The sequence below is a fragment of the Sphingomonas sp. SP3 genome, assembly GCF_058514305.1.
The window spans coordinates 881,897-936,577 of record NZ_JBZSOE010000001.1; the positions used below are offsets into that span (position 1 = coordinate 881,897).

60 protein-coding genes, 1 tRNA gene and 1 other RNA gene (2 of these 62 only partly in view) are annotated in these 54,681 nt (G+C 64.5%); 19 read left to right on the forward strand and 43 right to left on the reverse strand.

The genetic code is table 11. The features are described from left to right. A protein-coding gene (locus AC4K8G_RS04670) for a carboxyl transferase domain-containing protein (protein ID WP_491733008.1) crosses the window boundary here: on the reverse strand, positions 1-689 show its 5' end (the start). It extends 913 nt beyond the left edge of the window; the window shows 689 of its 1,602 coding nt (coding positions 1-689); it begins with the start codon at positions 687-689; the stop codon falls past the left edge of the window. 117 nt (positions 690-806) lie between these two features. Here AC4K8G_RS04670 and AC4K8G_RS04675 point away from each other — a divergent pair, with 117 nt between their 5' ends. Beyond that, a complete protein-coding gene (locus tag AC4K8G_RS04675) occupies positions 807-2,876 on the forward strand; it encodes a M13 family metallopeptidase (RefSeq protein ID WP_491733009.1) in 2,070 nt (689 codons plus the stop codon). On the opposite strand, the gene AC4K8G_RS04680 is transcribed toward AC4K8G_RS04675, so the two are convergent. Beyond that, positions 2,873-4,027 (reverse strand): isovaleryl-CoA dehydrogenase, encoded by a 1,155-nt coding sequence (locus tag AC4K8G_RS04680; RefSeq protein ID WP_491733010.1) that lies wholly within the window; start codon positions 4,025-4,027, stop codon positions 2,873-2,875. The genes AC4K8G_RS04675 and AC4K8G_RS04680 overlap by 4 nt on opposite strands. A gap of 104 nt (positions 4,028-4,131) precedes the next feature. Here AC4K8G_RS04680 and AC4K8G_RS04685 point away from each other — a divergent pair, with 104 nt between their 5' ends. After that, positions 4,132-5,319 (forward strand): acetyl-CoA C-acyltransferase, encoded by a 1,188-nt coding sequence (locus tag AC4K8G_RS04685; protein ID WP_491733011.1) that lies wholly within the window; start codon positions 4,132-4,134, stop codon positions 5,317-5,319. Here the strand turns inward: AC4K8G_RS04685 and AC4K8G_RS04690 are convergent, their stop codons facing one another. The 10 genes from AC4K8G_RS04690 to AC4K8G_RS04735 form a co-directional block, all read right to left on the reverse strand. Then, on the reverse strand, positions 5,320-5,736 hold the full coding sequence (locus AC4K8G_RS04690; protein ID WP_491733012.1) for a RidA family protein: 417 nt from the start codon (positions 5,734-5,736) through the stop codon (positions 5,320-5,322). It lies immediately after the preceding gene. Between the two features lie 35 nt (positions 5,737-5,771). Then, entirely contained in the window at positions 5,772-6,251 is a 480-nt protein-coding gene (locus AC4K8G_RS04695; RefSeq protein WP_491733013.1) for an SH3 domain-containing protein, read from the reverse strand. After that, positions 6,251-7,657: an NAD(P)H-dependent flavin oxidoreductase gene (locus AC4K8G_RS04700; RefSeq protein WP_491733014.1), complete on the reverse strand. Its 1,407-nt coding sequence runs from the start codon at positions 7,655-7,657 to the stop codon at positions 6,251-6,253. Before AC4K8G_RS04700 ends, AC4K8G_RS04695 begins: the two co-directional genes overlap by 1 nt. A gap of 123 nt (positions 7,658-7,780) precedes the next feature. Next, the gene (locus AC4K8G_RS04705) at positions 7,781-8,380 is read right to left on the reverse strand and encodes a hypothetical protein (protein WP_491733015.1); all 600 of its coding nucleotides are present in this window, start codon (positions 8,378-8,380) and stop codon (positions 7,781-7,783) included. Positions 8,381-8,487: 107 nt separating this feature from the next. Beyond that, positions 8,488-9,336 (reverse strand): carboxylating nicotinate-nucleotide diphosphorylase, encoded by an 849-nt coding sequence (nadC, locus tag AC4K8G_RS04710; protein WP_491733016.1) that lies wholly within the window; start codon positions 9,334-9,336, stop codon positions 8,488-8,490. A gap of 10 nt (positions 9,337-9,346) precedes the next feature. After that, a complete protein-coding gene (locus AC4K8G_RS04715) occupies positions 9,347-10,180 on the reverse strand; it encodes a metallophosphoesterase family protein (protein WP_491733017.1) in 834 nt (277 codons plus the stop codon). 14 nt (positions 10,181-10,194) lie between these two features. After that, positions 10,195-10,710 (reverse strand): NUDIX hydrolase, encoded by a 516-nt coding sequence (locus AC4K8G_RS04720; RefSeq protein ID WP_491733018.1) that lies wholly within the window; start codon positions 10,708-10,710, stop codon positions 10,195-10,197. Next, positions 10,707-11,384, reverse strand: coding sequence for a TPM domain-containing protein (locus AC4K8G_RS04725; protein ID WP_491733019.1), 678 nt, complete (start codon positions 11,382-11,384; stop codon positions 10,707-10,709). Before AC4K8G_RS04725 ends, AC4K8G_RS04720 begins: the two co-directional genes overlap by 4 nt. Further along, positions 11,378-12,187: a TPM domain-containing protein gene (locus tag AC4K8G_RS04730; protein WP_491733020.1), complete on the reverse strand. Its 810-nt coding sequence runs from the start codon at positions 12,185-12,187 to the stop codon at positions 11,378-11,380. The genes AC4K8G_RS04725 and AC4K8G_RS04730 overlap by 7 nt, the downstream gene beginning before the upstream one ends. 1 nt (position 12,188) lies before the next feature. Further along, positions 12,189-12,785 carry a LemA family protein gene (locus AC4K8G_RS04735; protein ID WP_491733021.1) on the reverse strand — a complete coding sequence of 199 codons (597 nt, stop codon included), beginning with the start codon at positions 12,783-12,785 and terminating at the stop codon, positions 12,189-12,191. A 149-nt stretch (positions 12,786-12,934) separates the two neighbouring features. On the opposite strand from AC4K8G_RS04735, the gene mscL reads away from it, so the two are divergent. Beyond that, entirely contained in the window at positions 12,935-13,357 is a 423-nt protein-coding gene (gene mscL, locus AC4K8G_RS04740) for a large conductance mechanosensitive channel protein MscL (RefSeq protein ID WP_491733022.1), read from the forward strand. Between the two features lie 4 nt (positions 13,358-13,361). Here mscL and AC4K8G_RS04745 read toward each other — a convergent pair whose 3' ends face one another. Together AC4K8G_RS04745 and AC4K8G_RS04750 are read right to left on the reverse strand one after the other, a co-directional pair. Continuing rightward, the gene (locus AC4K8G_RS04745) at positions 13,362-15,404 is read right to left on the reverse strand and encodes an amidohydrolase family protein (RefSeq protein ID WP_491733023.1); all 2,043 of its coding nucleotides are present in this window, start codon (positions 15,402-15,404) and stop codon (positions 13,362-13,364) included. A gap of 88 nt (positions 15,405-15,492) precedes the next feature. Beyond that, positions 15,493-16,269 carry a hypothetical protein gene (locus AC4K8G_RS04750; protein ID WP_491733024.1) on the reverse strand — a complete coding sequence of 259 codons (777 nt, stop codon included), beginning with the start codon at positions 16,267-16,269 and terminating at the stop codon, positions 15,493-15,495. 209 nt (positions 16,270-16,478) lie between these two features. Between AC4K8G_RS04750 and AC4K8G_RS04755 the strand changes: the two genes are divergently transcribed. Then, a complete protein-coding gene (locus AC4K8G_RS04755) occupies positions 16,479-16,772 on the forward strand; it encodes a glycine zipper 2TM domain-containing protein (protein ID WP_491733025.1) in 294 nt (97 codons plus the stop codon). A 50-nt stretch (positions 16,773-16,822) separates the two neighbouring features. On the opposite strand, the gene ssrA is transcribed toward AC4K8G_RS04755, so the two are convergent. Next, positions 16,823-17,166, reverse strand: a transfer-messenger RNA (tmRNA) gene (gene ssrA, locus AC4K8G_RS04760). A 53-nt stretch (positions 17,167-17,219) separates the two neighbouring features. On the opposite strand from ssrA, the gene AC4K8G_RS04765 reads away from it, so the two are divergent. Together AC4K8G_RS04765 and AC4K8G_RS04770 are read left to right on the forward strand one after the other, a co-directional pair. Beyond that, a complete protein-coding gene (locus AC4K8G_RS04765; protein ID WP_491733026.1) occupies positions 17,220-17,483 on the forward strand; it encodes a hypothetical protein in 264 nt (87 codons plus the stop codon). A 10-nt stretch (positions 17,484-17,493) separates the two neighbouring features. After that, positions 17,494-18,231, forward strand: coding sequence for an NUDIX hydrolase (locus AC4K8G_RS04770; RefSeq protein WP_491733027.1), 738 nt, complete (start codon positions 17,494-17,496; stop codon positions 18,229-18,231). An 85-nt stretch (positions 18,232-18,316) separates the two neighbouring features. Here the strand turns inward: AC4K8G_RS04770 and AC4K8G_RS04775 are convergent, their stop codons facing one another. The 4 genes from AC4K8G_RS04775 to AC4K8G_RS04790 form a co-directional block, all read right to left on the reverse strand. Continuing rightward, positions 18,317-18,583 carry an SWIB/MDM2 domain-containing protein gene (locus AC4K8G_RS04775; protein ID WP_491733028.1) on the reverse strand — a complete coding sequence of 89 codons (267 nt, stop codon included), beginning with the start codon at positions 18,581-18,583 and terminating at the stop codon, positions 18,317-18,319. A gap of 76 nt (positions 18,584-18,659) precedes the next feature. Then, a complete protein-coding gene (locus AC4K8G_RS04780) occupies positions 18,660-19,490 on the reverse strand; it encodes an LD-carboxypeptidase (protein ID WP_491733029.1) in 831 nt (276 codons plus the stop codon). Further along, complete coding sequence (locus AC4K8G_RS04785) at positions 19,490-20,566, reverse strand: 2OG-Fe(II) oxygenase family protein (protein WP_491733030.1); 1,077 nt, start codon at positions 20,564-20,566, stop codon at positions 19,490-19,492. Before AC4K8G_RS04785 ends, AC4K8G_RS04780 begins: the two co-directional genes overlap by 1 nt. Next, the gene (locus AC4K8G_RS04790) at positions 20,563-21,459 is read right to left on the reverse strand and encodes a TSUP family transporter (RefSeq protein ID WP_491733031.1); all 897 of its coding nucleotides are present in this window, start codon (positions 21,457-21,459) and stop codon (positions 20,563-20,565) included. The genes AC4K8G_RS04785 and AC4K8G_RS04790 overlap by 4 nt, the downstream gene beginning before the upstream one ends. A 96-nt stretch (positions 21,460-21,555) precedes the next feature. On the opposite strand from AC4K8G_RS04790, the gene AC4K8G_RS04795 reads away from it, so the two are divergent. The 3 genes from AC4K8G_RS04795 to AC4K8G_RS04805 are packed head-to-tail and all read left to right on the forward strand — an operon-like array spanning position 21,556 to position 25,257. Then, positions 21,556-23,262 carry an N-acyl-D-amino-acid deacylase family protein gene (locus tag AC4K8G_RS04795; protein WP_491733032.1) on the forward strand — a complete coding sequence of 569 codons (1,707 nt, stop codon included), beginning with the start codon at positions 21,556-21,558 and terminating at the stop codon, positions 23,260-23,262. Next, complete coding sequence (locus AC4K8G_RS04800; protein WP_491733033.1) at positions 23,259-23,822, forward strand: hypothetical protein; 564 nt, start codon at positions 23,259-23,261, stop codon at positions 23,820-23,822. Before AC4K8G_RS04795 ends, AC4K8G_RS04800 begins: the two co-directional genes overlap by 4 nt. Before the next feature lie 37 nt (positions 23,823-23,859). Further along, a complete protein-coding gene (locus tag AC4K8G_RS04805) occupies positions 23,860-25,257 on the forward strand; it encodes a UDP-N-acetylmuramate--L-alanine ligase (protein WP_491733034.1) in 1,398 nt (465 codons plus the stop codon). Here AC4K8G_RS04805 and AC4K8G_RS04810 read toward each other — a convergent pair. Together AC4K8G_RS04810 and AC4K8G_RS04815 are read right to left on the reverse strand one after the other, a co-directional pair. After that, on the reverse strand, positions 25,254-25,805 hold the full coding sequence (locus tag AC4K8G_RS04810) for a P-loop NTPase family protein (RefSeq protein WP_491733035.1): 552 nt from the start codon (positions 25,803-25,805) through the stop codon (positions 25,254-25,256). The genes AC4K8G_RS04805 and AC4K8G_RS04810 overlap by 4 nt on opposite strands. A 195-nt stretch (positions 25,806-26,000) precedes the next feature. Beyond that, a complete protein-coding gene (locus AC4K8G_RS04815; protein WP_491733036.1) occupies positions 26,001-26,315 on the reverse strand; it encodes a hypothetical protein in 315 nt (104 codons plus the stop codon). Positions 26,316-26,373: 58 nt separating this feature from the next. Here AC4K8G_RS04815 and AC4K8G_RS04820 point away from each other — a divergent pair, with 58 nt between their 5' ends. Continuing rightward, complete coding sequence (locus tag AC4K8G_RS04820; protein ID WP_491733037.1) at positions 26,374-27,582, forward strand: sensor histidine kinase; 1,209 nt, start codon at positions 26,374-26,376, stop codon at positions 27,580-27,582. Continuing rightward, positions 27,575-28,321: a LytR/AlgR family response regulator transcription factor gene (locus AC4K8G_RS04825; RefSeq protein ID WP_491733038.1), complete on the forward strand. Its 747-nt coding sequence runs from the start codon at positions 27,575-27,577 to the stop codon at positions 28,319-28,321. The genes AC4K8G_RS04820 and AC4K8G_RS04825 overlap by 8 nt, the downstream gene beginning before the upstream one ends. Positions 28,322-28,501: 180 nt before the next feature. Here the strand turns inward: AC4K8G_RS04825 and AC4K8G_RS04830 are convergent, their stop codons facing one another. Beyond that, on the reverse strand, positions 28,502-29,770 hold the full coding sequence (locus AC4K8G_RS04830) for a dicarboxylate/amino acid:cation symporter (protein ID WP_491733039.1): 1,269 nt from the start codon (positions 29,768-29,770) through the stop codon (positions 28,502-28,504). Further along, a complete protein-coding gene (locus tag AC4K8G_RS04835) occupies positions 29,767-30,531 on the reverse strand; it encodes a class I SAM-dependent methyltransferase (protein ID WP_491733040.1) in 765 nt (254 codons plus the stop codon). The genes AC4K8G_RS04830 and AC4K8G_RS04835 overlap by 4 nt, the downstream gene beginning before the upstream one ends. 264 nt (positions 30,532-30,795) lie before the next feature. Here AC4K8G_RS04835 and AC4K8G_RS04840 point away from each other — a divergent pair, with 264 nt between their 5' ends. Continuing rightward, positions 30,796-31,254, forward strand: a complete 459-nt coding sequence (locus AC4K8G_RS04840; RefSeq protein WP_491733041.1) for a ferritin-like domain-containing protein — start codon at positions 30,796-30,798, stop codon at positions 31,252-31,254. An 81-nt stretch (positions 31,255-31,335) separates the two neighbouring features. Here the strand turns inward: AC4K8G_RS04840 and AC4K8G_RS04845 are convergent, their stop codons facing one another. Next, entirely contained in the window at positions 31,336-32,001 is a 666-nt protein-coding gene (locus AC4K8G_RS04845) for a TetR/AcrR family transcriptional regulator (RefSeq protein ID WP_491733042.1), read from the reverse strand. 144 nt (positions 32,002-32,145) lie between these two features. On the opposite strand from AC4K8G_RS04845, the gene AC4K8G_RS04850 reads away from it, so the two are divergent. After that, on the forward strand, positions 32,146-32,868 hold the full coding sequence (locus AC4K8G_RS04850) for a sterol desaturase family protein (protein ID WP_491733043.1): 723 nt from the start codon (positions 32,146-32,148) through the stop codon (positions 32,866-32,868). Between the two features lies 1 nt (position 32,869). On the opposite strand, the gene folE is transcribed toward AC4K8G_RS04850, so the two are convergent. The 8 genes from folE to AC4K8G_RS04890 form a co-directional block, all read right to left on the reverse strand. Then, complete coding sequence (folE, locus tag AC4K8G_RS04855; RefSeq protein ID WP_491733044.1) at positions 32,870-33,496, reverse strand: GTP cyclohydrolase I FolE; 627 nt, start codon at positions 33,494-33,496, stop codon at positions 32,870-32,872. Continuing rightward, positions 33,493-34,812: an FAD/NAD(P)-binding protein gene (locus tag AC4K8G_RS04860; RefSeq protein WP_491733045.1), complete on the reverse strand. Its 1,320-nt coding sequence runs from the start codon at positions 34,810-34,812 to the stop codon at positions 33,493-33,495. The genes folE and AC4K8G_RS04860 overlap by 4 nt, the downstream gene beginning before the upstream one ends. Then, on the reverse strand, positions 34,802-35,080 hold the full coding sequence (locus AC4K8G_RS04865; RefSeq protein WP_491733046.1) for a DUF6356 family protein: 279 nt from the start codon (positions 35,078-35,080) through the stop codon (positions 34,802-34,804). The genes AC4K8G_RS04860 and AC4K8G_RS04865 overlap by 11 nt, the downstream gene beginning before the upstream one ends. A 20-nt stretch (positions 35,081-35,100) precedes the next feature. After that, a tRNA-Arg gene (locus AC4K8G_RS04870) sits at positions 35,101-35,177 on the reverse strand. Positions 35,178-35,213: 36 nt separating this feature from the next. Beyond that, the gene (locus tag AC4K8G_RS04875; RefSeq protein ID WP_491733047.1) at positions 35,214-35,615 is read right to left on the reverse strand and encodes a DUF1178 family protein; all 402 of its coding nucleotides are present in this window, start codon (positions 35,613-35,615) and stop codon (positions 35,214-35,216) included. Next, positions 35,612-36,439, reverse strand: coding sequence for a carbon-nitrogen hydrolase family protein (locus tag AC4K8G_RS04880; protein WP_491733048.1), 828 nt, complete (start codon positions 36,437-36,439; stop codon positions 35,612-35,614). Before AC4K8G_RS04880 ends, AC4K8G_RS04875 begins: the two co-directional genes overlap by 4 nt. After that, positions 36,436-36,696 carry a glutaredoxin 3 gene (gene grxC / locus AC4K8G_RS04885; RefSeq protein WP_491733049.1) on the reverse strand — a complete coding sequence of 87 codons (261 nt, stop codon included), beginning with the start codon at positions 36,694-36,696 and terminating at the stop codon, positions 36,436-36,438. Before grxC ends, AC4K8G_RS04880 begins: the two co-directional genes overlap by 4 nt. Before the next feature lie 39 nt (positions 36,697-36,735). Beyond that, positions 36,736-37,470: a ComF family protein gene (locus AC4K8G_RS04890; protein WP_491734412.1), complete on the reverse strand. Its 735-nt coding sequence runs from the start codon at positions 37,468-37,470 to the stop codon at positions 36,736-36,738. Here AC4K8G_RS04890 and AC4K8G_RS04895 point away from each other — a divergent pair. Together AC4K8G_RS04895 and AC4K8G_RS04900 are read left to right on the forward strand one after the other, a co-directional pair. Beyond that, positions 37,460-38,299, forward strand: coding sequence for a class I SAM-dependent methyltransferase (locus tag AC4K8G_RS04895; RefSeq protein ID WP_491733050.1), 840 nt, complete (start codon positions 37,460-37,462; stop codon positions 38,297-38,299). The genes AC4K8G_RS04890 and AC4K8G_RS04895 overlap by 11 nt on opposite strands. 89 nt (positions 38,300-38,388) lie before the next feature. Next, positions 38,389-38,580, forward strand: a complete 192-nt coding sequence (locus AC4K8G_RS04900; protein WP_491733051.1) for a Flp family type IVb pilin — start codon at positions 38,389-38,391, stop codon at positions 38,578-38,580. On the opposite strand, the gene AC4K8G_RS04905 is transcribed toward AC4K8G_RS04900, so the two are convergent. From AC4K8G_RS04905 to AC4K8G_RS04925, 5 genes are all read right to left on the reverse strand, one after another. Further along, positions 38,581-40,035 carry a M48 family metalloprotease gene (locus AC4K8G_RS04905; RefSeq protein WP_491733052.1) on the reverse strand — a complete coding sequence of 485 codons (1,455 nt, stop codon included), beginning with the start codon at positions 40,033-40,035 and terminating at the stop codon, positions 38,581-38,583. Positions 40,036-40,114: 79 nt separating this feature from the next. Then, positions 40,115-41,059 (reverse strand): acetyl-CoA carboxylase carboxyltransferase subunit alpha, encoded by a 945-nt coding sequence (locus tag AC4K8G_RS04910; RefSeq protein WP_491733053.1) that lies wholly within the window; start codon positions 41,057-41,059, stop codon positions 40,115-40,117. 35 nt (positions 41,060-41,094) lie between these two features. Then, a complete protein-coding gene (locus tag AC4K8G_RS04915; protein WP_491734413.1) occupies positions 41,095-41,937 on the reverse strand; it encodes a tyrosine-type recombinase/integrase in 843 nt (280 codons plus the stop codon). Between the two features lie 38 nt (positions 41,938-41,975). Then, complete coding sequence (locus AC4K8G_RS04920) at positions 41,976-43,748, reverse strand: hypothetical protein (protein WP_491733054.1); 1,773 nt, start codon at positions 43,746-43,748, stop codon at positions 41,976-41,978. Continuing rightward, complete coding sequence (locus tag AC4K8G_RS04925) at positions 43,738-43,869, reverse strand: hypothetical protein (protein ID WP_491733055.1); 132 nt, start codon at positions 43,867-43,869, stop codon at positions 43,738-43,740. Before AC4K8G_RS04925 ends, AC4K8G_RS04920 begins: the two co-directional genes overlap by 11 nt. Positions 43,870-43,915: 46 nt before the next feature. Here AC4K8G_RS04925 and AC4K8G_RS04930 point away from each other — a divergent pair, with 46 nt between their 5' ends. Then, positions 43,916-44,461, forward strand: coding sequence for a shikimate kinase (locus AC4K8G_RS04930; RefSeq protein WP_491733056.1), 546 nt, complete (start codon positions 43,916-43,918; stop codon positions 44,459-44,461). Between the two features lies 1 nt (position 44,462). On the opposite strand, the gene AC4K8G_RS04935 is transcribed toward AC4K8G_RS04930, so the two are convergent. The 6 genes from AC4K8G_RS04935 to AC4K8G_RS04960 are packed head-to-tail and all read right to left on the reverse strand — an operon-like array spanning position 44,463 to position 51,691. Further along, positions 44,463-46,265, reverse strand: coding sequence for a monovalent cation:proton antiporter-2 (CPA2) family protein (locus AC4K8G_RS04935; RefSeq protein WP_491733057.1), 1,803 nt, complete (start codon positions 46,263-46,265; stop codon positions 44,463-44,465). After that, positions 46,262-46,684, reverse strand: coding sequence for an iron-sulfur cluster assembly scaffold protein (locus AC4K8G_RS04940; RefSeq protein WP_491733058.1), 423 nt, complete (start codon positions 46,682-46,684; stop codon positions 46,262-46,264). Before AC4K8G_RS04940 ends, AC4K8G_RS04935 begins: the two co-directional genes overlap by 4 nt. Further along, positions 46,681-47,991, reverse strand: coding sequence for a cysteine--tRNA ligase (cysS, locus tag AC4K8G_RS04945; RefSeq protein ID WP_491733059.1), 1,311 nt, complete (start codon positions 47,989-47,991; stop codon positions 46,681-46,683). Before cysS ends, AC4K8G_RS04940 begins: the two co-directional genes overlap by 4 nt. Then, positions 47,988-48,512 (reverse strand): CvpA family protein, encoded by a 525-nt coding sequence (locus AC4K8G_RS04950; protein WP_491733060.1) that lies wholly within the window; start codon positions 48,510-48,512, stop codon positions 47,988-47,990. The genes cysS and AC4K8G_RS04950 overlap by 4 nt, the downstream gene beginning before the upstream one ends. A gap of 39 nt (positions 48,513-48,551) precedes the next feature. Further along, entirely contained in the window at positions 48,552-49,916 is a 1,365-nt protein-coding gene (gene radA / locus AC4K8G_RS04955) for a DNA repair protein RadA (RefSeq protein ID WP_491733061.1), read from the reverse strand. A 38-nt stretch (positions 49,917-49,954) separates the two neighbouring features. Beyond that, complete coding sequence (locus AC4K8G_RS04960; protein WP_491733062.1) at positions 49,955-51,691, reverse strand: DUF885 domain-containing protein; 1,737 nt, start codon at positions 51,689-51,691, stop codon at positions 49,955-49,957. Positions 51,692-51,810: 119 nt separating this feature from the next. Here AC4K8G_RS04960 and AC4K8G_RS04965 point away from each other — a divergent pair, with 119 nt between their 5' ends. The 3 genes from AC4K8G_RS04965 to AC4K8G_RS04975 form a co-directional block, all read left to right on the forward strand. Then, entirely contained in the window at positions 51,811-53,079 is a 1,269-nt protein-coding gene (locus tag AC4K8G_RS04965; protein ID WP_491733063.1) for an MFS transporter, read from the forward strand. A 3-nt stretch (positions 53,080-53,082) separates the two neighbouring features. Continuing rightward, positions 53,083-54,009, forward strand: a complete 927-nt coding sequence (gene cysK, locus AC4K8G_RS04970; protein WP_491733064.1) for a cysteine synthase A — start codon at positions 53,083-53,085, stop codon at positions 54,007-54,009. Positions 54,010-54,119: 110 nt separating this feature from the next. Continuing rightward, positions 54,120-54,681, forward strand: partial view of an EAL domain-containing protein gene (locus tag AC4K8G_RS04975; RefSeq protein WP_491733065.1) — the start only. Its footprint extends 2,135 nt past the window's final position; 562 of the gene's 2,697 nt are visible here — the first part of the coding sequence; it begins with the start codon at positions 54,120-54,122; its stop codon lies off the right edge, out of view.

Here is a 54,681-nt window from a genome sequence, read left to right on the forward strand (position 1 = left end):
CTGATCTCCTCGCCGGTCGCGGCCTTCACCAGCGGCGGGCCACCGAGGAAGATCGTGCCCTGGTTACGGACGATCACGCTCTCGTCGCTCATCGCCGGGACATAGGCGCCGCCGGCGGTGCAGCTGCCCATGACGCACGCGATCTGGGCGATGCCCTTGGAGCTCATCTGCGCCTGGTTGAAGAAGATCCGGCCGAAATGGTCGCGGTCGGGGAACACCTCGGCCTGGTGCGGCAGGTTCGCACCGCCGCTGTCGACCAGGTAGACGCACGGCAAGCGGTTCTCGAGCGCGATCTCCTGCGCGCGGAGATGCTTCTTCACCGTCATCGGATAGTAAGTGCCGCCTTTGACCGTCGCGTCGTTGCAGACGATTATCACCTCGCGGCCAGAAACGCGGCCGATCCCTGCGATCAGGCCGGCGCCTGGCACCTCGCCCTCGTACATGTCGCAGGCGGCGAGCTGACCGATCTCGAGGAACGGCGAGCCCGGATCGAGCAGCCGCTCGACGCGATCGCGCGGCAGCAGCTTGCCGCGGGAAACGTGGCGTTCGCGGCTTTTCTCGTTCCCGCCCTTTGCGGCCTGGGCGACATCGTCGCGCAATTTCTCGGCAAGCGCGCGATTATGTCTGTCGCGCGTCCGGAACTCATCGCTGTCGGTTGCGATTTTGCTCTCGATAGGCGGCGCGCTCAAAAAACCTCCAGCCATCCGTTGGTCGAAAAGCAGTGCCGCTCGCCTAGCCGGTGCTTGCGGCCTTTGCAAAGCAAGGCCTCTAGCGGCGGCTCAACTGGTCTGGGGAGAAAGACCGCCATGAAAAAACCGCTGCTTCTTTTGTTCGTATCCGCTCTCGCGCTCAGCGCGTGCAATTCGAAACTTGGGTCCGCGGACCAGGAGCAGGCAGGAAACGCGGTCGGGGTCGACCTTGCGGCGATGGACAAGACGGTCGCTCCCGGGGACAATTTCTTCCTCTACGCCAACGGCAATTGGGTGAAGAGCAACGAGATACCGGCGGACCGCAGCAGCATCGGCGCCTTCTTCACCGCGCGGCAGGCAGTCGAGAAGCAGAACCTCGACCTCATCAATTCCCTGCTCAAGTCCAACCCCGACGCCAATTCGAACGAGGGCCGGATCGTCAGCTATTTCAAGGCCTATAACGACCAGGCGGCGATCGACAGCGCAGGCATGGCGCCGGTGAAAGCCGATCTCGACCGGTTCATGGCGATCCAGGACAAGGGCCAGCTGGCGGAAGTATTGGGCAGCCAGATCCGCGCCGACGTCGATCCCTTCAACGCGACCGATTTCAACACCGAGAATCTGTTCGGCATTTTCGTGACCCAGGGCCTGGCGACGCCGGGCGAAGTCGTGCCCTATGTGCTGCAGGGCGGGCTCGGGCTTCCCGACCGCGAATATTATTTGTCCGGCGACAAGGAGATGGTGGACATCCGCGCCGCCTATAAGCCGTACATCCAGCAGGTGCTGACGCTTGCCGGGGTGCCCGATGCAGCCGCCCGCGCCGAGCGCATCTACGACCTAGAAATGAAGATCGCCGAGGCGCACGTCACGCGTGAGGAAGCGAACGATTACGCCAAGGCCGCGGCGATCTGGACCCGCGCCGACTTCCAGAAGAATGCGCCGGGGCTCGACTGGAACCGGTTCCTCAACGCGGCGCAGCTTGGCGGTTACGACAAGTTCGACGCCTATGAGGCCAATGCGATCCGTGGCCTGTCCGCGCTGGTCGCGAGCCAGCCGCTCGACGCGTGGAAGGACTGGCTGGTGTTCCACCAGATCAACAGCCATGCCGACGTGCTGCCGTCGAAAATCGACCAGGCCAATTTCGCGTTCTTTGGCGGGAAGCTGAATGGCCAACCGCAACAGCTGCCGCGTGACAAGCGCGCGCTCGCAGCAGTCAACGCCAACCTCGGCGATGCCATGGGCAAAGCCTATGTCGACAAATATTTCCCGGCGTCGGCCAAGACCGAGGTCCAGCAGATGGTCGCCAACATCAAGGCGGCGTTCGCGGCCAAGGTGAAAGCGCTCGATTGGATGGCGCCGTCGACCAAGGCGGAAGCGCTGAAGAAGGTCGAGAATATCGAGGTCGGCGTCGGCTATCCCGATACCTGGCGCGACTATGGCTCGCTCCAGCTTGGCACCAGCGCCTACGCCAACCAGATCGCCGCGCAGAAGGCCGAATATGCGCACCAGCTGGGCAAGATCGGCAAGGCGCCCGACCGCAAGGAATGGTGGATGACGCCGCAGACCGTGAACGCGGTCAACCTGCCGGTGCAGAACGCGCTCAACTTCCCGGCCGGCATCCTCCAGCGGCCGTTCTTCGACGCCAGCGCCGACCCGGCCTTCAACTATGGCGCGATCGGATCAGTCATCGGCCATGAGATCAGCCACAGCTTCGACAATAATGGCGCGGCGTTCGACGCGACCGGCGCGTTGCGCAACTGGTGGACACCAGCAGACCTCAAGCGCTTTCAGGAAGCAGGCGCTGCGCTTGCAAAGCAGTTCGACGCTTATGAGGCGCTGCCTGGCCTGCACGTGCGCGGCGAGCTGACGCTTGGCGAGAATATCGCCGACGTCGCGGGGCTAAGCGCGGCGTACGACGCCTACCACGCATCGCTGAACGGCAAGCCCGCACCGGTGATTAACGGGCTGACGGGCGACCAGCGCTTCTTCATTGCCTACGGCCAGGCCCACGCGAGTAAGATGCGCGACGGCTACCTGCGCAACATCGTGACGACCAATGAGCATGCGCCCGACCCATTCCGGGCGCTGACGGTGCGTAACCTCGATGCGTGGTACCAGGCTTTTGGCGTGAAGCCCGACGCGAAGCTCTACCTCGCGCCCGAGCAGCGGGTGAAGGTCTGGGGCTAAACGCCGATCAGCTCGCGGCCGATCAACATGCGACGGATCTCGTTGGTGCCGGCGCCAATGTCGAGCAGCTTGGCATCGCGATAATAACGCTCGACGGGCCAGTCCTTGGTGTAGCCCGCGCCGCCCAAGGCCTGCACGGCCTCGTTAGCGACCTTCACGGCGTTTTCCGACGCGAGCAGGATTGCGCCCGCCGCGTCGTAGCGCGTGGTCTTGCCCGCGTCGCACGCCTTGGCGACCTGGTAGACGTAGGCGCGGGATGAATTCAGCGCGACATACATGTCGGCGATCTTGGCCTGCATCAGCTGGAAGGTGCCGATGGCTTTTCCAAACTGCTTGCGCTCGCGGACGTAGGGTAGCACGACGTCGAGGCAGGCCTGCATGATCCCGAGCTGCAAACCCGCGAGCACGGTCCGCTCATAATCGAGGCCGCTCATCAGCACTTCGACGCCCTTATTCTCCTCGCCGAGGATGTTTTCGGGCGGGACGAAGCAATCGTCGAAGACCAGCTCAGCGGTCGGTGAGCCGCGAATGCCGAGCTTGTCGACCTTCTGGCCTATCGAAAAGCCGGTCATTTCCTTTTCAATCAGGAAGGCCGTGATCCCGCGGCTGCCCTCGCCGGTCTTGGCGTAAACGACGAGCGTGTCTGCCTCGGAGCCGTTGGTGATCCAGAACTTTGTGCCATTGAGGCGGTAGCCGTTGCCGCTCTTCTCGGCCTTCAGCTTCATGCCGACGACGTCGCTGCCGGCGCCTGCCTCGCTCATTGCGAGCGCGCCGACATGCTCGCCGCTGATCAGCTTGGGCAGGAATTGCTTCTTCTGATCGGGGTTAGCCCAGCGACGGATCTGATTGACGCAGAGGTTGGAGTGGGCGCCATAGCTGAGACCGACGGACGCAGAGGCGCGCGCCACTTCTTCCTGGGCCACGACATGTTCGAGGTAGCCCAAACCCAGCCCGCCAAACTCCTCCTCGACCGTGATGCCATGGAGCCCGAGCTCGCCCATCGGCTGCCACAGGTGGCGGGGAAATTTGTCGGTCTCGTCGATCTCGGCAGCGATGGGCGCGATCTTGTCGGCGGCAAAGCGCTGGGTCGTCTCGCGGATGGTGTCAGCCATCTCGCCGAGGCCGAAATCGAGCGGCGCGGGTTCGGACATAAGGTCTCCTGTTCGGCTGGGGCGACTAGCACCCGCGTTGGCGTTTGAACAAGCGACGCCGCAGTCTTATGTGCACTGCAACATCCCGACTCCGGAGTTCATCCATGGCCAATTCCGATCCGATCGTCATTCTGTCCTACGCCCGCACGCCGATGGGCAGCTTCCAGGGCGCCCTGTCCGGAGTGAGCGCAACCGAACTCGGCGCGACTGCGGTCAAGGCGGCGGTCGAGCGCGCAGGGCTTTCGGGCGACCAGGTCGACAAGGTGTTCATGGGCAATGTGCTGTCGGCGGGCCTCGGCCAGGCCCCGGCGCGCCAGGCGGCGCTGGGCGCCGGACTTCCGCGCTCGGCCGAAGCGGTGACGATTAACAAGGTGTGTGGATCGGGCATGCAGGCGACGATGTTCGCGCACGATATGCTCGCCGCCAACTCGGCCGACGTGATCGTCGCGGGCGGCATGGAGAGCATGTCCAACGCGCCATACCTGTCGAAGAAATATCGCTCCGGCGCGCGCATCGGTCACGACACGGTCTACGACCACATGATGCTCGACGGCCTCGAGGACGCATACGAACCGGGCCGGGCGATGGGCACCTTCGCCGAGGAAGCTGCGACCGAATATCAGTTCACGCGCGAGGACATGGACGCTTACGCGATCGAGAGCCTGCGCCGCGCCAACGAAGCGATCAGCAGCGGCAAGTTCGACAAGGAAATCACGCCGGTGACGGTGGTCAGCCGCAAGGGCGAAGTCACGGTCGACGTCGACGAGCAGCCCGGCAAGGGCAATCCGGAGAAGATCCCGCAGCTTCGCGCCGCCTTCGCCAAGGACGGGCGGATCACGGCGGCGACCTCGTCATCGATCAGTGACGGCGCCGCGGCGCTGGTGCTGACCCGGCAGAGCGTTGCCGACAAGCTCGGCAAGAAGCCCGTCGCCCGCGTTGTTGCCCATGCCGCGCACGCGCAGGAGCCGGCCAAGTTTACCTCGGCTCCAGTGCCGGCGCTGCACAAGGTGCTGGAAAAGGCCGGATGGAGCGTCGACGATGTCGATCTCTACGAGGTCAACGAGGCGTTCGCCTGCGTAGCGATGATCGCGATGCGCGACCTCGGCATTCCGCACGACAAGATCAACGTGAACGGCGGCGCGACCGCGCTCGGTCACCCGATCGGCGCCAGCGGCGCGCGCATCACCACGACCTTGATTGCGGCGCTGCAGGAGCGCGGCCTGAAGCGCGGCGTCGCGAGCCTGTGCATTGGCGGCGGCGAAGCGACGGCAATCGCGGTGGAGCTCGTCTAGCTACTTCTGCCCCGCGTAGGCCTGGCACTCGATTTCCATCAGTGCGCCCAAGGCGAGGCCGTTGACGCCAACCGCGCTGCGCGCGGGAAGCGGGCCATCTGGGAAATAGGTCAGATAGACCTCGTTGAACGCGGCCCAGTTCTTCATGTCGCTCAAGAACACGGTGCAGTGGAACAGGTCGTCATAGCCGAGGCCAGCGAGCTTCAACGTGTTGCCGATGTCGTCCATCGTCGCTTTGGTCTGCGCCTCTATCCCCTCGGGCGGTTTGCCGTCGGGACCGCGGCCGATCGCGCCCGATAGATAGAGGATATCCCCCACCCGCACTGCGCTCGAGAATGGCAGGCGCTGTCCGTTCAGCGTCGGAGTTCCGTAATGCTGGATAGGCGGGCGTGGCGCCGAATCAGCCGGGCTGGTCATGCAGATCACTCCAAGTGCGATTGCGGCGATGCGCTTCAATCGACCACCTCATTCTCGCCGACGCCCCACAGATCGGTGGTGCGCATGAATCCGTCGCGCTTGCCCATTTCGATGTGGCACCAGCCGTTGGCGCAATGGTCGATGTGGCCGACGACCCCGGCTTCGGCGAGATAGCGGACCTTTCCGCCATCATCGGGCTGGATCCTGACCGGACGTGGATCGCCTTGCTTGACGATCGCCGTGCGGCGGTCGCTGAGCAGCGTCACGAGCATCCAGCCCTGCGTGCCGTCTGGGTCCTCGATGAGGCGCCAGTTGGGATAGGTCTTGAGCACGCGGACCGGCAGGTCGCGGCGTTGATAGAGCCAGGTGCCGGGATAGTTACGCGCGGGCCCGGTGCGCATCATCGCCTGCCCGCTCGCGATCGAGGCCCAGTAAGGTGGCTTCTTGTCTTGCGCAGCGGCGGGCGCTGCAGCCGCGACGATCAACGCTGCCGCGATTGCCCCCCGATTGAACATCAGGCCCCCGTCAGAATCCGATCGACGAGCTGCTTCACGGTCGGGATGAAGCCGTTCGAGTAAAATGGGTCGGACTTGAAGCGGAAAGCGGCATGCCCCGCGAACATGAGGTTCTGCTCGACCGGGCCGCCATGCGCGATGTCCTGAAGCGTCTTCTGGATGCAGAAGCTGCGCGGATCGGCGAGGCGACCGGTCGAATTCTTCTCATTGTCGGCCCAGGACGAGAACGCGCACTGCGACAGGCAGCCCATGCATTCGGCCTGGTCGACGCGGATCTGCTTTTCTTCTTCGGGCGTCACGAAGATGAGCGTGTCATCGGGCGACTTCATCGCGTTGGTGAAGCCTTGCGCATACCATTCGCGGGCATGCTGTAGGTCGCCCTTGGTAACCCAGTAATGCTTCTTGGTACCGATGCCGACGTCGAGCTCGAAATGGTGATCGCCGATCGATTCCTTGGTGTAGGCGATCTGGCGCTCGCTGCGCGCTTCGAGGTTGCGCAGAAACGGGTTGCGCACTGCCGACGAATAGAAGCCCGTCGGCGAGAAACGGTGCAGCAGCACGTCGCCTTCCTCGAGCGTCAACAGCTTGGCCTTCCACTCGGGCGGGATCGGGCTTTCCTGAGTCAGGAGCGGCCGCGTGCCGAACTGGAAGACGATCTGGCCGAGCTCCGGATTGTCGATCCAATTCTCCCACTCGTCCAGCCGCCACACGCCGCCGGCCATGACGATCGGAACGCTGTCGGCGATGCCGTTTTCGCGCATCGTTTCGCGCAGCGCCTTCACCCGGGGATAGGGGTCCTGCGGCTTGCGCGGATCCTCGGCATTGCTGAGCCCGTTATGCCCGCCGGCGAGCCACGGATCCTCGTAGACGACCGCCGCGAGCCATTCCGCCGCCTTGTGATAGGCGCGCTTCCACAAGGCGCTGAAGGCGCGCGCCGAGCTGATGATCGGCAGATAGCTGACGCCGTAAGACGCCGCGATCTCCGAGAGCTTATAGGGCATGCCGGCGCCGCAGGTGACGCCGGTGACGAGGCCCTTGGTCCGCTCCAGCACGCCGTGGAGGACGCGCTGGGCGCCACCCATTTCCCACAGCACGTTGATGTTGATCGCGCCCTTGCCGCTGGCCATTTCATAGGCGCGCTGGACCTGAGAGACGGCACCGTCGACGGCATATTTGATCAGCTCTTCATGCCGATCTCTGCGGGTAAGCGCTTCATAGACCTGCGGGATGATCCGGCCTTCGGGATCGTAGCTGTCGGCATTGACGGCGCTGACCGTCCCGATGCCGCCAGCCGCAGCCCAAGCACCACTGCTGGCATGATTGGTGGCGCTGACACCCTTGCCGCCTTCAACCAGCGGCCACACCTCGCGTCCGCCGTAAAGGATGGGCTTGAGGCCCTTGAACAAAACCCGTCTCCCGAGCGCGCATGCGCCTGTATTGGCGCCCGTATAGAAAAGCTTGGCGCTTATTGCGCGAAAAAAGTGCTCGGGGCCCCGGTCGGTTCCGGGACCCCGCCTATTTCGTCCCGTTTAGCAGTTGCTCGAAGCAGCCGCGCCGCCGACTACCGCGCCGAGGATTCCGCCGATCGCGATCCCTTCACCGGTGTTGTTGCGGTGGCCGTCGTTGCCGGCAATCACGCCGCCGATCGCGGCTCCCGCGGCGCCGCCCAGCGCGGCGCCGGCCGCAGGATTGGCGCATTGGTTGCCGTAGCCGTTGTAGCCGTATCCATTGTACCCTGACGGGTAGCCGTATCCATATTGGCCGCCGTACGGATAACCGTACCCGTAGGGGCTGCCATAGCCGTAGGGAGAGCCGTAGCCATACGGGCTGCCGTATCCATAACCCCCGTAGCCGCCGGGATAACCCCCATAGCCGCCCGGATAGCCTCCGTAGCCATAGGGCGAACCATAACCGTAGCCGTAGCCGCCGTAGGGCGACCCGTAACCGTAACCGACCGAGATCACCGTGCGCGGATACCCATAGCCGTATCCGTAATTGCGGTAGCCGCTGCCGTAATAACGGCCGCTATTGCGATCCCAGTGGCGGTTGCCATCATGGTGGCGAGCGCTAGCGGCGGTGGGAATGGCGACAAGCGCAGTCGAAAGCGCAAGGGCGATTAGTTTCTTCATCGAAATACTCCTCGGACGACGCATCGGTCACGGAGGGGAAGCGACCGACTCAGCGAACTCGGTTGCTCCTGAAAACCTGTCATTTCAATGAATAATGTTCCGTTTGCTTAACGACTCAGCGCATAATCCAGGCCGATGTCCACGGCGGGCGCAGACTGCGTAATGCGGCCGGCCGAAATGAAGTCCACGCCCGTCTCCGCAATTGCGCGGACGGTATCGAGGTTGACTCCGCCCGACGCCTCGAGCGGCACGCGTCCGCCAACGAGCGCGACCGCCTCGCGCAGTACCGGCGGCGGCATATTGTCGAGGAGCAGGCGATCCGCGCCTGCCGCCAGTGCCGGTTCGATCTGGTCGATGCGGTCGACTTCGACCTGGACTTGGAGGCCAGTCGCCGCCGCCTTCGCTTTGCGCACCGCTTCAGCGACGCCGCCGCAGACGGCCACGTGATTGTCCTTGATGAGCACGCCGTCGTCGAGCCGCATCCGGTGGTTCTGAGCGCCGCCCATCCGCGTCGCATATTTGTCGAGTAGCCGCAGGCCCGGAATTGTCTTGCGCGTGTCAATTAGCACCGCGCCAGTTCCTGTAATCGCGTCGACATAGCGGCGGCTAAGCGTCGCGATCCCGGACAGATGCTGAAGCGTGTTCAGTGCGGGGCGTTCTGCGGTCAGCATGGCCCGGGCATTGCCGACCATGCGCATGATCGACCCGCCGGCTTGAATCTTCTCGCCGTCCGCGGCGGCCAGTTCGATCTGCACGTCGGGGTCGAGTGACCGGAAGAATGCCTCGGCAATCTCGACGCCGGCAAGCACGATTGGCTCCCGCGCGTTCATTTGGGCGGTGAAGCGGGCATCGGCATCGATCGTCGCCCTGGAGGTGATGTCGCCGCCGGTGCCGAGGTCCTCGGCCAGCACGCGTTGCACGAAGTCGTCGAGATCGAAGCCGGCCGGTAGGGTCATGTAGCCGCGTCTAATGCGCGACCTGCGGTGTAGGAAGTAGCTTCCAGCGCCCCTCCTGCCATTCGTAGCGTTGGGCATCGGCGGGCAGAAACTCCTCGCCCTTCCAGGCGTGAACGGTGACGGTCACCGCGTCGTCGCGAATGTCGATCGTGTTGAAACTTTGTTCCTGCTCGCGGACACGGGTCGAGGTCGCGGTGCCCGCCTGCACCACCAGCGTACCGCCGGCGCGGGTCACCAACTCACCTGCGTCCTGGCTGGAAGCATGATGGTTATGGCCGGCGAGCAGCATGTCGACGCCAGCGTCCTCGATCGCGTCGAGCGCCATGTGCTGGCGACCGATCGCCCGGCTCGTCTCTCCGGCGACCTGCAGCGCGAATAAGGGATGGTGCGTGACGAGGATGCGGAAGGATTCTTCCGACGTCCGCGCGAAGGTGTCGCGAATGAACTCGACCTGCTCTTCGCTGATCCGCCCGTCCTTGAAGGTCAGCGACCGTGCGGTGTTGATGCCAAGAACGGCAACGCCGGGAAACTCGATAAACGGGCACAAGGTATCGTCGATAAAGCGGCGGTACCGGGCCAATGGAGACAGGAAGCGGCGAAGGACGTCGTACAGCGGGACATCGTGGTTGCCGGGTACGCCGAGCACTTCGTGCCCGCGCGCGCGCAGGCGGTCGAGGAATTCGCAAGCATCGCGAAACTGTTCGGTCCGGGCGCGCTGGGTGAAGTCGCCGCTGACAACGACGAGGTCGGGTTTGAGCTCGTCGGCGGCCAGCCCGACCGCATCGACAAGGCGCTCGTCATGGGCGCCGAAATGCAGATCGGAAAGATGGAGGAGGCGGGTCATGCCCCGCCCAACGGTCAGAAACCAGAAAAGATCAGCAGCTTGACGTCGATCCCGAGACCCTCGGCTCGCTTTTGCTCGATGAAGTTGGGAATGTCGGCCCGGGGCACGAGATGGACGGTAATGTCCTCATGCTCGTCTCCCCCACCCTCTCCGATGCGGCGAAGGCCGTGGGCGCGGACGAGGGTAAAGCCTTCGGCGAGGATGCCGGGCGAGGAATAATATTCGCCCAGCCGCTCGACCCGCTCAGCAGTGAACCCCGTTTCCTCTTCCAGCTCCTTGATCGCGGTGCCCTCGACCGTGGCGTTGGGATCGGTATCCCCGACCAGGCCGGCCGGAAGCTCCAGGCAGCGCTCGCCCAGCGGGACGCGCGGTTGCTCGACCAGGATCGTCTTCCCCTCATATTCGGCGAGGATGACGACCGCGCCGATATTGTTGGTGCGGCTGACATATTCCCATTTGCCGCGACGGATCGCGCGGACGAACTTGCCTGCCCACATCACTTCGGCTGGAGGAAGGTCGTCGAGGCTCACAGCTCGATCAGCTTGTCGGGGATTTCATTGATGTCGCCGTCCGTGCGCGGGAAATGCTCGGCGAGCACCTCGCCGACGCGCTCGATCGCCGCGACCATCCCGTCGCCGACCCGGCCATCCTTCACGTCGGCGAGCAACGCCGCCATGGCGTCACCCCAGGTCGTTTCGTCGGTCACTTGGAGAATCGCGTCGTCGGCGACGATCTCAGCGCGGCGCTCGGCCATCGACAGATAAATGAGCACGCCGGTGCGCCCAACAGTGCGGCGCTCGGCGGCGGCTTTGAACACCGCGACGGCGCGGCGCCGCACGCGGCGATGCTTGGTCGGACCGGGCGTGAGCGCCAGGCGCAGGGGCATCCATTTGAGGATCAGCAGGACTGCGGTGAACTTCAGTACCGCGAGGATCATTAGGAACGTCAGAAGCTCGCCCAGGGTCGGCTCGGCGTGCCAGCCGCCGGTCAGGGTGTCGTACCACCATGTGAGCCAGTCCGGCCGCCACGCCGTCCAGGCGAGCACCAGGATCATCGCCGCGACCGCCCAGTGCAGGGCAACGTCGTGATAGGGGTCACTGATCGGGGTCGCGACCGCGACGATCTCGCCATTGGTGTTGGCCTCGGCCGCGGCGATCGCGGAGCTGACCTTGTCGTGATCGGCTTCGCTGAGGCGCCTCACCATGAGCCGGACGCTCCGCCGCCGCCGAAAGAGCCGCCGCCGAAGCCGCCAAAGCCACCGCCTCCGCCGCCGCCGCCCCAAGACGAGCCGCTGCTCCAAGAGCTACCGCCGCCATCCCAGCCCGGCCCCCACAGGATCACGGGTGCGCCAAAGCCGCCGCGCCTGCGATAGCGCCGTCCGCCGGCACGGCGCGCGAAGGACAGGATCACAAAGCCGATGACGAACATCCAGAAGATCACTGGGATTACGCCTGGGCTGGCGTCGCGGCGCTCCTGCTGTGCCTGCTGCGCAGTCGCCACGTTCTTCTGCGCTTCGCCCGGCGGAAGGCTCATCTGCTCGATGATCGCGTCCGCGCCGGCGGTAATGCCGCCGCCGTAGTCGGGCGGGTTCTGCTTGAAGTGCGGCAAGATCGCTTGGCGAATGATCAGGCCGGACATGGCGTCGGTCATATATTCGCCCGCGCCATAGCCCGTCGCGATCGTCACCTTGCGTTCATTGGGTGCAACCAGCAGCAGAACACCATCGTCACCCTTGGCGCTGCCGAGCTTCCAGTCGCGTCCGAGGCGATAGCCGTAATCTTCGACCGGATAGCCTTCGAGGCTCTTGACCGTCGCGACGGCGAAAGCGCGGCCGGTTTGCGCGTAGAGCGCCTGCGCCTTCGAGCGCAGATCGACGACCTGGGCAGCAGTCAGGATGCCGGCCTGGTCGACGACCGGAGACCCGTTGTTTTCGGGAAAGGTCTGCGCGGCCGCAGGCGTGGCCAGCGCGTGCAGCGCCAGCCACAGAACCGCGAGGATTTGTTTCACCTCAGCCGGCGTTGTTTGTGCCGAAATCGACCGTCGGCGCCTGTTGAGCGGACGAGGTCGCTTCGAACGGCACCTTGGGCTTGGCGCCGTAGAAGATCTTCGCACCGATAGCGTCGGGGAAAGTCCGGATCCGGGTGTTATAGGCCTGCACCGCATCGTTGTAGTCGCGGCGCGACGCGTTGATGCGATTCTCGGTCCCTTCGAGCTGGTCCTGGAGCGCGAGGAAGTTCTGGTTGGACTTCAGGTCCGGATAGGCTTCCTGCAGCCGCTGCAGGCTGAGCGTCACGCGATTCTGCGCATCGTTGAAGGCGTTCACCTTCTGTGGGTCGCTGAGGTCGCCCGGCGACAGCTTGATCTGCGTGGCGCTTGCGCGAGCCTGTGTAACCTCGATGAGCACGGTCTTTTCCTGCGTCGCATAGCCCTTCACCGTATTGACGAGGTTCGGGATCAGGTCGGCGCGGCGCTGGTAGTCGGCCTGGAGGTCTCCCCACTTTGCGTTGACCTGCTCCTCGGCGGTGGGAACGCTGTTGAGGCCGCAGCCGGCGAGGCTGAAAGCAGCAAGGGGTGCAAGCAATCCGAAACGACGAAGCGCGGTCATCAAGCCCTCCATAATGTGAGCGCATAACTAGATACGTGCCCCGTTCGTTTCAATATGCTGCCTTAAAACAGCAACACAGCGACGGGTTCACTTTCATTCCGGACGGCGCGCGCTACTCTTTGCAACGCGACGCAACAAAGGGGGATGCCGTGCTGAAAGAATTCCGCGCCTTCATCGCCAAGGGCAACGTTCTCGATCTCGCAGTGGCCGTGATCATCGGCGCTGCCTTCGCCAAGATCGTCACCAGCCTGACCGACGACATAATCATGCCGATCATCGGCAAGATTTTCGGCGGCTTGGATTTCACCAGCCATTTCATCCTGCTCGGACCAGTGCCCGCCGACTATCACGGATCGATGACGGACTATGCCGCCCTGAAAAAGGCCGGCGCGCCGGTCCTTGGCTGGGGATCGTTCCTGACCGAGGTCGTGAGCTTCGTCATCCTTGCCTTCATCATCTTCCTGATGATCAAGGCGGCGAGCAAGGCGATGCGCAAAGGTCCGGACGAGGCGGGCGGCCCGACCGAGGTCGAGCTGCTCACCCAGATCCGCGACGAGCTGAAGAAGCGCTAGCCGCTTACTTCGGCATTCCGCTGAGGCCGCTTGCCTCGCGCAGCGCCTGCGCGTCGAGCCGATAGCCGTCCTCGAACACGGTCACGACGTGGTGGAGGTTGTGCAGGTCCTTGGACACGTCCCCCTCGACCAGGATCACGTCGGCGGTCTTGCCCCTCGCGATTGAACCGGTGCGGTCGTCCATGCCAGTCATCCGGGCGGGAACAATCGTCGCCGTCTGCAACGCTTCGGCATTGGTCAGGCCGGCCTGCTGATAGAGCTCGAGCTCACGCACCAGCTCGAGGCCATAGCCGTCGGTACCCGCAACGATGCGGACTCCCGCCTTGTGCAGGCGCCCGACCAGCCCGACCATCTTGTCGAAGCTCCTCTTGAAGTCCTCACGGGTGAGGCCGTCGAACAAGGGATAGCCGCCGATCTTCCAGCCGCGAACCACCGCCGCTGGGGCAACGTCCACATAAGGCGCATATTCGGGCGAAATGCTGCTGCCGTCGGAGGTCAGCAGCGGCTCCCACACCGTCAAGGTAGGGTCGACGATCGTCCCGCGCTTCGACAGCTCGGCGTAAAACGCCCTCATCGCCGGGGAATCGAGATCGACATCCTTGCCATACTTGGCCGGCCCCTCGAGCCGCGCCGCGGTATTGGCCTTGTCGACGATCTCCTGCGGCATCGCCTGCATCATGATGAAGTTGATGTGCGTGACTTCGTCATAGCCCGCGCGCACGGCATCGAGCGGCCGCATGCCGGCGGGGATGTGACCGTGGACGTGAAGCCCGAGCTTGTGGGCTTCAGCGGCGCCAGGCGCGATCCAAGCCGGATTCATCGAGGTGTAGAATTTGACGCCCCACATGCCCGCGGCCTTGATCTTGTCGACCGCGGCAATGGTTTCTTCGGCGGAACTGACCGTCAGCGCCCCCTGGGCCGCCAGCGGATCCTTCCGATCGACGATCACCGAGATCTTTCCATCCGGGGCTATCAGGTCGCCAGCCGCGCGGCGCTTGAGGATGCTCTGCGCCTCATCGATCAATGTGCCGGGGCTGCGGTAATTGGTCATGCCGGTCGCGACGTTCTGGAGCGCGTTGAAATCGTCACCGCCGATATGCTGGTGCGAGTCCCACAGGCCCGGAAGGATGGTCTTGCCGCGCCCGTCGATCACGGTGGCGCCCGCCGGAGCCTTGATCGAGCCGGCCGGGCCAACCGCCGCGATCTTGCCGTCGGCGATCAGCACCGCGCGATCGGGCACATATTTTCCGGCAACCGAGTCGAACATCAGCACGTGATCGACGAGGGTCGGCGTGCGGTTCTCCGGGTTCAGGAACTTGTGCGCGATATCCTTGACCATCGCCGCCGTGGCCTGGTCCTGGATGTCCTTGAGCTTCGGGCCGGCGGCTTCATAGCCTTCGGGCAGAAGGGAGATGATCCCGGCATTGCCGAAATAATGGTTGTCGGCATCGAGCCACACCGGCGACGGGCTGAACCCGGTGCCGCGAATGAAGGCCAGTTTCACCGTCTTCGGCCCCTGCGGACCGTCGACCTGCACGCTCTGGTCGATAGTCAAGGTAGCGTGGCCGGTCGGCAGCAGGTCGATGCCCTTGTCACCCGCAGCGACGAAAGCCTCGACGTCCTTCTCACTCGCGAGATAGGGGCCGCCATATTGGTTGTAGCGCTTGGCTTCGAACGGGGCCGATCCTTCGTCGACGGCGGTCTTCCAGTGCGCGACGCCGTTCGCATCGACGCTGAAGTCCTCGGTCGCGTCACCCTGGTCGGTGTACCCTCGCACCGCGATCTTCGTCGGGCGGCCGTCCGCGCCGAGCACCATCACCTGATCGTCCTCGGTCACCCAGCCGCGAAGGGACTGCGACATGCGGTAGGCAATGCTTCCGTCCGGGAGCGTCCAGGACCAGACGTCGCCGTGCTTCCCCGCGACCGAGCTGATGGTGAAATGGCGCGCGCCCGGCGGCGGCGTCATCAGCTGCTCCTTGGTCGCTGGAGCGGCTGAGGCGATGGTGGCGGTTGCGGCCAGCAAAGCAGCCAAGACGGTACGGCGCATGAGAACTCCTCCCCCGGTTCGAAATCGCGCGCGACCGTGGCGACGCGAACGCGGCCGCGCAACTTAAGTTTCGACGAACGAGCCTGGACTACTGCAGGCGGACGAGTGCCTCGGGAATCTTGGTTGAGCCCGAACCAACGTCCCAATGGAGCTGGCGGCCCAGCGGATGCGCGGAGGGCCCGTCCTCGCTGTTGTTGGTCAGGATCTCGCCGTCGGTGATGATGGTGAAGCGGCCCTCCGCCTTGGATTGTGGCCCGTCGCCCATCTTCGATGCCGCTGCGGCGCCCGCGCGAGCGGCAATCGGCCCGGAACCGCCAGTCAGCGCCGGCGCGGTGACCAGGACCGAACCATCGTCGCGACGGCGGATGGCGATGAACGGAATGATGAGGTCGTTGTCGGGGAGTGCGGGGAAGATGAAGTCCTGCGTCGCGCGGCCTTCGAAATGATAGTCAACGTCGAACACGCCCTTCCCGCGATAGGTCGCGGACCGCCATCCGGCATATTTGGTCAGCTTGGCGGCGAAGGCGCGGTTGGACTCATCGTCGAGGCCAGGGAGCCCCATCGCTTTGGCCATGTCCTGATTTTCTTTGAGCTTGGCGGCGCTGCGCTGCTCATATTCGGTCTTCTGGGTGGCAACCTCCGCAGCGGTGCAGGGGCGATCCTTGTCATCGCTGTCTGTGCAGTGCGCGATGTCAGCGGACCAGGGTTTCGGCATGTCCTCGTCCGGCGGAAGCTGGATGACGATTTCGCCGCGGTAGTTGAGCGCGAAGCTGCCGTCGCGCTTCAGGGTCAGGTCCGACGCGAACTTTCCCGGCCCCCACAGGCACGAGGTCAGCAGCAATGGCGCCGCGATCGCGAAAGCCAACCTCGTCCAGGCCGCTCGGCTGCCCAATATCCCCATCTTTCGTCCCCTGCGCGCCGGATCCGATAAACATTGCGCATACCACGCCGGCTTCGTGTCGCCTCCATAACGACATTTCACCGTTAACGGGACAGGTCGCCGTTAACTGCCCCTTCCCTTTTGGCGCTGCGTCGATTCAGTCGCGCCACAGCTAAGAACAAGGGGAATATCCTGTGCGAAAGATCATGCTCATCCTGGCCGCGACCTCGCTCACCGTCCCGGTGATGCAAACGCCGGCGTCGGCGCGCGGCTATTATCATGGGAAAGTCTGGCGGGATTCACAGGGCCGCCTTCGCTGCCATCGCTCAAACGGAACGACGGGCCTGATCGTCGGTGCGGCGGGCGGTGCGCTGGTTGGCCGTGCGATCGACACGCACGGCGAGCGAGCCACCGGCACGATTCTTGGCGCCGTCGGCGGCGCACTCGTCGGCCGGGCGATCGACCGCAGCCGGATGGTCTGCCGCTAGTAGAGGAGGCGAAGTGGGGGACTTCTGTTGCCCGGCGTCCCCCGTGCCGCTGGAATCCCTTCTGTTGCCCGGCGGGGTCCGACCGCGCTTTAACCTTGTAACTTCAGTCCGTTAGGACGTTAGTTACGCAGCAATAGCGAGTGCTTCGTTATCGTTAGCACTTGTGTGAATGAGCCGTTGCGGTGGCTCAATCCGATCGGCAATCGCATCTTTATTGCACTCGTCGATCCTATTTCGCCCCCATCAACAACGCCCGCCCAAGCGGGGGCTGATGGTGGAGGCGCCGGGGTACTGCCCCCCGGGTCCGAAGTGCCTATTCCACGCAACAGTCTACCGACATAGCCGGTTGCCCGGCACGCCCTAGATAGGGATTTTGGGCGTGAATCTCAAGGAACGCCCTGATATGGCTGTCGTCGCAACCTTGCTCTCAATGGGGAAGAGAAACACATGAAAAGACTAGCTTTTGCTTTCGCCGGCGCCGCCGCTTTGTCGCTTGCCGGCTGCAACAGCAGCAATGAAGACCAGGTCAACAATGCCGAGCTCAACCAGCCGACAACGGACGAGCTCAATCAGGCGGCGAGCGATGCCGCCAACGATGCCGCCAACGCGGAGGCTGCCGCGCTTGGGCAGCAGGAGCAGCAGCTCAACGCTACCACCGACAGTGACGTAAGCCCGAGCGACGCGCAGGAGCAGAACGTCGCCGGCATGTAAGCCACGCTAGGTGACTGACGAGGCTATTCCCGCGGCGACATTGATCGTCGTCCGCGATGACGCCGACGGTCCCCAACTACTGATGGTCGAGCGCGCCGAGGGCATGGCATTTGCCGCCGGCGCGCTCGTTTTTCCGGGCGGCCGGATCGACGAAGCCGATCGGGCGATGGGTGGGACGCTGGGCCTAGACGCGGCCGCTGTTGCGGCGATCCGCGAGACCATCGAAGAGACGACGGTGCCGGTCGGCCTTGCGCCAGTCCCGGACGCTCACGGCGCGCTGGCGCTTCAGGCTGCGCTTGTTGCCGACCAGTCGTTTGCAGGCCTCCTCGACGAGAACGGCTTGCAACTCGACCTCGCGGGCCTAACGCCCTTCGCACGCTGGGTGCCGAAGTTCCACGCGGTGCGGCGGTTCGATACCCTGTTCTTCGTAGCTGAATGCCCGCCCGGCGACTGGCGGCCCCAGGTCATCGAGGGGGAGTGCGCGGGCGCCGAATGGGTCCGCGCCGCCGACGTGCTGGAGCGCGAGAAGCGCGGCGAAGCGCGGCTGATTTTCCCGACCAGGCGCACGCTCGAACGGCTCGCCCAGCACTCAAGCTTTGAGGAAATTCGCGCCGATGCGATGGCTCATCCGATCGAGCCGGTTACCCCTTGGGTCGAAGAACGTGACGGTGAGAAATTCATCACGATCCCGGGCCATCTCGGCTTTCCGGTGACGCAGGAGCGGCTCGACGGCCTCTGGCGCGGCTAACGCGACGCCCCGAGTCGCGAATTATCCACAAAAGAAAGGGGACCCGCCGAAGCGGATCCCCTCCTTATCTGGAACTCGCTGAATTCTACTTCAGGTGGTTCGACAGATGCTTGTTCATTTCGAACATGCTGACCCGGTCCTTGCCCCCAAAGACCTTCTTCAGCTTGTCGTCTGCAAGGATTTCCCGTTTGTTTTGCGGGTTTTGCAGATTGTTTTTGCGGATGTGGTCCCAAATCTTCGAAACCACTTGGCTGCGCGGCAGCGGCGAGCTGCCGGTGATTGCCGCGAGATCTGCTGACGGTTGAACCGGGCGGGCCAATCCGCCCCCTGCCTTACGTGCGCCTTGTGCCATCACGGCCCTCCTGTTGATGTCCCCCTTGGTAGAGCGCAACTCGAAGGCCCGCGCAAGGGCATTCGGGCAACATGGATCAGCTTTTCGGCGTACCGAACGGAACCACCCGATTTCGGGCGTCGTGGCCGATATCCGCCCGGCCGCCGAAGGGGATCCCCGAACGCTGGCACCAGTCGGCGACGATCGCCGTTTCGTTACTGCCGAATTCGATGTCGTTGGGCAGAATGTCCCCCACTCTTCCGAGCCTCAGCCGGCGCACCTTTCGGACGGCTGGTGTCGAGGTCAGGTGAAACATCGACCGGTCGATCGCGTAGAGGTGTTCGCTGACGTCCTCGATCAGCAGCTCGACGCCGGTGAAGTCGGGCTCGAGCGCGGTCCCAAGCAGGTTCGACAGCACCGTCAGGTTGAAGGCCATGGCGGGCCCCTGGAGCTCCGGTTCGAGCGCCGACGGATCGCGGCTGACGAGCCAATCCAGCGCGCGGTGCACCGCCTCAGGCCCGCCGGGCATCCCGTGATCGCCGCGGCGAAGCACATCCTGCGGCATCGGGCCCCAGGCGACGTCGAGCCCAGCCTTAAACATCCCGGCCAGCAGGAAGCCGGCGTCGCTATAGCCCAGGTAGTGCTTTCCAAGCGCAGCCTTGGGCAAATCTGCGAGCGCGGCCTCGGCGATGCGGTTGGAGCCGTAGCCGCCACGCGCGAACCACACCGCATCGACCGACGGATCGGCCATGACTTCCCGCAAAGCGGCCAGCCGCGCTTCGTCCGGCCCGGCGAAGTGGCCGTCGGTGAGGAAGCATTGCGGGTGAATGGCGAGCTCGCAGTCCTCGCGCTCCGCGACGATCGCCTCCACCGCTTCCGCGGCTTCGCGCTTCAACGTGCAGCTCGGGGCGACGACCGCGATGCGCACTATGAGGTCGCGCCATCCTCTACGGCATAATCGTCGCCGTAGAACTTGCTCGTGCTGCGCGTGTGGAAGGTGATCGCCTTGATCGGATCATATTTGGGCTCGCCAAGCCCGGGCAGCACTTCCAGCACTTCATCCTCCCACACGTAGACCGCCATCGGGAAGGAGACCCGCGCGGCCGAAAGGTGCGATCCGTCGCTGGGCTTACCGACGCGGTGGGTGGTCGATGGCAGCCGGTCGTTGGTGATCCGCTGCATATAATCGCCGGTGTTGATGATGATCGATCCCGGCGGCGCGCTCAGCCGTACCCACTTGCCGCTTCGGTGGTTCCACACCTGCAGGCCGTCGACCTTGCTCGCCGGCAGGATCGTGAACAGATCCACGTCCTCGTGCCCGAGCAGCCGTCCCGCGCCGGAATCGTCCTGCGCCGCGCTCATCGGCGGATAATAGTTCAGCCGCAGCCCGAAGTTCGTCTCGGTCAGCTTGCGATCATAGAGGTGCGGGTCGCAGCCGAGCCCCTGGAACATCGCCTGGGCAATCGGCTTGAACAATTGCTCATGCCCCAGGACCAGGCGGCGGAAATTGGGCTCGTAAGTCGCATCAGGCCAATAATCCCGTGGATCGAAAGGAACCGAGCGCTGTTGCGGAATATCGAACGCGCGGCGGCACCAGACCCAGCCTTCGACCAGGTCAGGATGGATGTCGCTCGTTTCCTCGATCGGAAAGTAGCCCTGACTGACCGATCCGAAACGCCCGGCGCGGAATCGCATCTTCTCCTCGAGCGGAGTCGAGGTGAACAGGTCGAGCGTCGCGTCGTGCATGTCGTCGTAGAGCGCGGTGTCGACGCCATGGCCGACCAGCACCGCAAAGCCGATTTCCTCGAGCGCCGCCCCGAACGCGGCCGCAAATTTCGCTTTGTCGCCGGCGTTGCCCTTCAGGAACGGTTCGAAGTCCAAAGTCGCGATGCGGTAATCGTCGTCGAACTCGTCGCCCTGGCCCTCGGCGAGCCGGTACGTATGCGGCTTGCTGACCTGGTCATAGCGCTCGAACTGGCGATTGAGGGCGTCGAGGTCGTTCATGACACCGCCAGCGGCGCCGTCGCGCCCTGGGCGCGATGGTCGCGATATCCCCGGATTGCCGCACGCGCCATCACGGCGGCGGTATAGAAGACGACGACGGCAATCACATAGCGAAGCACATCGACGTCCATCTGCTTGACGATCAGGGCCGCGACCAGCACCGCGGGAATGCCGCCGAGCGTCAGCCCGACGACGATCCGAAGGTCGATGTCGGGCACCTTGACGAACCGGATGCTCGATCCCGCGCCCATCAGCGATGCGCCCGACGCCATGATCGGAAAGCAATAATGCGGGTCCATTCCCATCAGGCTCAGGATCGCCAAAGTCGGCGCGTAATTGCCGACCCCGAAATTGGCGAGCAGCCCGAGGACGAAGCTGAGCACTATCGCAATGATCGTAAGCCCCGTCGGCAGGCTCGACGCGGTACCGCCAACCGGCATTGCGCCTGCGATCGCGAGCACGAACGCGATCCCGGCGAGCAGCAGGCCGATCGCGACCGTCAGCTGAACGATCCACGCCCTGGCGCGGACAACCAGCGGCGCACCGACCACTCCGCCAACCCCGGTTGCAACCGCGCCGCCGAACAGCAGCACCGGATCGACGCGAACCCCGAGCAGGATCAGGAAGATGATGCTCTCGACCATGGCCGGCGGAGTCAGGCCGGCGATCATCGTCGGCGGGATCAACCGGTCGGGAACCATCTTGCGGAACTTCATCCACGCGGTCGTCTGCGCAAACGAGCCGATGCCGAACGTGTCGAAGAAATTGACCACTGCGCCGAGGATCAACGCTTCGCCCGTTGGCGCGGCCCGGCGCGCGATCGCGGCGCGCGCCAGCACGGTGGCGTAGACGAGGATCGCCAAAGCAAGAGGGATAAGAAGAGCGATCAACATGTTCAGGTGGCCTCGATGCCTCGGTTAGTTGGTTTGGCTGTGGCGCATCGTTCATTCATAGTGCAGCTTCGCCGCTCATCTGGATAGGGGGCAGCAATGAAGAAGATCGCCGCGCTTACGATTGCCATCGCTGGCTTGTTCGCAAGCTCCGCGGCGCCGCCGCCCGCAAGCTACAGCCTGATCATTAGGGGCGGCACGATCTACGATGGTTCAGGTGGTACCCCGTACGTTGGAGATCTGGCGCTGCGTGGCGACAAGATCGCCTATGTCGGACCGCATGCCCCCGGCCGTGCGGCGCGGACCGTCGATGCCACCGGCAAAGCCGTGTCTCCCGGCTTCATCAACATGCTGAGCCAATCCCAGGAAAGCCTGATCGCGGACGGCACGGGCCTCAGCGAGACGGTGCAGGGCGTGACCCTGGAGGTGATGGGCGAAGGCGATTCCATGGGTCCGTGGAACCCGGAGATGAAGCGCCTCGCTGTCCAGCGGCAGGGTGACATCAAATATCCGATCCGCTGGACCACGCTTGGCCAATATCTCGAATATCTCCAGCGCAAGGGCGTGACCCCGAACGTCGCATCATTCGTCGGCGCGACGACGGTCCGCCGGCACGAGGTGGGTGAGAAGGACCTCGACCCGACCCCAGCCCAACTCAACCGCATGCGCATGCTCGTACGGCAGGCGATGAAGGAAGGCGCGATGGGGGTCGGATCGTCGCTCATTTACGCGCCGGCAAGCTACGCCGAAACGCCTGAGCTGGTCGCGATCACCAAGGAAGCCGCGAAGTGCGGCGGCATGTACATCAGCCACATGCGGTCGGAGGGTAACAAGTTCTTGGAGGCGATCGACGAGCTGATCCAGATCAGCCGCGAGTCCGGCGCTGCCGCGGAAATCTATCACTTCAAACAGGGCGGCCAGGCCAACTGGAACAAGCTCGAGCCTGCCATCGCCAAGATCGAGGCGGCACGGGCCGGCGGCCAGCGGATCACCGCGAACATGTACACCTACCCCGCCGGCGCGACCGGCCTCGACGCGGCGATGCCGACCTGGGTCCAGTCGGGCGGCCTGGAAGACTGGATCAAGCGGCTGAAGGACCCCGCGACCCGAGCGAAGGTGGCGCAGGAGATGCGCACGCCGTCGAACGACTGGGAAAACCTGCTGCTGCTCGCCGGCAGCCCGGACCGGGTGCTGCTGATCGCCTTCAAGAATCCGAAGCTGAAGCCGCTTACCGGAAAGACGCTCGCCGAAGTCGCGAAGATGCGCGGCAAGAGCCCGGAAGAAACCGCGATGGACCTGGTGATCGAGGACGATAGCCGCGTCGGCACGGTCTATTTCCTGATGAGCGAGGACAATATCAAACACGAGGTCGCGCTGCCGTGGATGAGCTTCGGCTCCGACGAGCAGTCCGAGCGACCCGCGGGCGTATTCCTGAAGGCGAGCAGCCACCCGCGCGCCTATGGCAATTTCGTCCGCGTGCTGGCCGAATATGTGCGCAAGGATAAGGTCGCTGAGCTGCCCGACGCCATCCGGCGATTGAGTGCCCTCCCCGCAACTAACCTGGGCCTCAAGCAACGCGGCATGCTCAAGGCCGGCTATTTTGGCGACGTGGTCGTGTTCGATCCGGCCACGGTCCAGGACCATGCGACGTTCGAGAAGCCGAAGCAGCTCGCGACCGGCGTCGACGACGTCTTCGTCAACGGCGTCCAGGTGCTCAAGGACGGCAAGCATACCGGCGCGAAACCCGGGCGCGTGGTCCGTGGCCCCGGCTGGACCGGCTGGCCGGGCGGGGGTGCCTGCAAGTGAGGCCGCTCGCCGCAGCATTCGTGGTGCTCGCGGCGCTGGCCTGCCTCGGCGCCTCACCCGGGGCGCGAACGATCCCCCATCCCGGCGGTGGCCCCGCCCTGATCGTTCCGGCCGGAAGCCCGGTGCGCTTCGCCGGGTTCGACAAGAACGGCGTGGCGCACTTCAAGGGCCGCTTCCAGCTCAACGGCAATTACACCTACGGCTGCCGCATCGATTGCGAGGAGCCGCCGATCCCCGGCGACAATCTTGAGCTCAACCTGCTCCCTGATCCGTCGCTGACGAAGCGAATGCCGCACTGGCAGGATCGCGGCGATGACATGGTCATCGAATTGACCGCGACCTCGAAGCAGTTGGCCGCCCTCGCGACCCGCGCTCAGGTCGCGGCGCTCCGCTCCGGCAAGCTCGACGAGGTGCGCGGCCACATCGTGGTCACCGCCGACGATTTCGTGGCCGACTTCGGTTGCGACTACAGCCCTTACTATGCGGCGCGGGTTGTCGCGCTGTCCAAGCCGCCGACCCTGGCCAAACTCGACATCAAAGGCGATTTCGGCTGCGCCTGAACTAGCCAAGCCGCGGCGCGCCCAATAGGGCGCTCGGATGATTGATTCTCCGGTTTTCTTCAGCGGTATCGGCGGCAGCGGGATGCTTCCGCTCGCCTCGATCGTGCGCGCGTCCGGCGCCCGGGTCGCAGGCTCCGATCGATCGCTCGACGCGGGGCGGACGCCGCACAAGTTCGACTATCTCCGCTCGCTCGGCATCCAGCTTTTCCCGCAGGACGGGTCGGGCCTCCAGGAAGGCATGACGCTTGTGACCTCGGCGGCCGTCGAACCGACGGTGCCGGATGTCGTGCGCGCCAAAGAGCTGCGGTTGACCCACCTCACCCGTCCGCAATTTCTCGCGAATCTTTTGAACGACGCGCAGCGCAGCGTCGCGGTCGGCGGTACCAGCGGCAAATCAACCGTGACCGGCATGATCGGCTGGATCCTTCACGCCTGCCATCGCCGGCCGACGGTGATGAATGGCGCAGTGATGAAGAACTTCGTGACGCCATCGGCTCCGTTCGCAAGCGCCCTTGTCGGCGATCCCGAACTGTTCGTCAGCGAGGTCGACGAGAGTGACGGCTCGATCGCACTCTATCGGCCGGAGATCGCGGTTCTCACTAACATCAGCCTAGACCACAAGGAGATGGACGAGCTTCGACAGCTGTTCGCGCATTTCCTTAACGTCTCGCGGCGCGCGGTACTCAATCTCGACGATCCGGAGACGCGTGCGCTGTCGGAAGCGATCCCGGCGGACAAGGTGATCGGTTACGGGTTCGACGCGCCCGGCGCCGATTTCATGGGCAAGGACCTGCAGCACCAGCCGGGCGGGGTGACGTTCGCCATCGAAGCCGAGGGTGAGCGTCACGACGTGAGCCTCCGGGTGCCCGGCCGCCACAATGCGTCGAATGCGCTTGCGGCGATCGCCGCCACGCGCTCACTGGGCATCAGAATCGAGGATGCAGCCAACGCGCTTGCTCGCTTCGAGGGGCTCAAGCGCCGCCTGGAAACGGTCGGCGAGACGGCTGGCGTCATCGTCATCGACGACTTCGCCCACAACCCCGACAAGATCGACGCTTCGCTGGCGACGCTTCGCGCGCAGCCGGGGCGGTTGCTGATCATGTTCCAGCCGCATGGCTATGGCCCGCTGGCCAAGATGGGTGAGCAGCTCGCCGACAGCATCGCGAAAGGCGTGGCGCCGGGCGACCGGCTGTACCTCCCGGACCCCGTCTACCAGGGTGGAACGACGGAACGCGTGCGGGGGAGCGATTGGCTCGCCGCCGAGGTGAACGAGCGTGGTGGCACCGCCGAGCATATTCCGGAACGCGCCAAGATCGGCGACGCGCTTATCGCTGAAGCGAAAGCAGGCGATCGGATCGTGATCATGGGTGCGCGCGACGACACGCTGATCGATTTCGCGCTCAGCTTGGTCGAGCGCCTCGCAACTAGAGCTTAGGCGGCAGCCTTCAGGTCGACCTTCTCGACCCACTCCGGCCAGAACACCGGCTCGCGGCTCGACCAGCCGGGCGCTGTTGCCGCGCTCTCGCTGATCGACTGGAGCAGGATCCGGCGCCGGTCCGGGTGAAGATGCGGAAGCGCGGCGGCCGAGCAGAATGCCGCCGGCAGCCACGGCCGCGCCGCGGCGCCGATAAGGCGCTCGTAAAGGAAGCGGTAGGCGGCAAAGTTCAGCAGCCGGTCCTGGCCGAGGTCGAACGCCGACAGGGTAATCAGCATGCCGATGAACGGCTCGATCATATCGAGGCCGCTATCGTCCGGCACCTGCAGGCGCAGGTGGTCAAGCTGCTTGTAAAGGCGGGCCTGAGCGCGGATCGAGGCGGCTTCGCCTTCATCGCGGGCCCAGCATTCCATCGCATCGCGGCGACCATAAGCCACATCGAGCGACCGGCGGATGTAACGCTGCGTAGCCTTCGGAAAGCTCGCAAACTCTTTCATCTCCGAGATCAGCATCGCGCCGCTTGCCGGCTGGCTGGTCCGCGTAATCATGTCCCGACTCCTCTTGCCCTAGGCGGGATCATGCGGCTGGTTTGGTTTCCAAGGACTTAACCACAATCCCACCCCCCATTCAGATTGAATCAGAGGGGAGTCACCGCGTCTAGGCCAGAAATTGACCTGAGCAGGGAAAACTGTGGATTGTTGATTTATTGCAACGGCGTCGCGTTTTTGTGACGGTTACGTAACCTAGTCCGGAAATCCGGACGACGGGACTGGGTCGTCATTTTGCCCCGGCTGTGCTGCCGCCGGCGGATCGGACGCATCCATCGATTCATCGCTACCGACATCGACCTTGGCGTCCTGATCTTCGGGGTTCTTCTTCAGCTTCTGCTCGAGCTCGCGCTCTGGACCCCGCGGCAGGGTCGGTGGCGGCGCGTTTGTAGCTTTTCCATCATTCACAGCGCGATCTCCATCGCCTACCATTGCCGCGGTGTAACGAGGGGGGACCGCCTGCGTTCCGCGTGCCAGGGTTTCGACCGGATGCGGCGAAGCTTCTGCCAATGGGCAAGTGGCGGTTTTCGCGGGGGGAAATTTGGGACAAGACACACCTACGATGTTCATGATTGCACCACCCGCGGCGCGGACTCGGTTCGCCGACTGGCCGTTCGCGGTAAAATCCATTCTCGGCTTCTGGTTCTTTTACGTGCTGACGGTCGTCGCCCGAGCGTCGCTCGGGACGGATCCGTGGACCACGCTCGAGAACAAGCTCGCGGTGATCGGGATCGGCATCCTGCTCACCGGCCTCATCTATCTGGCGATCACGACGCTTGGCGCGCGGGCCAACATCCGGCGCAAGGCGATCATCGCCGCAGCGACGTCGACCGTTGCGTCGATCGCGATGGGCGGCACTTTGATCTTGATCGACGATCTATTCCGCGAGAGTCGTGAGGAATTCCGCTTCCAGGCGCGCGAGGGCTTCACGGTCATCGAGAAGGGCCAGACGGTGCGGATCGAGCGCACCTCGCAAGAGCCTTTGGTCCTGACCATGCCCAAGATGGGCGAACTCGATCCGATGAAGCGCATTCGCTACGGCGCCGACGCTGCCGTCGTGTGGCTTTTCTTCTTCCTCGCGTGGAGCGCCTTCTACCTTGCCAATCAAGCGCAGGCGGAGGCCTTGGGTGCGCAGCGGCGGTTAGCGGATGCCGAGAGCGCCGCCCAGGCTGCGCAGGTCAGGGCGCTCCGCTACCAGGTCAACCCGCACTTCCTGTTCAACACGCTAAACTCACTGTCGTCGCTGGTGATGACCGGGCGTACCGACCGTGCCGAGAACATGCTGCTGGCGCTTTCGACCTTCTTCCGCACGAGCCTTTCCCTCGATCCCAGTGCCGACGTAACCCTGGCGGAAGAAATCGACCTGCAGCGGCTGTATCTCGACATCGAGAAGGCGCGCTTCCCGGACCGGCTTCACGTCGAGATCGACGTGCCCGATGCGCTCCAGCAGGCAAGGCTCCCCGCCCTCCTGCTGCAGCCGATCGTCGAGAATGCGATCAAGTACGGCGTGTCGAAGAGCCGCAAGGCCGTCGTCATTCGCATTGCAGCGCAGCCCACCGCGGACGGCCGGATGAACCTGGAGATCAGCAACAAGCTGAAGCATGGCGGCAAGGACGAGCTTCCGGCCGCGACGCACGAAGGCACCGGCCTTGGCCTGACCAATGTCTGCCAGCGCCTCGAAGCGCGCTTTGGCGGCCGGTCCAGCTGCCGCTTCGGCCCGATGACAGGCGGCGGGTACAAGGTCGCCCTGACTTTGCCGATCGAGTCCGATGACTGAACCGCGCGCGCTCCGCGTTCTTATTGCAGACGATGAGCCGCTCGCAGCCGAGCGGCTGCAGCTTCTGCTCGCGAAGGCCGAGGGCGCGCAGCTTGTCGGGACGGCCAGCGACGGAGACAGCGCCATCAACCTGACTGAAGCGCTGTCCCCAGACGTCCTGCTGCTCGACATCGCCATGCCTGGCCTGGACGGAATAGGCGTCGCCCGCGCGCTCGCCGGGCTTGTCCCCTCGCCCGCTGTCGTGTTCGTTACCGCGTTCGACCAATTCGCCGTCGCCGCCTTTGAAGTCGAGGCGGTCGACTATCTGATGAAACCGGTCGATCCGGTCCGGCTCCAGCGGGCCCTCGATCGCGCCCACGGCTACCTCCAGAACCGCACGGGCGACCGCGCGCCGGGCAAGACGTCACAGTGGCTCGAGGAGTTTTGGGCATCGGATCTTTCAGGGTTGGTTCGCATCGCGTCTAAGGACGTCGACCGCGTCTCGGCCGAGCGCGATTACATGCGCCTGCACGTGGGCCGGCGCAGCTGGCTCATCCATCACTCGATGGCGGCGCTGGAGGAAGGGCTCGATCCCGAAATGTTCGTTCGCCTCCATCGCTCCGCGATTGTCCGCAAGGATTTCATCACTGGCTTCACCCGCAACCCTTCCGGCAGGTGGATCGCACGCCTGGCCGACGGCGAGGAACAGCCGGTCGGCCGCCTTTATTCGGACCGGGTGAGGGCCATCGCTGGTCGATAGAAGTGCGACGCGGGACTGGGGAATTGTGAGGGGACACAAACGGCCCCGCGTCGCGGAGGACCGTTTGAACGCCGAAAGAGCCCAAGTCGCGCGGTTATCGACCGCCGCTGTCCAAAAGTCGGCGCGCGGACGAAAGGCAGGAGCTAATCGTCCAACGGACGGGCTGCGCTAAGCCGCGGTTCAGGATGCGGGGGCCGTCCGCGTCCTTCGATCGACGATCATCGTCACGGTGATGTCGTGCCAGACGTTGCCGACGGTCCGGAAGATGTCAGGGATCATTTCAACCGCGACGAGCAGCGCGAGCGGCGCAATCGGTACCCCAAGCGCCAAGGCGATGGGTGCGATCGAGCTGATGAAACTGACTTCGCCCGGCAGGCTGACCGCGCCGTAGCTCATCACCGCGCCGACCGCGGTGGCGGCGATCATCTGGGCAATGCTCGGCTCGAACCCGATCCAGTGGGCGACGTAAAAGGCAACGGCCGTGTTCATCGCGGGCCCAGTCGCGCGGAACAACGCCACCGCGATCGGCAGGGTCACGTCGGCGACCTCGTCACGCGCGCCCATCGATTTGACCGAGGTCAGCATCGCAGGAAGCGAGGCGAGCGAAGAGCGGGTCGATATCGCAACGGCAGTTGGAGCGACTAGGCCACGCGAATATTGCGCAGGCCCGATCCGGGCCCAGATCATCGCCATTGGATAGCAGGCAAGCGTCACCACGATGCCGATGACCGAGATCACCACGACATAATGGCCAAGGCCGGCGAATGCCGATCCGCCGGCAGCCGATCCAACGGTGTAAGCCAGCGCCAGGACGCCGAGCGGCGCAACCCATAATACCCAGTTGATGATCACCAGCAGCGCGTCGGCAATCGCCTCGAACAGGCCAACGATCGACTTACGACCGGGCGCCGAAATGTAGCCGAGGGCAAGCGCGAACAGCACCGAGAAGACCACCAGCGGCAGGACGTCGCCATTGGCGGCCGACGCAAAGATGTTTTCAGGGATGACGCCTTTGAAGAAATCCGCGATTCCAGGCAGCGGCCCGGATGCCGTTTGCTCGACCCCGGCAAGCGCCGTCTGGAGCCCCTGCGCCGTTTCACGCGCGAGGGGGAACAGCTTCGTCAGCACCATCACCATGATCGCGCCGAAGATCGCGGAGGAAGTGCAAATGATCACCATCCACAGGACCGATCGCGCGGCAATCCGGCCGGCCGCGGCGGCCTCGCTGCTCTTGGCGATCCCGACAACGAGCAAGGTGACCACTAGCGGAATGACGGTCATCTTGAGCGCGTTCAGCCACAGAGCGCCGACGAAACTCGCCACGCTGACTACCTGTTGAGACCCGGCGATTGCGCCGAGCCCCAGGCCAACGAGCAGGGCGGCGAGCGCATAATAAGCCCTGAAGCTCGGCCCCTTTGAAGGGGGTCGCTTCGCCGCCCGCGCGCTCAACGCGGCTTCCTGAACTTGAAGATCGCCCGGTCGGTTTGTCCTTTGATCTTGGGGTCGAAGACCATCAACGTGTGATCGTCCGCAGGATTACGCAGGAAGTTGCGGGTCCCGACAACCTTGAATCCAGCCTTGGTAAAGTCGGCTTCGATCACGTCGGGATCGATCCGGTGATATTTCTCGACGGTGGCGCGCGTGTCGCCATTCGGGCTGGCGACATGGTCGATCACGCCGATCACCGCACCTGGCTTCATCGCGGCATAGACCGCCTTCAGGAATGCCTGCGGGTCCATCCGCGGAATGCCGTACTTGGCGCTTTCCCAATAGACGTCATGATAATTGAGATTGAGCATGACGAAGTCGGCCGAGTTCTTCGGCAGCGAGATGGCTTCGAACGGCGTGTTCACCATCGCCACATTGCGGTTCTTCGCCTTGAACGCGGCAAACGCCTTCTTCGACTCAGCGTCGGTGAACTGGGTCGGCTCCCACACCAGCACATGGCCCTTGGGACCAACGACCGGCGCCATGATCTCGGCCCAGTAGCGGTTGCCGCCGAACAGATCGATCGCGCTCATGCCCCGCTTAAGGCCGAGATAGTCGAGGACTTCAGTGGGCTTGCGCGATTCGTCCAGCTTGACGTTGTCAGCGGTTCGCGAAGAAGAAGCCACCGCTCCTGCAATGGTCGTCGGTGCGGCGGCAGCGCTGATCGATAGCGGCGCCGCGGTCAGTGCGAGAGCAAGTGCGAAATGGCGGAATCTAGGCATCTGAAAGTCCCCCTTTGGATTGCTTCGCCGCGGCTGCGCTTCGCGCAATCCGCCGAACAAGCCGCGTTTCGACCAACCGGCAACTTGGCGCGACCGGCGCTCTCGCGCTAGCCCCTCTATTCCGATTGTCATCGCAGGGCGGTTACACCCTTCCGAGCCGCTGTTCCGCGACAAAATCACTGAAAATTCGGTCAGGCTCGGCATCGGCTCGCCCCTTCGAGCGTTCCTCACCCGCATCAATTCAACATTTGCGGGAGTAATCGCATGACGGAACATTCAACCCAGATCAGCACGCTCAACACGCTGATCGCCACGACCATCGACAGCATCACCGGTTATGAGGACGCGGCTGCGAACAGCGAATCCGGCCGTTTCCAGGAGATGTTCCGTGACCGGGCGAGCGAGCGCCAGCGCGTTGTCGAACAGCTCCGCGGCGAAGTCACCCGCCTCGGCGGCAATCCAGAGGACGACGGCTCGTTCATGGGCAAGACCCATCAGCGCTTCCTCGACCTCAAAGCCGCGATCACCGGCCGCGACGAGAAGGCCATCATCAACGAGGTCGAGCGCGGCGAGGATTATCTCAAGGAGAAGTTCGAAACTGCGCTGAACGGCGACACGCTGAGCGGCGAATGCCGCGCGGCGGTAGAGCAAGCCTATCAGTCGGTCCGCGAAGGCCACGACCAGATGAGCCAGCTGAAGCACGGCATGGAGGCTTCGGCCTAACGAGACTCACCACCTCGACAGATCGGGGTGGGGCACGGGGCGGTTCTCAGGCCAGCAGGACCGCCCCGATTGCTGTCTGCGTCAAGCGCCGAACAGCAGCTTCACGTGATTGCGAAACAGCCGCGTTTGCTTGCCCATCAGCGCCCGGTCCTGGAGCGCTTTCGCATAGATGATCGCACCCTCGACGATGATCGTCAGATGGTCGGACAAGGCATCGAGGTCGACATCCGAGCGCGGCGGGTACCGTTCCGAGATGCCTTCGAACCAGGCGCGAAACCGCGCCCGCATGCCCTCGAGATAATCGACGTTCATCTGCTTCATCCGGGCATCGAACAACCGCTCCTGGTAAGTCACCGTCGCAACCATGCAGCCGGGATGGAGCGCTTCCATGTCGTCCATCATCTGCGCGTATAGGTTGAGGAAGATCAGCAGGCTCTGGAGCGGGTCGTCGCTGAGCTCCCGGGCGCGATGCTCGAGCGTGTCGATGATCGCCTCATCCTCAGCGAGGAAGCGCTCGAACAGCTGCCGCGCCATGTCGTTCTTGTCACTGAAATGGTAGAAAAAGCCGCTCTTGGTGATGCCCGCGGCCTCGACCAGCTCCTCGACTGAAGTCGCCGCAAACCCCTTCTGGACGATCGCATCGTAAGCAATGTTGAGGATTCGCTCGCGAGTCCGCTCACCCTTTGTCCTGGGCGCGGACGACAACTGTACCGCAGGTCCAGTTTTCTCGATCAGCTTGTCGACCATCGCGCTTCGACCCCCATCGGCGATCGGCGCAAGCTACACGAAAGTCAGGAGAAATCCCAAGCTTCGCGAAAACCGACCGCGCGTTCGCTAGAGCTGCTATGGTACGCCCTCTATTTGCAGCGCCGCATCCTCAAGGGGGAAAGAATGATCGGCCTGTACCACTATATCGCGCTCGGCATGTTTGCCGGCTTCACGCTACTCGAGATCGTCCTGCACGGCCGCGACTTCCCGCCGATCGTGCGGTGGCGGCTACAGGGCGCCGCGTTCACTTTGCTCTACTTCGCTGTCGCTACTTATGCGCCGCTGTTTTGGGACGGTTGGCTCGGCGAGCATCGGCTGTTCGCGGCCGACACTCTTCCGCTGTGGGCACAGATTCTCGGTGGGTTCCTGGTACTGGAGCTCGGCATCTATGCCTGGCACCGGACGATGCACAACGTCACCTTCCTGTGGCGCTGGTTCCACCAGATGCATCATAGCCCGGAGCGCGTGGACATCTGGGGCGCGCTCTATTTCCATCCGTTCGATTCCATCGGCTGGGCATTCCTCGGAAGCCTGGCGCTGGTGCTGGGCTTCGGCGTGAGCGCGGACGCGGCCATCGTCATCAACGTGATCGCGACCTTCTATGGAATGTTCCAGCATCTGAACGTCCACACGCCCCATTGGATGGGCTACATTATCCAGCGGCCGGAAAGCCACTCCTGCCACCACGAGCGCGGGGTGCACGCCCGCAATTATTCCGACCTCCCGCTGTGGGACATCCTCTTCGGGACGTTTCACAACCCCAAGACATTCGATGGCGAAGTCGGCTTCTACGAAGGTGGATCGAAGAAGGTCGCGCCCCTTCTGATTGGCAAGCTGATCGCCTGAGCTAGTAGCCCATCAGGGCCAGCACTTCGCGGCGGCTGCGCTCATCTTCACGGAACGTGCCCATCATCCGGCTGGTGGTCATCATCACGCCCGGCGTGCCCACGCCGCGCGCGGTCATGCAGGCATGGCTCGCCTCGATCACCACGGCGACGCCCTTCGGTTGGAGATGCTCCCAGATCGCGTCCGCGACCTGTGCAGTCAGGCGCTCCTGCACCTGCAGGCGTCGCGCGAAGCCGTGGAGCACACGGGCGAGCTTGCTGATCCCGACCACGCGGTTGCTCGGCAAATAAGCGATCGCTGCCTTGCCGATGATCGGCGCCATGTGGTGCTCGCAATGCGACTGGAACGGTATGTCCTTGAGCAGCACGATCTCGTCATAGCCGCCAACCTCCTCGAAGGTGCGGCTAAGGTGGTGGGAGGGGTCTTCCTCATAGCCCCGCGCATATTCCTTCCACGCGCGCGCGACGCGGCGCGGGGTGTCGAGCAGTCCTTCGCGCGCCGGGTCGTCCCCGGCCCAGCGGATGAGCGTGCGGATGGCCTCGCTCACGTCCGCCGGAATTTCGCAGTCAGGCGCGGACTCGACGAGGTCGCCGTCCTCAGGTTCGCCATGCTCGAATGGAGGGCTCATCGGCCAAGCTCCTGCTCTATGTCGTCCGCCACGGCCGCCGCTTGCTCCCGAATGTCGGGGACCGCAATGATCTCCCAATAGCGGCCCTTGGTCAGCGGCCCCAACGCCCAGGCGCGTTCAGTGGCCCGCGAATGATCATCGACGTCCAGCCCAATCCCGAGGTGGTCGGGGCGGATCTGGCCGGAATCGAACAAGCTCCGGAGCAGGGGGTCGCGCGTGCGCGCGATCGAATGAAGCGGACCGGTGCAGTTGAAAGCGAAAGCAACCTCGGCCGTCGTCGGCTGGCTCGCGGCCCGCCGGCGATAACTCACTTCCAGCGCATCACCAGTGTCGTGCGCGGAGATGATCCGCCCGGCGACGATCTCCAGCCGCCCCTCGCCGATCAGTTGCGCGAGCATCCGCCCGACGTCGGGCGCGATACGGTGGCGGTGCACGTCCCACCAAGGACGCGCATGGCGCAAGAAGCGACGCTGGGTCTCGCCGTCGAGCCCCTGCCATAACGCCTGCGTGTGGGGTCGCAGGCTGTCGATCGCGGCGCGCCAGCCCACCTCGCCGCTGCGCCTGCGTAGCCAGCGCCACTGGCCGAGCAAGTCGCCTTCCGGCAACGCCTCACGCTCAATCGGCGCAGGGTCGAAATCGGCGTGGCTGCGCGGGATCAGGCCGCGCCGCGAAAGCGCGATGATCTTGCCGCGATGACCCGCGGCCTCAAGCGAGAGGACGAGATCGACCATTGTCAGGCCCGTACCGACGAGCAGGGCCGTTCCCCCGCTTTCAACCAATTCGCTTACGGCCGCGCGCGCATCCGCGCCCCAGGGATTGCGGATGAACCTTGTCCCGGCGCTTCCGAAGGCGCTCAGCGGTTCCGGCTCCTGGTTGCCGACCGCGAGCGCCAGCGCATCCGCTTCGACGGTCTCCCCGCTGTCGAGTTCGACCCGCCAGCCATCGCCATTGCGGCTCGCGCGAACCGCGGATTGATGAAGCAGCTCGGTTTTGCCGCTCAAGACGGCTTCATCGAGAATGTCGCCGACATATTGGCCAAACTGCCGCCGCTGGGCGAAGCCGCGCTTGTCCCCGCCCTCGTCTTCGAACCGCTTTGCGAAATGGTCGGGTTCGCCGCTCCAGGCACTCATGCCCTCGGCGCGGACATTGAGCAGATGCGCTGGCTCGCTGGTCGAGTAAGCGACCCCGCGGCCCATCCGGCCGCTACCGTCGATCAGAAGCGACGCGATGCCGCGCCGCGCGAGCTGGGCCGCAAGGATCGTCCCGGAAAAACCACCGCCGATAATCGCCACCGGCACACGCCGGTCAGATGTCATAGTCCGACCAATTCTCCGGGCTGGACGACCCCGCCCTGATCTTCTGGATGTAATGGTAGGTCTCGGTTACCCTGCGGCCCGCAGTGTCGGTGCACCATCCGGGAACCATCGCGTGCACCAGCGCGGCGAATCCGGCGCCTATGAGCTGAAAGCCGATCCTGACCGCGCCGCCCGCGTGCTTCGCCCAGCTGATGCCGAGCGAGCGCGGATGTTCGAGGAACAGGCGATCAACAACGCCGCTTTTGTTCTCAACCTGGTTCGCTGCCATGTCCTCGCTCTCAATCTCGTTGGCGACCCCGACAGGATTCGAACCTGTGGCCCTCAGATTAGGAATCTGATGCTCTATCCTGCTGAGCTACGGGGTCGGCCGCGCCTACGAATAGGGGCTGCGAGCCAAGCGATCAATTGACCTGGCTGGGCGGAACGACCGGAAGCGGCAGCGAGGCGACTGGAATCCCGTCCTCAACCAGGCTCTTAGCCTGCTCCAGTGTCGCATTGCCGTGGACCTGCTCAGAAGGGACGTCGCCACTGTGCATTGCCCGCGCGGTATCGGTGAACTCGTCGCCAACCCATCGCGAGTCCTTGAGCATCTCCGCCTGCACCGCCGCCAACCGGGCGACCGGGTTTGTCGATCCCTTCGCGGGGAGATGCGGCGCCATCGGCGCCTTGGCCACGTTCGTCGAGCGGCAATAGGGGCATTCGACCAGCTGCTGCTCGCGCTGCGCCTCATAGTCCGAGCCCGACCTGAACCAAGCTTCGAACCTCTCGCCGTCATCGGCGCATTGAAGGTCGAAAACGATCAATTCGTCACCGCTTCGGGGATCGGCCGCCGGTGACTGAGCGCGGGGATGCGCGAACGCACCTCGGAAATCCGCGCAAGATCGACGTCGGCGAAACCAACGCCACCCTGCTCGCCCATGTCGAGCAGCAGCTCGCCCCACGGGTCGATGACCAGCGAATGGCCGAAGGTCTGGCGGCCGTCTTCGTGGCGGCCGACCTGCGCCGCCGCGACGACGAATAGCCCCGCCTCGATCGCGCGCGCGCGCAACAGCACGTGCCAATGCGCCTTGCCGGTCGGCACGGTGAACGCCGCCGGGACCGAGATCAGGTCCGCGTCCGCCTCGGCCAATCGCGCGAACAGCCCGGGAAAGCGGAGGTCGTAGCAAATGGTGAGCCCGATTTTCCCCACCGGTGTTCCGTTGACCAGGACAACGCCCTTCCCGGGCGCGTAAGTGTTGGATTCGCGCCAGCTCTCGCCGGTCGGGAGGTCGACGTCGAACAGATGGATCTTGTCGTATCGGGCGCGGATCCTGCCTTCACGGTCGATGACGAAGCCGCGATTGGCGACCTTGTCGTCCTCAGTTAGGATCGCGAGCGAGCCCAAGTGAAGCCAGATGCTGTGCTCACGCGCAGCATCGCGGCACGCCGCCAGGACCAGGTCTTCGTCTTCGCTGCGCAGATTCTTGCGCGCGCGTTGCTGGTCGCGGTCGAGCAGACCGGACATTTCCGGCGTGAACAGGATTTCCGCTCCCCCCAAAGCAGCCTCACGAATTGCTTGTGTTAGCGACCGTGCGTTCTCTTCGGGATCGATGCCGGCAGTCGACTGAAAAAGAGCGATCCGAGTCATGACTTGCTGATCAGTTCGTCGAGCTTTCCGGCCCGTTCAAGCGCGAACAGGTCATCGCAACCGCCCACGTGATGGTCCTTGATGAAGATCTGCGGGACCGTGGTGCGGCCATTGGCGCGTTCGATCATCAGCTGCTTGGCTTCTCCCCCGAAATCGACCGCGACCTCGTGATAATCGAGTCCCTTGCTGGCCAGCAGCTCCTTGGCGCGCCAGCAATAAGGGCAGAAGGTCTTGGTATAGATTTCAACGACCGGCACCCAAGCACTCCTTTCCCACCGACAATTTAGGCACAATCCTCAACGCATCAATTGGGAAGGTTTCACCACGCGTGCCCAACTGATCAGCTCGATTCTGGCTGCGCCCGCCCGTTTGAGAGCGCGCGCGCAAGCCTCCGCGGTGCTTCCGGTGGTGAGCACATCGTCGATCAGAATGACGTGCCGGCCCTCCACCGATTGAGCATCCGGCACTCGGAATGCGCCTGCGACTGTCTTGCGGCGCTGGGCCGCACTCATGCCCTTGAGCGGCGCTGTCCGCTTGGTCCGGCGGATCAGGAACGGGTCACTCGACAGGCTGAGGCGGCGCGCCATCTCGCGCGCGACCAGTGCCGACTGGTTGAAGCCGCGCTGCCACAGCCGGAAGCGATGGAGCGGAACGGGAACGAGGATGGGCTGGCCAGAGGCCTCAACCAAGGGCGCCATGTAGCGCGCCATGGTCCGCGCGATCGCAACCTTGCGCCCATATTTCAGCCGGATGGCGAGGCCCCGCGAAAGGTCGTCATAAGCGACCGCGGCGCGCGTGCGAGCGATCGGGGGCGGCTGCGCCAGGCAAGCACCACAAGTCGTTATTTCGGTCGACTGAAGCGGAATTCCGCACGTCGAGCAGCCGGAATCGCCGAGGAAGTCGATCTGCTTCCAGCAATCGGGGCAGAAGCTGTGGACCTCTCCGACGATCGTTCCACATCCGGCGCAGCGCGGCGGAAGCGCGAAATCGAGGGCCCAATGCGCGGCCGTGCGCAACGCCGTGACCAGCATGGCCACCTTGTCGCTTGGCGACGACCATCGCACAAGCATCTCGATGTCTTCCCAAGCGCGGCCCGACCTGTTCGACATGAGCCTGAGAGCAATGCGACGCGACCGGGCCGGGAGGCGCGGCGCTGAGTTGTTCCTGCTCGGGCGCGCATTCGAGGACTGTCTGGAACGCATCGCGCTTATCGAACGGCGGTTCGAGCGCGCCTTGTTGCTAGGCTGCCCCGATCCGTCGTGGCCTGATCGCGTGCCGGCGACGCACGTCGATGTCGTGGATCCCGGACCTCAATTTGCCGCCAGCGCCGGCGGCACCACCATCATTGAAGATGCTTGGGCGCCCGACGCGACGGCCTACGACCTTATCCTTGCGGTCGGGACCCTCGATACGGTCAATAACCTACCACTCGCGCTTCGCATCCTCCGCGCCGCGACACGCCCGGATGGGCTCCTGATCGGCGCGATGTCAGGCGGCGATACGCTTCCCCAGCTCCGGGCGGCAATGCGCGCGGCAGATGGGGTCATAGGTGCAGCCGCCCCACACGTTCACCCCCGAATTGAACCGTCCATGGTGGCGCCGTTGCTCGATAACGCCGGTTTCGCGAAGGCCGTGATCGACGTTGACCGAGTGCAGGTTTCCTATCCCAACCTGGGCTCGCTGGTTGCGGACCTCAGAGCGATGGGGGCCACGAATATTCTCGCCGAGCGTGCGCGCCATGCCGTCGGCAAATCAGCGCGCGCCGCGGCCGATCAAGCATTTATTACCGCCGGTAACGGCGATCGGACCGTGGAAACCTTTGAAATCATTCATTTCGCTGCGTGGGCGTCGGCGGAATAATGCGCTTCCGTTAACTGTAACCGCGGTAACAGTTGTTAACCCCATAACGGATAAACCGGGCACGTGGACGTGGACCAGAGGAGGGTGGCGTGATCGCTATCCGCAAGACCTTGCGCATGCTCGGCGCCGACCAGCGTGGAGCTACCGCTATTGAATACGGGCTAATTGCTTCGCTCATCATCGTTGCGATGTTGGGCGGCCTTTCCATGCTTGGCGGAAGCGCCAGCGGGATGTGGGGCAAGCTTCAGGCAACTGTCGAGTGCGGCTGCGTGGTCCCCTGATCAGGCGCGTCGCGTCCCCAGCACGACCAATTTGACCTTCTGCCCGGGGGTCAGCGCGCTATTGGCTGAAAGGCCATTGAGCGACAGGAACCGGTCCAGCTTGAAATCTCGATAGGCCATCCGGGCAGCCAGCGACTGAACTGTGTCGCCCGGCCCAACGGTCACGACGTGGATGACTCGCGGACGAATTGCGGACGCCTGTTCGGCGCTGATCCGGCGCAGTGAGTTCACCATCGGAGCGAAAGGCCCGACCCCCGATCCGCCAGGCGTGAGCATGACGAAATGATAGATGCGGGTGGCGTCCCACTGATAGGCGACGACGCTCGCATCGACCGTGCCCGACCTTGTGTTGACGCGCGCGGTTGTCACAGCTGCGGGCATGCCATTGATGCTGATGCGCTGAGGCTGCGGCACGGGGAACTGGGTTTGTCCGCGGGTGAGCTCCTGGTAGACGCGCAGGATATATTGGTCGAGCGAGCCATTGAACTGGCCGCCGCCGAACTGGGCCTTGCCGGCCGAGCCTGAGATCGTGACTGCGGTGGCGCCATTGGACATGAGGTAGCCCTGCGGCACAGTGAACTGGATGCGCAGGTCGGGGTGGGTAAAGGTCGCGCCCTCGATCACGCCTTGCGCGGGATCGTCGTCAACGAACATTCCTTCGAGCTCACCCAGGAACAGGTTGCGATTGCGCACGCCGGTACCGAGACGGCCCGTCGCCCGCGCCTCTTGCATAGCGCGCTGGAGGCGATTCTGAATGTACGGGTGCGTGCTCGCCCATTCCGGCGTCTGCCGGTTGGTGCGCCCTTCGACGCGCGCCTGGAGCGCCGTATTGCGGCCGAGTGCAGCGAGGATGCCCGAAGCTCCTGCCGGGTCGTAGCCCGCCGAGATCATGTAGCGCATGCCGAGCGTGTCGGCCTGATACTCCTGCTCGCGCGAGAAGCTGAGCGTATCCAGCTTGGCCCGGTTCTGGAGCATGTTGCTCATGACTCCGGGGCCCAGGATCGCGCCGACGATCTGGCCGAACACGCCGAGCGGACTGCGGCGCGCATAGGCCTCCCGAGCATGAGCGTGATTCGCCGCGATGTGGCCGACTTCGTGGCCAAGCGCGAAGGCAAGCTCCGACTCGTCGTCCATCAGGCTCATCAACTGGCGGGTGACGTAAACGTAGCCGCCGGGGACCGAGAAAGCATTCTCGACCGCAGAATTGAGGGTCGTGAAGTGAAGCGCCTGACCGGGCTGGGCGATGCCCGAATAAGCGCCGACGCGCCGTCCAATCGATTCGACATATTGTGCGCGCGGGCCGGTTTCCGCGCCGCCCAGCTCCTGGACGACCGCCGCATGCTCGCGCTGGGCATCGGTCACATCCTGCGGATTGAGATAGCGGAGCCGCTGCTGGGCCGCGACCGGAGTCATCGCGATCGCCGCCGTGGCGAGCAAGAGCATGGACCTACGCATCAACACCTCTTCCGTTCGTTCGCCTAATTAAGCGGCGTGAATTTGAACGGAAAATGACTGGTGGCGGTTCCTGCCTTGGTCAGCCGATGGCGAGGAACTTGGCCCGACGTTGCTCGCGAAGCTTGTTGGGGCTGAGCTTTCCGAAGCCGTCCAGCTCCTCAATGATCGCGCCCTTGAGCGCGCCGATCGCCGCTTCGGGGTCACGGTGCGCACCACCCACCGGCTCGGTAACGATCCGATCGACAACGCCAAGCGCCTGAAGGTCCGCCGCGGTGATCTTCATCGCCTCGGCTGCCTCGGCAGCCTTGTCCGCCGTGCGCCACAGAATCGAGGCGCAGCCTTCCGGCGAAATGACCGAATAGACCGCATGTTCGAACATCAGCACCCGGTTGGCGGACGCAATCGCGACCGCGCCGCCCGATCCGCCCTCGCCTACGATAACCGCAACGATCGGGACCTTGAGATTGAGGCATTCCTCGGTGGACCTGGCGATGGCTTCAGCCTGCCCACGTTCCTCGGCCTGCACGCCCGGGAAAGCGCCCGGCGTGTCGACCAGGGTTACGACAGGGATACCGAACCGGTCGGCCAGCTGCATCAGGCGAATGGCTTTGCGATAGCCCTCGGGCTTGGCCATGCCGAAATTATGCTTGAGGCGGCTGGCGGTGTCGTCGCCCTTCTCGTGCCCGATCAGCATGACCCGCCTACCGTCGATCCGGCCGAAACCACCGATGATGGCGGGGTCGTCGGCGAATGCCCGATCTCCGGCCAGCGGTACGAAGTCGTCCGCGATGCCACCAAGGTAATCCTTGAAATGCGGCCGGTCGGGATGCCGGGCGACCTGCGCCTTCTGCCACGGCGTCAGCTTCGAATAAGTGTCCTTGAGCAACTTGGACGACTTGGCCTCGAGACGCGCGAGCTCGGCCTCGATATCGATATCGTCGGAACTGTTCGCGGTTTCCTTGAGCTCGGCCACTCGAGTCTCAAGCTCGGCGATCGGCTTTTCAAAGTCGAGGTACGTCAACATCTGGCGGCGGCGGGTAAGGCGCGGTCGCTACCGCGTCAACGATCCCGGGTCGCCAGCGGATGGCGAGCATTGACCAATTCGACGAGCCGGGCGCTGTCGACATGGGTGTAAATCTGCGTCGTCGCGATGTCGGCATGACCGAGAAGCGACTGGAGCACGCGAAGGTCTGCACCCCCCGACAGCAGATGTGTGGCGAAGGCATGGCGGAGGACATGCGGACTGACCCGCTCGGGCGCGATCCCGCCGTCCGCGGCCATTGTCCGTACGATCTGGAACAGCCGGACGCGGCTCAAATGCTTTTTTCCGCTCGGGAACAGCCAAAGGGAATCGCTCGGGACATGCTCGATCCAGGCGCGAACCGCCGCGTCGGCACGGGTCGAAATTGGCACGAGCCTTTCCTTGTCGCCCTTCCCTCGGACCATGACGAATGGCTGCCCCGCGCGGATCGCGCCGCGCGGCAGGCTGACCAGCTCACTCGCCCTTAGCCCCGACCCGTAAAGCAATTCGAGCAGCGCAAGGTTGCGCACGGCGGCTGCTTCGTCGCTCGAGGCCCTATCCTCGGCAGCCTCGAACATCCGCTGAATGTCGGTCTCGTCGAGGATTCGCGGCAGGGGACGCTCGAACCTCGGACGCGGTAGCGCCGCCGACGGATCATCATTTCGCAAGCCATCGTCCACCAGGAAGCCGAAGAACCGCCGCAACGCCGCCGATCGCCGCGCGACCGTTGACGGCGCGAGACTCGCCCAGTCCGTCCCGAGCCGCGCCAGATCGTCCGCCGAGGCGCTACCCAACGGCCCCACGCTCTCGGACGCCCGCTCAAGGTCGTTGCGATAGGCGGCTAGCGTGTGTTTCGACGCCCCTGCCTCGGCCGCCAGCATGTCGAGGAAGCGGTCGACCAGGGCTTGGTCGTCCGGACTCACGTGCGTGACAGGGCTTCCGCGGCGATCATCCGGGCGGAGAAGTCCTGCCCGGTCCGCTTCAGGCCGGAGATCGCATGGTACATGTGCGCAGAGGGTAGCTGATCAAACGTCGCCGTCTGGAAGCCCGTCCCGGTCAGCAGGAGCACGGTTGCCGCCTGCCCGCGCCCTGCCGCGCTGTCGATCATCTTGGTCCAACTCGTGATGCGTCCAAGCCCCAGCCCGTAGCGGCGGTTGATCGAGTTCGCTGCGTCAGTGCTGATCCTGCCGAGCCCGGCCAGGCCCGCCACCAGCAGCGCGCTCCGCATCTTGTCCTTGCTCTGGTCGCGCCGGATGAATGCCTGGATCCGGCCTGCCGAGACATCGACATTGCCCGGAGTCGCCAGCGCCAGCATCGCCCAGCAGCGGTCGGCGGGCTCGTCGTCCATTCGCGCGCAGGCGCGTTCCCATCGCGCCGCTGCCCGGTCGTATCCCGCCGCCAGCATCGCCGAGATGAGGTCGGGCGCATCCTTCTGGAGGTCCGCGTTGGGCTCGATCAGCGTTGCCGCGCGTGCGACTGCTGCCCGCGCCGCTTCCTTCCGATAGCCATCCTTGCCGGTCGCGAGCAGCTTGCGGATCGCGTCCAGCCGCGCGTCCTGGTCCTTCGCGACGAACGCCTGGCGCAGCTGCCACGCGTCAGTTGAAGGGAGGTCGCCCGGGTCGGTGGAGTCGTAGATCGACGAATAGAGGTCGACCATCGTCTGAGAGGAAAAGACGCCGAGGCCGAGCGCAACGAAGGCAGAATCGAGTCTTTGCTGCGCGGTGAGCAACGGCGCCCGCGCCTGGAATGCCCGCAACTGCGGCGACGCGGCTTTCATCAACCGGTCAGGCGGGACCATACCGGTCGCCGTAGCCAGCCCGAACCGCCACGAAGTCAGATTGTCGACCGGATCCCATTCGATCGTCGCGGCCTGGCCGGTATCCGCTCCTGCGCCGACGACTTTCTGCGCCAGCGCAAGATCGATCCCGCCGATGCGGCCAAAGCGCCGTGCATCGTCAATCTGGGACGATGCCGACTCAGGCTCTCCGGCGAGCGAGGAGCACATTGCCTGGACGAGCGCGCGCACGCGGCCGTCATATTTCCGGATGCCGTCCTGGATCGGACACAAAGCAGGCGGGTCGGCGCTGGCAAGCGCGCTCTGCACCGCGACCTGCGTCATCTTGGGCGTGAAGCGGTCGGTGTCGACGCCGGCGACCAGCATTCGCGCGGCATCGGCCTCACCCATTCGCAGCAGCAACCAAGCGCGCTCGGCGACCCAATCCACCGGATTGACGCCGCTCGGCGCATGATCCTTCGCAAGCAATGCGTCGCGTAAAGCGATATGCGCCCAGCGCGAGGCGAGCGGCGTGTCCATGCGCCGCATGAGTGTCGACAGAAACGCGCCATTGGCGTTGCCCCAAGGCGCACTGCCGAGACCCTCGCGGGCCGGATCGAGCACGCCGACCGTCCACGGGTCGCGGCGCGCCCAGCCCGGATATTCGATGGCTGGCGCAGGCTGGACCGGCATCAAATTGGCCTGATTGACGACCTCGATAGCGCTCTCGTCCCCGCCTCCGGACGACGGAGCAGGCTGGACTGCGGCGGGCGACTGCGCGCCGATGCCGCCGCCTGGATATTGGTTGGCAGGCGGCGTCGCAGGCTGCGGTTGAGGTTGTGCGGCCTGCTGGGCAAGCGCCGGCAGGGCGATCGCCGCTGCCGCCGCCGATGCGATCAGCCAGGGCTTAATGCGCATTACCCTGCGCGACGCTGGTTTCGATGGTTCGGGTCGGCTGCTCCTTGGCCAGGGTCGACAGGAAGAAGAGCGCCCCGACAAGGAGGACCAGCACGATCACGAGAACGACGATTTTTGGCATGGGAGGCGCTTTTGCCGAGACGGAAAGCCGCTGTATAGCCCTTGTTGTGATTGAATGGGGCAAGCACCTCGACCGGCCGATCGTGCTGGTCGGATTGATGGGCGTCGGCAAGTCCACGGTTGGGCGCCGCCTGGCCAAACGCCTTGGCTTGCCCTTCGTCGATAGCGATTCCGAAATCGAGGAAGCGGTCGGCTTGCCCTGGGGCGAGTTGTTCGAACGCTATGGCGAGGAAGATTATCGCGATGGCGAGCGACGGCTCGTCGCGCGACTCATCGACGGTCAGGTGCGAGTGATCGCCACGGGTGGCGGGGTGTTCGTCGACCCGCGCACGCGGACGCTCCTAAAGGAGCAAGCGATCACCGTCTGGCTTGACGCCCCGGTCGACGTCCTCGCTGAGCGTACCGCCCGGCGCGACACGCGCCCCCTCCTCAAGAACGGCGATCCAAAGGCGACCCTCGAGAAGCTCGCGAAGCTCGAACGGGACGCGTATGCCGAAGCGCATATCCACGTGAAGAGCGGAGTGGGCGGGCATGATGGCGTCGTCAGCGCAATCTTGCGCGGCCTCGAAAACCACGTGTCACCGCCGCAATAGCTTAGGCGGGCGAAGTCTTCTCGTCAGGAAGCGCTCGATCCGCGCCAAACGACAGGCCAAGCCCCGCATGAAGATCGCCGGTGGCCGTTTGTCGCTCGAGCCGTTCACAATCGCGCATCCGATACTCTCGGTCGACGCGCTCAATCTCTTCCCGGGCGATGCCGCTCGCCCGAAGGGCCGCGCGCCCCATCGCCACCGCGCCCTCGAACAATTCGCGCTCGGCGAAGTCTATGTCGAGCCCGTCGAGCTCGATCATGTGGCGTCGGTCGAAGGCGCGCACCATCACCGCGGCCTGCGGGAACGCGTCGAGCACTGCCTGCACCGCGCTTCGGCTGAGCTCGCCACCCTCATTGTCGTTGCAGAAAGCGATGACCTTGGCCGTGTCGGCTCCGGCGGTGCGCAGCAAGTCGATCCGCAGGCCATCGCCGTAGTAAACCTTCGTCCCGAACTCTTCGGCGGTCTCGATCATCGCCGGCTTTTTGTCGATCATCGTCACGCCGATGCCCTTGGCCTGCATCATCTGCGCGACAGTCTGGCCGAAGCGGCCGTAACCGACGACGATCGCGCTGGTCTCCGGCGACTTTTCCGGTCCGTCAAGATCGTCACGATGGCTGACCTCGCGGCGCTCCAGGAAATCGATGAAGCGCATCAGGAACGGGGTGGTCGCCATCGACAGGGTCACTACTGCACCGAACAGCGATGCGGCTTCGGGCGTGATCAGCAAGGCCGAGGTCGCCAGGCCGAACAGAACGAAGCCGAACTCACCAGCCTGGCTCAGTAGCAGGCCGAGCCTCGCGGCCAACGGCCAGGAGCATCCAAAGGTGCGGCTGAGCCCGCTGATCAGCAACGCCTTGATGCTAATGACGCCGAGCGCCAGCCCGATCACGGTCAGCGGGTTCGCGGCGATGACGCTGAGGTCGAGCAGCATGCCGACTGACAGGAAAAACAGGCCGAGCAGAATCGAACGGAACGGCTCGACGTCCGCTTCCAGCTCATGCCGATAGGGGGATTCCGCGAGCACCACGCCGGCGACGAATGCGCCGAGGGCAACGGACAAGTGGAGCATGTGCATGACCGCTGCCGCGCCGACGACGGTGAACAGGCCCGCCACGACGAACAGCTCGCGCTCGCGAAACCGGCCGATCAGCCGGAACAAGGGATTGAGGATCAGGCGACCGGCGAGGACGAGGCCGATGATCGCGAGCACAGTGTAGAGCGCGAGCATGAGGCCGCTTGGCGCGCCCGGGTCGGGGGGCACCCGCGCCATCGCGCCGATGATGGTAATCAGCGGGATGATCGACAGGTCCTGGAACAGCAGGACCGAGAATGCCCGCTCGCCCTGCGGCGTGTTCAGTTCATTGTCCGAGCGAAGCTGTGGCAGCACCTGCGCGGTCGAGGACAGAGCAAGGGGCAAGCCGATCGCCAGCGACGCCTCCCACGAAACGTCGAGCACGAGCTGGACGAACAGGCTGATCGCGAGCCCGCACAATGCGACCTGGGCAAAGCCGAGGCCGAAGATGTCCTTGCGCAGGCGCCACAGTCTGCTCGGCTGAAGCTCGAGGCCGACGATGAACAGCAGCAGCGCGATCCCGATTTCGGTGACGCTGGTGAGCTGCTGGGGGTCCTTGATTAGCCCCAGTATCTCGGGACCGATGAGGGCGCCCGCGACGATATAGCCAAGGGTCGCGCCGAGCTTGAGGCGGCGGAAAAGCGTCACGAAGACCAGGGCCGCGCCGAGCATGATCGCGCCGCTTTCAAGGATCGCGGTGGTCGCTTGCGCGGTCTCGGCGGGACTGGTTGTCATCCAGCAGTCTCGATCGCCGCCAGCAATGCCCTGAACGGAAGCAGAATCGCGCCGTGGCGGCCCTTGCGCACCCGCGCTGGCTCGAGCGCGTCAAGCCCCGGCCAGGCGCCAGTTTCGTCCTGCTCGCTGGCCAGCCAGCGGCTGAGCGCGATCAGCGCGTCGGACACTTCGGCATGCGTGCGGCCGATTGCGTGGCGCTCGACCAGAGCTGCCGAGGCCTGGCCAAACGCGCAGGTATGGACCTGTTGCGAGATGAGCTCGACCCGGCGCTCGTCGTCCAGCTGAACCGCGATTGCGACGCGGCTGCCGCAGGTCGGGGAACGAAGCTCGGCCTTCCCATCCTCCCGCTGGAGCTCGCGCGGATCACTCAGCGAGGCCGCGAGGCGCAGGATTTCGGTGGTGTAGGCCGGGGCGCTCATTCCCGCCGCCACGTAGTCCCGCCGGGTCCGTCCTCCAAGACGATGCCCTCGGCCTTGAGCTCATCACGAATCCGGTCGGCGGCAGCGAAGTCGCGGTTTTTCTTGGCTTCGGCGCGCTGGGTGATGCGGGCTTCGATATCCTCGCCGCCTTCGCCGCCCTGGAACCAGTGCTCGGCCGACCCCTGCAGCAGGCCTAGCAGCGCGGCGCTCGCCTTTACGGTTGCCGGATCGTCGAGCGCCATCAGCCGGCTCAGCGCCAGCGGCGTATTGAGGTCGTCGGACAAGGCTTCGACCACGCCCGCGTCCACCTCTCCGGGCTCGGCATCGGCCCCGGTTCGGTACAAGCGGTCGAGATTCGTCTTGGCCTGCGCGATCACTTCCTCGGTCCAGCTCAGCGGCTGGCGGTAATGCGCCGACAGCAACGCGACCCGCAGCGTCTCGCCCTTGTGGCCCTGCGCCAGCAGCTCGTTCGGGGTAATGATATTGCCGAGGCTCTTCGACATCTTCTCCGAGCCCATGTCGACAAAGCCATTGTGCACCCAGAAGCGCGCGAGCGGCGCCCCGGCATGCGCGCAGCGACTCTGCGCGATTTCATTCTCATGGTGCGGAAAGATGAGGTCCAATCCGCCGCCGTGGATGTCGATCGTCTCGCCCAGATGGTTGGCGATCATTGCCGAGCATTCGACGTGCCAGCCCGGGCGGCCCCTGCCCCACGGACTGTCCCAGCCGACCACATCGTCCGCGCTCGGCTTCCACAGCACGAAGTCGGCGGGGTCGCGCTTGTAGGGCGCGATCTCGACGCGGGCGCCGGCGATCATCGCGTCACGGTCCCGCCGAGAAAGCTCGCCATAATCGTCCCACGAACCGACCGCGAAGAGCACATGGCCTTCAGCCTCATAGGCGTGGCCCAAGCCGATCAGCCGCTCGATCATCGCGACCATGGCTGCGATTTCCTCCGTCGCATGCGGCGCGATGTCGGGCGGCTGGACACCGAGCGCGCCCATGTCCTCAAGATAGAAGCGCTCGAACCGCTCGGTGATCACCGACGGGTCGATACCCTCGGCTGCGGCGGAGGCGATGATCTTGTCGTCCACGTCGGTGACATTGCGCGCATAGACCAGGCTCTTCCCGCCAAATTCGTGGCGGATGAGCCGAGCTAGCGTATCGAACACGACCGCCGGGCGGGCATTGCCGATGTGGGCTCGGCCGTAGACCGTGGGGCCGCACACATACATGGTGATGCGCTCAGGATCGGCGGGCGCAAACTCGCGCTTCTCCCGCGTCATGGTGTCGTGGAGCCGGATCATTCCTCGCCGACCTTGTTGACGTGCAGCCGCCGGGCCTCGACCCAGTCGACGATCGCGCGGCCGCTGGCGTTGAGCAGCGGGTAGGTGCGCGAGCGAGTCATCCACTCCGGCCGGTCGGCCTGCGGGCCGTAGACCATATCGGTCGCGAGGTTGGCGAGAAGGAAGAACAAGGTCGCTCCGAGCAGGCCCTTCAACGCCCCGAAGCCGCCGCCAAGCACGCGGTCGAACGGGCCTAGCACGGGCGAGCGGCGCGTCCGCCCGCCGATCTGGCGAGCGAGCAGCTTCACGCCGACGAAGCTCGGCACGAACAGGATAGCGAAGGCGAGCACGGCGGCCGTCGCCGAGCCCCAGCCGAAGCTGTTCATGAGACCCGTCCACAGCTGGCCGTGGAACAGCTTCAGCATCGCGATCCCCACAATCCAGGCGGACAGCGATATGACTTCGTGCACGAACCCCCGCACGAAGCCTACGGCGCCGCCGCCGATCAGGAGCAAGAATACGAAGACGTCGAGCGCGGTCACAAGCGTTCGGCTAGCGGCCTCGCCAGCGCTTCGCCAGCCCTAACGGCCGAGGATCTGGTCGACGAGCTGGCGAAGGTTGGCGAATTCAGCGGTCCGGAGCCCTTCGGCGCCCTTGATGCCTTTGGGCACCCAGCCGCACTCGAAGCCGAGCTTAGCTGATTCCTTGAGCCTCAGGCCGGCATGGGCGACGGGACGGATCTCGCCCGACAGCGCGATCTCGCCGAGCACAACGCATTCGCTAGGCACCGGTCGCTCAGAGAGCGCTGAGACGAGCGCCGCGGCGACGGCCATATCGGCGGCAGGGTCGCTCAAACGGTATCCGCCGGCCACATTCAAATACACTTCCGCGGTCGAAAAGCTGATCCCGCAGCGCGCTTCGAGCACCGCCAGGATCATCGCCAGCCGCCCGCTGTCCCAGCCCACCGCTGCTCTTCGCGGAGTCGCGCCGGTTGCAAGCCGGACCACCAGCGCCTGGATCTCGACCAGCACAGGGCGCGAACCCTCGATCGCCGGGAACACGCTAGTGCCGCTTACCGGCTCACCGCGATGCGTGAGGAACAACGCCGACGGGTTGGGCACCTCGGTCAGCCCGGCGCCCTCCATCGCGAACACGCCGATCTCGTCGGTGCCGCCGAAGCGGTTCTTCATCGCGCGCAGGATGCGATACTGGTGGCTGCGCTCGCCTTCGAAGCTCAGCACCGTGTCGACCATATGCTCGAGCACGCGCGGGCCGGCGATCGTGCCGTCCTTGGTGACATGGCCGACCAGCACCACGGCCGTCCCATGCTCCTTGGCGAAGCGAACCAGCTCCTGCGCCGAGGCGCGGACCTGGCTGACGGTGCCCGGCGCGCCCTCGATCAGGTCGCTGTGCATCGTCTGGATCGAATCGATGATCAGCAGCGCCGGCGCCTCGTTACCAACCGTCGTCAGAATGTCGCGGACCGAGGTCGCGGCGGCCAGGCGCACGGGCGCTCCGCCGAGCCCGAGCCGAACCGCGCGCAGCCGCACCTGCTCGGCCGACTCCTCACCCGACACATAGATAACGCTCTTGCCCTCATTCGCGAGCCGCGCCGCCACCTGGAGCAACAAGGTCGACTTGCCGATGCCGGGATCCCCGCCGACGAGCATCGCCGAGCCGGCGACGATCCCGCCGCCGATCGCCCGGTCGAATTCCGCAAGGCCGCTCGGCAGACGCGCCGGAAGAGCCGCCGGCGTCTCAAGGCCGACCAAGGGGATAACTCGCCCGCCGCCTTGCAAATTATGCTTGGCCGCGAAAATACTGGAGATTTCCGCGGATTCCTGAACGAGTGTATTCCAGTCCGCGCAGTCAGGACATTGCCCCTGCCAGCGGTGCTGGACCGACCCGCAGGCCTGGCAGACATAGCGCGACTTTGGTTTCGCCATGCCGCCAGCCTACAAGAACAAAGGCGGAACGAAAAGCGCTAAAAAACCGCTTCGGCCTTGCCGCCCATCATCTGCTGCCGGACCAGTGGGATCGGCGGCCCGCCATAGCTCAGGAATTGGTCGTGGAACGCCTTCCACGCCTTCTGACCGCCGCGGCTCGCGGCCCAGTCGTCGCGCAGCTTGCGGATCATGAGCTTGCCCATCGTGTAATTGAGATAGGCTGGGTCATAAGTGCCGCGCGCGGACTGCTGTCGGGCGTTGCCCGCGTCCTGGTAGCATTGGTTGACGAACAGGTCGTAGCTCTGCGCCTGGGTCATCGAGCCGGTGTGCATCCCGATCGCGGACAGGAAACGGCAATCGCGCAGAAGTGCGTTTGACAGCTGCCCGATCAGGGTTTCGTCGGTGCCTCCACCGACTCCTTCGACCCGCATCATCTCTTCGGTGTAGTGAGCCCACCCTTCCGCGAAGGCGTAACCGACGAAGATCCGCCCGAAGATGTCCTTCGACCGGTTGGCGTGGAGGAAGTTGAGGAAGTGGCCGGGCCACACTTCGTGGACCGAGGTGAACAACAGGTCGGCCTGGCCCGGCACAAACGCGTCCTGCTCGGCCTTGGGCCAGCTCGGGTCCGCCGGGGCGATATAATAGACCGACGGCAGGTTCTTCTCATACGGTCCCGGGATGTTGATGTAGGCGAAGTTCTGCCGCTGGTAGGGAGGCGCTTCCTCGACCTTCGCTTCCTCCGGCCCCGGGATCGTCACGATGTCGTGGTCGATGATGAATTGTTTCAGGCCCGCGAGCTGCGCACGGGCGCCGGCGACTGCACCGCCCTGCGGCTTGTTGGCCGACATCTTCTCCATGCATGCTTGCAAGCTCTGCCCCGGCGCGTAGCGGCCGCAGGCGTCGCCGAGAAGTTTCTGGTTGGCCGCCAGGTCCGCACGGCCGATCTGCTCGAGCTGCTCAACCGGCGTGGTCACCATCTCCGTATCGGCGAGCATCCGCTGGAACTTGTCCTTGCCGAGAGCGAAATTTGGCTTGGACGCGGCGCGCTGGCTTTCAACCCAGGCAACCGTGTCCTGCATCGCCTTGACCGCGTTATCAGTCGCGGCCTTCAGCGCCTGTTGGTCTTGCGAACTCCCGACGCCCTTCCAGGCAGCCATGCCGTCGCCCGGATAATATTCGGCGAATCCGCCAAACGCCGACTTCGAATAATCGACAAAGCTGGTCGCCATTGGCGTCTGGATATTGCCCCGCATCTGTTCCACCGTGCGCGGCACGTTCTGCAGGAACTTGATGTACGCCTTCAGCCGCACATCCTTCGACGCATAGGGGACAGTCACATAAACCGACGGATCGAGCGCACCGAGATAGGACGCCGGATTGTGATGGCGCTGATCGGCCCCGGTCGGATCGATCCAGAACAGCCGTCCCTTCGCAACCGCGACAAGATAATCCCGCTGATAGCGCTGTTCCGGAGTCAGCTTGTCGTCGGTGAAGCCCTGCGCGTCCGTGATTGCTTTCTTCAGGCGATCCACTTCTGCAGTGGTTCCGGCCGGAGAGAAATCGACGATCTGACCATCAAACTCATGCCGTCCTTGCTGAACCGCGAAGCCCGGGTCCGCCTTGAAGGTCGCTTCGATGAAATTGTTGACGAACCCTGCCCAGTCGCCCGTTTGCGCCGAAGATTGGGCGGTGCCACCTTCGGGCGCGTTTGAAGCACGGCAGCCAGCAGTCGCCAGCGCAATGGCCATTGCCGACGCAATCAAAAGTGGGCGCATAGGTCTCTCCTCCTCCTCCGGAACGGTCGGGGCGTAGAAGCCCAGTAGGGTAGCGGCAAGGAGGGTTTCGGCGAACGGCGGTAGTTGCTCGCCCTGTCCGTCCTAGCTAGGCGCGCAAAGTGAGTTTCCTCCCCGAGCCACTGAAGATCCCGGCGTTCCGCTATTTCTGGCTCGCGAGGCTTGCCTCGACCATCGGCCAGATGGCGATGGTCATCGTCATCGGCTGGCAGGTCTATGACATTGCGCGCGAGACGATGGGTCTCAAGGAAGCCGCCCTTCGCCTTGGCATCATCGGGCTCGTCCAGTTCATCCCCTTGTTCCTGCTCACCCTAGTCACCGGATGGGCCGCAGACCGGGTCGATCGGCGTTGGATTGCGCGCGCATCGGTCGCGCTTGAATTGGGATGCGCAGCCGCGCTCGCGGGCTTCGCCTGGACCGATACGACGACCTTGGAGGCGCTGTACGCCGTCGCGGCTTTGCTAGGTGTGGCCCGCGCGTTCGCCGGCCCGGCACTCGGCGCGCTCGCGCCCAATCTCGTGCCGCGCAAGATCCTGCCGCGCGCTATCGCTCTGTCGTCAATCGCCTGGCAGACCGGTTCCATCCTCGGCCCGGCAATAGGCGGTTACCTTTACGCCGCTGCGCCGTTCGCGCCCTATGCGGCAAGCGCCCTGCTATTCGCGGTTTCGCTCGCCGGGCTGTTCGCGATCGGCCCGGTGCAGCGGAGCGAAATCGCGCGCGGCGTAAACCCATGGGCACAGATGGTCGAGGGGCTTCGCTACGTACGCCGCAACCGGCTTGTGCTCGGCGCGATCAGCCTCGACCTGTTCGCCGTGCTGCTTGGCGGCGCCACGGCAATGCTCCCGGTGTTCGCCCGCGATGTGCTCCACGCGGGGCCTGAAGGGCTTGGCCACTTGCGCGCCGCGCCGGCTGTCGGCGCAACCTTGACGGCCGCCTTTTTCGCTTTCCGGCCATTGAAGTACAATGTCGGGGCGAAGATGCTGGCTGCGGTCGGCGTGTTCGGCGCCGCCACCATCATCTTCGGTTTCTCACGATCGATGCCGTTGTCGCTCGGTTGCCTCGCCCTGCTTGGCGCCGCGGACATGTTCTCGGTCTACGTTCGCCAGTCGCTCATCCAGCTTTACACCCCGGACCAGATGCGCGGCCGTGTCGGCGCGGTTTCGTCACTGTTCATCTCGGCGTCCAACGAGCTCGGCGAAGCGGAATCGGGCTTTTTGGGTGCGCTGATCGGACCCGTTCCCGCTGTGATCGCTGGCGGCGTCGGTGCACTCGGCGTCGTATTTCTATGGTCGTGGTGGTTCCCCGAACTTCGGCTTGCAAAAACCTTCGACCCACCCGATTTGCGCCATTCCCCCAATGAGGAGAGCTAGGGCATGAAAGCCGCCAATATCCTCGAGACCATCGGTAACACTCCGCACGTCCGCATCAATCGGCTGTTCGGCGATCGCGCGGAAGTCTGGATCAAGCAGGAGCGGGCGAACCCGGGTGGCTCGATCAAGGACCGTATCGCCATGGCCATGATCGAGGACGCCGAGCGCAGCGGCAAGCTGAAGCCGGGCGGCACGATCGTCGAGCCGACGTCCGGCAATACCGGCATCGGCCTTGCGATGACCGCAGCTGTCAAAGGCTATCGGCTGATCCTGGTCATGCCCGAAAGCATGAGCGTCGAGCGGCGGCGCCTGATGCTCTCTTATGGGGCGGAGTTCGAACTAACTCCGCGCGAAAAAGGCATGAAGGGCTCGATCGCCCGCGCCGAGGAAATCCGCTCGTCGATCGAGGGCGCATGGACTCCGCAGCAGTTCGAAAATCCGGCAAACCTCGAAATCCATCGGAAGACCACGGCGCAGGAAATCCTCAAGGACTTCGCCGACGGGCCGCCGGATGCGATTATCACCGGCGTCGGGACCGGCGGTCATATCACTGGCGCCGCTGAGGTCCTGAAGAGGGAATGGCCCGGGCTAAAGGTATTCGCGGTCGAGCCAACCCTTTCGCCGGTACTGTCAGGCGGCGAGCCCGGCCCGCACCCGATCCAAGGCATTGGCGCCGGCTTCATTCCGGCGATCATGGATGTGAGCCTGCTCGACGGCGTGATCCAGGTGACTCCCGACGACGCCAAAGAGATGGCCCGGCGCGCCGCGCGCGAAGAGGGCATGCTGGTTGGCATCTCATCGGGCGCCACGCTCGCGGCGATCGATCAGAAGATCGGCGAGCTCGGCGACCACCCGCGCATCCTCGGGTTCAACTACGATACCGGCGAGCGCTATCTGTCGGTTCCGGACTTTCTGCCCGAACAAGGATAACCGTCCGCTAACCCTGCTCCTTGACCGCGTAGTTAACTCCCGCGCGGTTAAGACTCGTGCGTTGCGCGTGATCCCAGCCTGTCGCCGGGACAGCCAGTGGGGATCGAAACATGCGCCGTTCGCGCTTCGCGAAACCGCCAGAACCGATTGAAGCGCGCGAGGCGGTATCGATCGCCGACGCCTGGTGGTTCGACGTCTCGCGGCCGGAGACCAGCGACGAAGATTCCTTGTCGGAATGGCGCATCACGGCGCTGAAGCACGCGCCATTCCTGCTTGGCGCCACGCACCTGCTGATCACGGTAACTTTGGCGGTGCTTGCAGCAGATCGCCAGTACTGCCTGTGTTTTGATAACCCACTGATCCCCTCGGCGCTGGTCATGCTGTTGGACGCTGCTGCGATTGGCGTCCTGCTCACTCGCAACCGGTTTAAGTTCGCCCCGCACACGCTGATCCGGTCGCTTGGGGTCTACCTGGTTCTCGTCGGCCTGTTGTGGACATGGTTCGGCGAAACCGTCGCGGACGACCGCTTCGTAACGCCGATCGCCGCCGCCCCGATTGCGATGGCCGCCGGCATCGCGATGGGCACGATCGTATCGATGAGTTCGCCACCATTGGCGATGATCAACATGATCGTGTCCGTTGCCGCCGCCATGCTCCTCGCCGGATCGCCGC

Excerpts from the sequence above, each read along its gene's own strand:
- AC4K8G_RS04675 (WP_491733009.1), top strand. The coding sequence starts at position 807 with ATGAAAAAACCGCTGCTTCTTTTGTTCGTATCCGCTCTCGCGCTCAGC.
- AC4K8G_RS04680 (WP_491733010.1), bottom strand. The coding sequence starts at position 4,027 with ATGTCCGAACCCGCGCCGCTCGATTTCGGCCTCGGCGAGATGGCTGAC.
- AC4K8G_RS04685 (WP_491733011.1), top strand. The coding sequence starts at position 4,132 with ATGGCCAATTCCGATCCGATCGTCATTCTGTCCTACGCCCGCACGCCG.
- AC4K8G_RS04690 (WP_491733012.1), bottom strand. The coding sequence starts at position 5,736 with ATGACCAGCCCGGCTGATTCGGCGCCACGCCCGCCTATCCAGCATTAC.
- AC4K8G_RS04695 (WP_491733013.1), bottom strand. The coding sequence starts at position 6,251 with ATGTTCAATCGGGGGGCAATCGCGGCAGCGTTGATCGTCGCGGCTGCA.
- AC4K8G_RS04705 (WP_491733015.1), bottom strand. The coding sequence starts at position 8,380 with ATGAAGAAACTAATCGCCCTTGCGCTTTCGACTGCGCTTGTCGCCATT.
- nadC (WP_491733016.1), bottom strand. The coding sequence starts at position 9,336 with ATGACCCTACCGGCCGGCTTCGATCTCGACGACTTCGTGCAACGCGTG.
- AC4K8G_RS04715 (WP_491733017.1), bottom strand. The coding sequence starts at position 10,180 with ATGACCCGCCTCCTCCATCTTTCCGATCTGCATTTCGGCGCCCATGAC.
- AC4K8G_RS04725 (WP_491733019.1), bottom strand. The coding sequence starts at position 11,384 with ATGGTGAGGCGCCTCAGCGAAGCCGATCACGACAAGGTCAGCTCCGCG.
- AC4K8G_RS04735 (WP_491733021.1), bottom strand. The coding sequence starts at position 12,785 with ATGACCGCGCTTCGTCGTTTCGGATTGCTTGCACCCCTTGCTGCTTTC.
- AC4K8G_RS04745 (WP_491733023.1), bottom strand. The coding sequence starts at position 15,404 with ATGCGCCGTACCGTCTTGGCTGCTTTGCTGGCCGCAACCGCCACCATC.
- AC4K8G_RS04765 (WP_491733026.1), top strand. The coding sequence starts at position 17,220 with ATGAAAAGACTAGCTTTTGCTTTCGCCGGCGCCGCCGCTTTGTCGCTT.
- AC4K8G_RS04775 (WP_491733028.1), bottom strand. The coding sequence starts at position 18,583 with ATGGCACAAGGCGCACGTAAGGCAGGGGGCGGATTGGCCCGCCCGGTT.
- AC4K8G_RS04785 (WP_491733030.1), bottom strand. The coding sequence starts at position 20,566 with ATGAACGACCTCGACGCCCTCAATCGCCAGTTCGAGCGCTATGACCAG.
- AC4K8G_RS04790 (WP_491733031.1), bottom strand. The coding sequence starts at position 21,459 with ATGTTGATCGCTCTTCTTATCCCTCTTGCTTTGGCGATCCTCGTCTAC.
- AC4K8G_RS04795 (WP_491733032.1), top strand. The coding sequence starts at position 21,556 with ATGAAGAAGATCGCCGCGCTTACGATTGCCATCGCTGGCTTGTTCGCA.
- AC4K8G_RS04805 (WP_491733034.1), top strand. The coding sequence starts at position 23,860 with ATGATTGATTCTCCGGTTTTCTTCAGCGGTATCGGCGGCAGCGGGATG.
- AC4K8G_RS04810 (WP_491733035.1), bottom strand. The coding sequence starts at position 25,805 with ATGATTACGCGGACCAGCCAGCCGGCAAGCGGCGCGATGCTGATCTCG.
- AC4K8G_RS04820 (WP_491733037.1), top strand. The coding sequence starts at position 26,374 with ATGATTGCACCACCCGCGGCGCGGACTCGGTTCGCCGACTGGCCGTTC.
- AC4K8G_RS04825 (WP_491733038.1), top strand. The coding sequence starts at position 27,575 with ATGACTGAACCGCGCGCGCTCCGCGTTCTTATTGCAGACGATGAGCCG.
- AC4K8G_RS04835 (WP_491733040.1), bottom strand. The coding sequence starts at position 30,531 with ATGCCTAGATTCCGCCATTTCGCACTTGCTCTCGCACTGACCGCGGCG.
- AC4K8G_RS04840 (WP_491733041.1), top strand. The coding sequence starts at position 30,796 with ATGACGGAACATTCAACCCAGATCAGCACGCTCAACACGCTGATCGCC.
- AC4K8G_RS04845 (WP_491733042.1), bottom strand. The coding sequence starts at position 32,001 with ATGGTCGACAAGCTGATCGAGAAAACTGGACCTGCGGTACAGTTGTCG.
- AC4K8G_RS04850 (WP_491733043.1), top strand. The coding sequence starts at position 32,146 with ATGATCGGCCTGTACCACTATATCGCGCTCGGCATGTTTGCCGGCTTC.
- folE (WP_491733044.1), bottom strand. The coding sequence starts at position 33,496 with ATGAGCCCTCCATTCGAGCATGGCGAACCTGAGGACGGCGACCTCGTC.
- AC4K8G_RS04860 (WP_491733045.1), bottom strand. The coding sequence starts at position 34,812 with ATGACATCTGACCGGCGTGTGCCGGTGGCGATTATCGGCGGTGGTTTT.
- AC4K8G_RS04865 (WP_491733046.1), bottom strand. The coding sequence starts at position 35,080 with ATGGCAGCGAACCAGGTTGAGAACAAAAGCGGCGTTGTTGATCGCCTG.
- AC4K8G_RS04880 (WP_491733048.1), bottom strand. The coding sequence starts at position 36,439 with ATGACTCGGATCGCTCTTTTTCAGTCGACTGCCGGCATCGATCCCGAA.
- AC4K8G_RS04890 (WP_491734412.1), bottom strand. The coding sequence starts at position 37,470 with ATGCTGGTCACGGCGTTGCGCACGGCCGCGCATTGGGCCCTCGATTTC.
- AC4K8G_RS04905 (WP_491733052.1), bottom strand. The coding sequence starts at position 40,035 with ATGCGTAGGTCCATGCTCTTGCTCGCCACGGCGGCGATCGCGATGACT.
- AC4K8G_RS04910 (WP_491733053.1), bottom strand. The coding sequence starts at position 41,059 with ATGTTGACGTACCTCGACTTTGAAAAGCCGATCGCCGAGCTTGAGACT.
- AC4K8G_RS04915 (WP_491734413.1), bottom strand. The coding sequence starts at position 41,937 with ATGCTGGCGGCCGAGGCAGGGGCGTCGAAACACACGCTAGCCGCCTAT.
- AC4K8G_RS04920 (WP_491733054.1), bottom strand. The coding sequence starts at position 43,748 with ATGCGCATTAAGCCCTGGCTGATCGCATCGGCGGCGGCAGCGGCGATC.
- AC4K8G_RS04925 (WP_491733055.1), bottom strand. The coding sequence starts at position 43,869 with ATGCCAAAAATCGTCGTTCTCGTGATCGTGCTGGTCCTCCTTGTCGGG.
- AC4K8G_RS04935 (WP_491733057.1), bottom strand. The coding sequence starts at position 46,265 with ATGACAACCAGTCCCGCCGAGACCGCGCAAGCGACCACCGCGATCCTT.
- AC4K8G_RS04940 (WP_491733058.1), bottom strand. The coding sequence starts at position 46,684 with ATGAGCGCCCCGGCCTACACCACCGAAATCCTGCGCCTCGCGGCCTCG.
- cysS (WP_491733059.1), bottom strand. The coding sequence starts at position 47,991 with ATGATCCGGCTCCACGACACCATGACGCGGGAGAAGCGCGAGTTTGCG.
- radA (WP_491733061.1), bottom strand. The coding sequence starts at position 49,916 with ATGGCGAAACCAAAGTCGCGCTATGTCTGCCAGGCCTGCGGGTCGGTC.
- AC4K8G_RS04960 (WP_491733062.1), bottom strand. The coding sequence starts at position 51,691 with ATGCGCCCACTTTTGATTGCGTCGGCAATGGCCATTGCGCTGGCGACT.
- cysK (WP_491733064.1), top strand. The coding sequence starts at position 53,083 with ATGAAAGCCGCCAATATCCTCGAGACCATCGGTAACACTCCGCACGTC.